This window comes from Candidatus Omnitrophota bacterium (assembly GCA_030650275.1).
Taxonomy (GTDB): domain Bacteria; phylum Omnitrophota; class Gorgyraeia; order Zapsychrales; family Fredricksoniimonadaceae; genus JACPXN01.
The window spans coordinates 1-57,671 of record JAUSEK010000005.1 but is presented as its reverse complement, the minus strand read 5'-3'; the positions used below and the strand labels follow the sequence as shown (position 1 = coordinate 57,671).

Here is a 57,671-nt window from a genome sequence, read left to right as displayed (position 1 = left end):
CCGCCAACGCTTCCCAACTGGCTTCAATGACGTTTTCGTGGACGCCGACGGTTGTCCACGAATCCTTCGTGTCCTGTGATTCGATCAAAACGCGCACCTTGGCGCCGGTCCCTTCCTTGCTGTCCAAAACACGCACCTTGTAATCCGAAAGGTGCATGTCTTCCAGGGCCGGATAGAACTTTTTCAAAGCGCCGCGCAGGGCCCTGTCCAGGACCTCAACCGGACCATGGCCTTCAACGGTGGCGATCTCGTCATGGCCGTTGACCTTCAAACGCACCGTGGCCCCGGCCGCGACCGTGCCGTCGGGTTTCTTCTCGGTAAAGACCTTGAACCCGTCCAGATGATAGAACGGCTGGTACTGGCCCAAACGGCGTTTCATGAACAATTCGAAGGACGCGTCCGCGGCCTCAAACTGATAACCGGCATGCTCGTACTGCTGAAGGTCCGCGAGGAGCTTCTTGGTCTGTTCGGAATTCTTGTCCAGAGTGATGTTCATCTTCTGCGCCTTGAGGATGATGGGCATCTTGCCCGCCAATTCAGAGGTCAAAAGACGGCGGTGATTGCCGACAATGGACGGTTCGATGTGTTCATAGGCCATCGGGTTCTTAAGGATGGCATCAATGTGCACCCCGCCCTTGTGGGCAAAAGCCGCGTGCCCCACGAACGCGTGGTTATTGGAAAGCGTATAATTGCTCACCTCGCTCAAATAATACGACGTCTCCATCAAATGTTTGATCTTGTTTTCCGGGATGGATGTTTTTTTCATCTTGGTGTGCAGGATGGCGATGACGGTGCATAAGTCCGCGTTGCCGCAGCGTTCGCCCAGACCATTGAACGTCCCCTGCACCTGCACGCATCCGGCATTGACGCCGGCCAGGGTATTGGCCACCGCCAGGTCCATATCATTATGGGTGTGAATCCCCAAAGGCGTCCTGATTTTCTTTTTGACCTCCTTGACGATCCTGGTCACTTCTTCGGGCAAGGTGCCGCCGTTGGTATCGCACAAAATGATACAATCGGCCTTGGCCTTTTGCGCGGCCAAAACGGTCTTCAGGGCATAGGCCGGATTATGTTTATACCCGTCGAAAAAATGCTCGGCATCGTAAAACACTTCCAACCGGTGGCTTTTGAGGAAAGCCACGCTGTCCCCGATCATTTTCAAATTTTCGGCCAGTGTTGTCTTGATGACATCGGTGACATGCAGGTCCCATGACTTGCCGAAAATGGTCACGGTTTTTGTTTGGGAAGCGACCAATTCTTTGAGATTATTGTCATCCCCCGGCTTGACATTCGCCCGGCGCGTGGAACCGAAAGAAGCCAAAACCGCGTTCTTGAGCTTGCGGAGCTTCATCAACTCAAAAAATTCTTTGTCCTTGGGATTAGAGCCCGGCCACCCGCCCTCGATGTAATGCACGCCCAGCTCATCGAGCTTCTCGGTGATCTTGACCTTGTCGCTGACGGTATAAGACACGCCCTCGGTCTGCGAACCGTCGCGCAAGGTTGTATCGTAGATGATAACTTTGGACATTAAATGGCCTCTAATTTGAACGCCTTGTGCAGAGATCTGACCGCCTTGTCCGCCAGGTCCTGCTGGATGATGCAGGACACGCTGATCTCGGACGTGGAGATCATCTCGATGTTGATGGCATTGTCCGCCAATGTCTTGAACATCCTGGCCGCGATGCCGCTGTGCGAACGCATGCCCGACCCGACCAGGGAAACGCGGGCGATGTTCCTGTCCTCCAAGATTTCCCCGGCACCGATCTTTTTGCCGATGGCGGTGGTCACCTTGATGGTCTCGTTGAGATCTGTCTTGGGCACGGTGAAAGAAATATCGGACAACCGGTCGTGCGGAACGTTCTGGACGATCGTGTCCACGTTGATGCCGCTCTTGGAGATCTCCCCGAATATCTTCGCCGCGATGCCCGGCTTGTCCGGAACAGAACAAATGGTGACCTTGGCCTCGCCCTTATTGCAGGTGATCCCCCGCACGGCGATCTCTTCCATTTTCTCGGTTTCTTTGACGATCATGGTCCCTTCCTCCTTTGAAAAGCTCGAACGAACGTATAAGGGAATGTTGAAACGTTTGGCCACCTCGATGGAACGCGCCTGCATGACCTGCGCGCCCAAAGAAGCCATTTCCAGCATCTCATCAAACGTGATCTGTTTGATCTTGCGGGCTTCAGGCACAATGCGCGGGTCAGCGGTATAAATGCCGTCCACGTCGGTGTAGATCTCGCAGACCTTCGCCCTTAACGCTTTGGCCAGCGCCACCGCGGTCAGATCCGAACCGCCGCGCCCCAGGGTGGTGATATCGTCCTGGGACGTCACGCCCTGATAACCGGCCACGATGACGATCTTGTTGTCCTTGAAAGCCCTGCGGATCCGTTTGTCGTCAATGGTGATGATGCGCGCCTTGGTATGCGTCTTGTCCGTCTTGATGCCCACCTGCCGGCCCGTATAGGAAATGGCGTCATATCCCAATTCCTTGATGGCCATGGCCAGAAGAGCGCAGGAGATCTGTTCGCCGGTGGACAACAGCATGTCCATCTCGCGTTCAGGCGGATCTTGGCTCAATTGGAACGCCAGCGACTCCAGTTCATCCGTCGTGTCCCCCAGCGCGGAAACAACGACCACGATATCGGTATGTTTGTCCTTATAGGAGACGACCCGGCTGGCCACGTTCTTGATGCGTTCAACGTCAGCCACTGAGGACCCGCCGAATTTCTGGACAACGATCTCTTTTTCCATATCAATTCCCTGTTTTCAAAAAATAACGCATCATCTCTTCGCCGCTTTGGAATTTCAATCCGTTCTTGGCCGCGGCTGTTTCTCCGTATTGGACCGCGCCATTGGACTTGATGCCGCGGCCGAACATCACGAACGGCACCGGGGATGACGTGTGGGTCCGTTTGGCCACCGGGGTCGGATGGTCAGGGGTCACCAGAATACGCGCGTCATCGTTCTTGCCGTAACGGTTCAAGATGGTACCGACCAGGTCCCGGTCAAAACGTTCGATCGTTTCCATCTTCATCTTAAGGTCCCCGTTATGTCCGGCCTCGTCGGGGGCTTCCACGTGCACGTACACAAGATCATGGTCTTTCAGGGCCTCCAGCGCATATTCGGCTTTTCCCTTGTAATTGGTATCGTAATAGCCGTTGGCTCCGGGCACGGTGATGACTTTCAAACCGGCCAGGCGGCCGATGCCGTTGACCAGGTCCACCGCCGAGATCACCGCGCCGGTCAGATCCCAGCGTTCCTTGAACGACGGAAGGTCCGGTTTTTTCCCCTGCCCCCACAGCCAGATCTGATTGGCCGGCTTGTCCCCCAGGCCCTCACGGGCATGGTTGATCGCGTGCCCGCCCAGGATCTTCCTGGATTTTTCCATCAGGGTCAACAGGATCTCGCTTTGCGGGCCCGACGGCAAATGGCCGGCGACGGGCTGACCCGGAATATCGTGCGGCGCCATGGTCTTGATCGCGGACAATTTCTCAACGTTCAAACTTTTAATGACCATCAAATGCCGGTAACCCTTGCCCGCATAAAAACGCACGTCCGGCCAGTCAATGGCCCGCTGCAGGTCCTCGATCAAATTTCTGGCTTCCTCGGAATCAATGTGTCCCGCGCTATAATCCACCATCTTCCCGTCGATGACGGTGACCAGATTACAACGGAACGCCACCTCATCGGCTTTCAGGATGACGCCCATGTTCGCGGCTTCCAAAGGCGCCCGTCCGGAAAAATTGACCCTGGGATCGTAGCCCAGGAGAGCTAAATTACCAACATCCGATCCCGGCGCCAAACCATCGGGAATGGTCTTAACGAGCCCGCACAGACCGTTGCGGGCCATGTCATCCATGTTAACGGTATGGGCGGCTTCCAAAGGCGTCTTGCCGTTGAGTTGAGCGCACGGTTCATCCGCTACACCGTCAGGAACAAGAATGATATATTTCATGATTGACCGTAGGGGCGAACCTTGTGTTCGCCCTCATCGCGGGCGATGACAAGCATCGCCCCTACATTAACGAATTAATAATTTTACCAACAATTCTGCGATTTTCTTTTTTTTCGACGCCTGCGCCAGAATATGGCCGTCCGCATCCACAATAAAACCTTTGTATCCGTTTTCAACGGTGTTGGCCACCACCAGATCACAGCCCGTCCTGAAAAGTTCCTGTGTCAAACGCCGTACGCGTGAACGTGTCAGGCCGGGCTCCAATTTAAACCCCACCAAAAATGTCCGCGGCGACCATTTTTTGATCAACGCGATGATCTTGGGGGTCGGTGTCAATTTCAGGACCAGGGGTTTGCGGGAACTGACCTTTCCCTTCAGCGGCGTTTTAAGTTTAAAATCCGAAACAGCGGCCGCGTGAATGACAACGTCATGCCCCTTTTGCACTTCTTTCTTAAGAACGCTTTTGAGTTCATCAAAAGCCATCGGCCCCTCAAGCAGAGTCACGTGCGCTTTGCGTTTCAGGAACGCCCGGGCCAGGGCACGGCCCATTTCCCCCGTTGAACGGTTGCTGATCACCCGAACGCGGTCAATAGGAACCCAGGTTGGCCCGCATGTGATCAAGACCCTCATGTCACAATCCTATGAGCGATAAAATGGCTTTGCGGTCCGCGGCAACAACCGGCGGCTGGGGCAGGTCCTTCATGGCTGTGCCGGGATCTTTAAGTCCATGCCCGGTCAGGGTGCAGACAATGCGCCCGCCCTTGTGTTGAGCAAAATACCCGCTTTGGGTCAACTTCAAAATGCCGGCAATGGATGCGGCGCTGGCCGGTTCCGCGAAAATACCGGCGCCGGCGATCAAACGATAGGCCTCCAGGATCTGGGCGTCCGTCACCTTGTCGATCGTTCCTTTGGACTCGTCGCGGGCCGCGACCGCCGCCTTCCAACTGGCCGGATTGCCGATGCGGATGGCAGTCGCGATGGTGTCTGGATCTTTAATGACACGGTTTTCAACAATGGGCGCGGCGCCCGCGGCCTGGAATCCAAGCATTTTCGGCAAAATTTTGCTTTTGCCCGCGGACTTGTATTCTTGATACCCTTTCCAATACGCCGTGATATTACCGGCATTGCCAACGGGTATGGCATGAAAATCCGGGGCGTCCCCTAAGAAATCACAGATCTCAAAAGCGGCTGTCTTTTGCCCTTCAATACGGAAAGGATTGATGGAATTGACCAGTTCCACCGGATAATGGGCCGCGATGTCCTTGACCAGGTTTAAAGCATCGTCAAAATTACCGTCAATGGCAATGACCTGTGCTTGATGCACCATGGCCTGGGCCAATTTGCCCAGAGCAATGTTGCCGTTGGGGATCAGGACAACGCATTTCATCCCGGCACGGGCGGCATACGCCGCGGCCGAAGCCGAGGTGTTGCCGGTGGACGCGCAGATGACCACCCTGGCCTTTTTTTCAGCGGCCTTGGAAATGGCCATGGTCATGCCGCGGTCTTTGAAAGACCCCGTCGGGTTTAAACCCTCATATTTCAAGAAAACCTGCAGGCCGGTGCGTTTGGACAATTCTTCCGACGGGATCAAAGGCGTATTGCCTTCATGCAGGGTGACGACCGGGGTCTTTTGGGAAACCGGCAGATATTCACGGTAACGCTCAATGACGCCTGTCCAACGGACCATCATAACTTCTCCATGCGGATGGCCACGGGTTTGCTGCGCACCACCGCCAGATGATTGATCTGTTCCAGTGCCTCGCGCACCAGATGTTCCTTGGCGCCATGGGTCAACATGACCACGGGAACGGTCAGGCCCTTATTTTCCTGTTTCTGGGTGACGGACGCGATGCTGATATTGTGCTGGCCCAAAACACCGGTGATGATCGCCAGAACACCGGGTTTGTCAATGACCATGAAACGGATGTAAAAACGGGTCTCCACTTCATCGATCTTGCGGATGGTGAGGCCCTCCCCCTCTTCAATGGGGTTGCCCGCCCACACCGGCATGGCCATGTCTTTGCGCATGGCCACATTGACCAGATCGCTGACGACCCCGGAGGCCGCGGTCATCTGCCCCGCGCCCTGACCTTCAATGAAAATATCACCCAGCGGGTCGGTATCCAAAAAGATGGCATTGTCCACACCGTTGACCGTGGCCAACGCGTGCTCTTTGGGGATCAGCGTCGGATGCACACGCACGTCAAGTTCATTGCCGACCCTCTTGGCAATGGCCAAAAGCCGTATGGTCAGATTCAGGTTACCGGCGAATTCAATGTCCTCGTGGGAAATATGATTGATCCCCTCGGTATAAAAATCCTTGACCCCGACGAACTTCCCCTGGGTCAAGAAAACCAGAATAGCCAGTTTGTGCGCCGCGTCCATGCCGTTGATGTCCAAAGTCGGATTGCTTTCGGCATATCCTTTTTCCTGCGCTTCTTTCAGGGCCTGCTGGAACGTCAATTGTCTCCGGGACATTTCGGTCAAAATATAATTGCAGGTGCCGTTGATGATCCCGTAGACGCCGTTGAATTTATTGCCGGCCAGACCCTCGGTGATGGTGCGGATGATGGGAATGCCGGCCCCGACCGCGGATTCAAAATAAACGCTTTTACCGGCGGCATTGGCCTCTTTGAAAAGTTCCTGGCCGCAATTGGCGATCAGTTCCTTGTTGGCGGTGATCAAATGCTTCCCGGAACGCAAAACGGACAAAGCGATGTCCTTGGCCGGATTCATGCCGCCGATGAGTTCAATGACGATGGAAATATCCTTGTCATTGAGCACGGCATGATAGTCCGGGGTCAAAAAAGTATTGTCCAGACCGGGTGAGGGTTTTTTGGCAATGCTGCGGTCCGCGATGGTCTTGATAAAGAAATCTTTTTGATATTTGTCTTTATAGAATTTACGGCGGCTTTTCAGGATCTTGACGACCCCTTGTCCGATGACGCCATAGCCGATCAAACCGATATTGATGCGTTCCATACGAACCTCACACGATTATCCTTATTTATTTTCGGAAGAATAACGCTCGATCTTGTCCAGAACATCCTGGGCTTGTGCCGAAAGTTCATGGAATTGGACCCTGGCCTCATACAGGAGCCCCGGGATCTTTTCCTTTGAGTCCAGGACCACCCCCTCCAGGGTGACGTTGTCGCCTAAAAACGGCGTCTTGAGCTCAATGACCAGTTCACTGCCGGGCTCAAAGGGCGCGTTGACAATGAAATTGATCCCGCCTTTGCTGATATTATTGACCTGCGACATTTCGTATTTGATGTTGCCTTTCCCCTTTAAATGATAGGAAAGGATATAGTTACGGTAAATACGGACATGCTGCCGGCGGTCTTTGAAAGAGTCTGTCATTGGTATTCCCCCGCAGTCGGCCGCCCTCGCTTGGACCAATGGCGCTCGGGTCGGCTTCAAATCTCACTTCCCTAAATTAAAATGGTCGGGACGGTGAGATTTGAACTCACGGCCTCTTGAACCCCATTCAAGTGCGCTAGCCAACTGCGCTACGTCCCGGACCTCATTAGTTGTTTATTTCCAATAACTTGCGATAAATCATAATTTTGCTTACTTTTAGAATCACCGTCTAGTGTCCAAAAAGTGTCTATCTTTTTACCTAAAACGTCCACCGCATGTTTTTTATGGCTTGCCGATAAATGGCTATAACGCAATGTCATTCTTATATCCTTATGGCCTAATAATTCTCGCACTGTATTTAGATCTATACCGGCCATGACCAACTGGCTTGCGAAAGTATGCCGCAGGTCATGAAAATGAAACTCTTTTATATCAGATTTACGCAGGGCTGTCCAGAATGATTTGCGAACATCCTGGTATGGTTTTCCGTTGGAACCGCAGAAAACATAAGGACTTTGGGCATTCCTGGGTATCCTAATCAAAGCCGTCTTGACCTGCTCATTTATGTATACTTCCCGCTTTTCACCATTCTTGGTGTCATGGAGGGTTAAAATAGCCCTTTTGAGATCAACATCTGACCATTTTAAGCCTAAAATCTCTCCTCTGCGCATCCCGGTATTTAAGGCAACAACCACAATGGGTCGCAGCTTTTTATTGCAATTGGAAAGCAATTTAACGATCTCCTCACGTTCCAGGAACCGGACCCGGCCTTTTGGCTCTCTCAAGAAAGTAACAGCTTTTGCAGGAGTCTCTTTAAGCTTGTCCCAAAGCACCGCTTTATTAAATAACGTCTTTAAAGTAGCCAGCTCCCGATTAACTGTAGCCGGTGAAGCGGTTTTAGAACGTTCCAACTTGAAATCTTCGATATCTTTGACTTTGATTTCGTAAAGGTATTTGCCTCCAAAAAACTTACCCAAGCTATTAAGATTGTAGCGATCTGACTGCCAACTCTTTTTATTAACCTTGGAATGGACATTAATAAACTCGTTGCCAAAAATTTCAAACTTGATCTTTTCACTTTTGTTAACATCGAGAAACTTGCCTTCAGCAATTTCGACCTTACGCTTGGCTAAAACCGTTTCAGCTAATTTTCGGCTGGAACCTACTTTCTCTCTTTTTCTCCTGCCGTTGAAGTAATGCTCGATAAAATAATTACCCTCCCGGGAACTGATTTTGATCTCTGCTTTGCAATGCGTACAAATGATTTCCTTAACGTCTCTTTTATAGACATTATGATTTTGACCGCACCCTGGACAACAAACACGATTAAAGACAGCCATATTATTCAACCTTTTATAACTTCATTTTGCATATACTATTGAAGCTATGGACATCGTTTTGCATACAACATCTCTCAATGTGGCAATTGACCTACGCCCCACTGATAAAATCTTTCTGTTTGTTTAACAATCTCCAATGCTTCGGATTGTCTGAATTCACGTTCTTCATAAGCAACCATATGTTTCTTAGAAATTATTTTATCATACGCATTAACGTATTGCTTAACTCCATCAATGGGTATTTGCGAGAGCAACTGGGATGCATGCCGATGATCATCTCCACTAAATCTTTTCCTCAAAAAGTAGACTGTTAAAGCATCATTTAAGGAGATAACACAATGCGCCGCATTTAAACCTACTCCGTTCCATAATCCAGCGTCTAGCGATAATCGCATTACTTGATAGAAATCATTGGCTTTATTTTGGAAACCTTTATACCCATTTTGAGAAACATAGATACTTTTTAAAGATTTCGCGCTCATACTACCCCCTCCAATCGTTCACCCCACACAATTCGATGAGATTTTAATATTGATTTAATAACGCCCAATCCCTTATCTTTTTTAAATTCACTGATAGTCTTAACGTAAGGCTCAATACCCATGCCTAGGGGGATCATTAAACCGGAATTCATATTAAATATTAGATTTTCTACCCTTTTTTTATCCTTTTGTTCTTTGACCACAACACATAAATCTATATCGCTGCCGGGCTTTTCGGTCCCTTTTTGTACGCTGCCAAAAAGCACTATTGAAAAGATTGAATTTATAAATCCAGATCTTTTAATACCCCGAACAATGTTTTTTATAAAGCTGTCTAACAGTATTTTTTCTTTATTAAACATGGGTTTTAATATCTCCGCTACAATCCTATTGTCTTTATTTAACTCATATACATGAGAATTTCCATAATTCTTTAGAATAATGATCTGTTCATTAGCTAATTCCTTCATGGCCTTATGAACAGTTGTGGGCGACAGCTTAACAATCTTTGATAATTGCCTGCCGTTTATTTCAGTAGGATGGTTACAAAGCAGTCGCAAACAAATAGTTTTTGTCTGGCTGTCTAAAATATGGTTGAGGGGCTTATTAAATCTCATTTTGTTGTCCAGTTAAATGGATATACGTCCATATATCTGGACATAGTATATCTGACAAAAATAAACTTGTCAATCGGCTTCTATGCTAAAGAGGAAGTCAGTAAGTGGTAAAATCAATTCAATTTTGCTACAGAATTTTCTTTGAGCCATGCTTCTATAACTTTCAGATCAAATTTTACCAGTCTTCCAACTTTTATGTAAGGAATTCTTTTATGACACACCCATACATAAAGGGTCCCCTTGCTAATACCTATATATTCAGAACATTCTACCATTCCTAAATAACGCTTTTCAAGTATTGCAAAACCCATATGACCAGTCCTTTGTAGAAATCAATCTCCGATGTGCGGCCTTGCTCCGCCATCTTCTTTATTATCTTTCTCAGGTTTTTCCAATTTTGGCTTTGCCGAATTAAGATAGTATTTCTCAAATAACCGCAATCCACCTCTTTTATTCTTTTTTTCTTTTCTCTTATACTGCAATTCCGGCATATCAACAAAATGTCCCAAGTTAACGCACTTCTGGCTGTTGTCTCCCCTATAAATAAAATATCCTTGGCCAAATTTATGCAAATTCTTGATTTTATCCGGCGGAAAGTGAAACTCATTGACCACACGGTTGGACGATTCTCCGCTGTAAATTTGATTACCAAACTTACCCGCAGTCATCCGGTATGTTTTTTCTTCTTTAAGGTATGTACCCATGCTTTTGGCTATCAATTCGCAAAGTTCCGGGTCGGTTTGCCTAAGATAAATTTTATTGAGAGTATTTTCGTCAATACGTTTCATGAACGTTACGGATATGGCTTTTAAATCGCTTAAACTTTGATGCGCTATGGTCACCATCATCCCGCTGCTGCGGGCCTTGTTTAATACCTCAACAAAAGACTCTTCGGCGAATGAAGCGTATTCATCAATGACAATACTAACCAATGTATTTTTTGGTATTTGTCCTGTTTGAATAAGTGAAGAAATATAGCGCAAATTCGCCTGTACCATGCGGGCGATACTTATAGCCTGGATGGGATAAGAATTCGTCGGAAGCTGAAAATACACAATTTTCCGTTGTCTTATCGCATCAGTTAAAACAATATCGCTGTCAGGGTCATTGAGGGTGCTGTCCTGGTGGGCAAAAAGATAGTTGGTAAAACCCGCGATCACATTTTCCAATCCATTTTGCTGGTTCTTCAAACGCTCGATCAATCCTTCCAGTAACTTTAAATGCGTCATCCCTTTTCCGTGTTTGTCTGTGATCTGTTTATTAATAAAGCTATAGCAGGATGGTTTGGTCAAATAAGCATAAATATCTAAGACCGTAAAAGGCTTGCCCAGCGAATGCAAAATGTAAAAAGCATTTGTGAATATCGTTTTAGACATTTCCCTATAAAACGAATTGTCATCTTGAAAATTACTTAAAAAAGCATCTATGACGATCTGGGGATCACACTCCCCCACGAATAGCGGATTATACGTACAGGAAATATCTTTGTACGCCAACGAGAACAGCAAAAAATCATCAGCCCTGCCAATAGAAGCCAGCATGGCATGAAGCTGGTAAATGGATGATAACTCTCCTTTGGCATCAAGGATGATAACAGGACGATTTTTCAAGGCGTCCTGATAGATCAAAGGCAAGAAAACCCCTGAGGTCTTGCCTGTGCCGGTCATTCCTAGAATTTGTAAATGCTGGCTTCGCTGAATATCGGAAACGGTGACCATTTCTTTATTCCGTTTTTCGGCATTCATTCCTAAAAGAGTCATGTCGAGATTATTCCCCTTCTGGTAAAGGGCTTTCAATTGCTTTGGTAGATCAAAAATATAAAAAGGAAACGCTATATCTTTTGCGGGCTTAATGCCCAGTCGCCACATATTGAAACGATTCCTTAATTTCTCGATGTAGTGCCCTGTACACCAAAGCAGTCCTAATGCCAAGGCCACCGCCAATCCAAGCAATACTAAAGAATACGGCTCTTGTAGTTTTGCCTGGACCCACTCACCGTATTTACGGTAGAGAATTACTAAGAAAATCAGGGCAAGAAGGCCAAAGTCACGGGTATTCTCTGTGTTATTTTCTTTATTATTTTCCATCTGGCTTAACCGCCCAATGTCCGGCCTCTATCACAATGTGTTTATAATGACCTTCCACAAGATCACTGTTCTCATCCACATGAGCATTGACCCACGCCCGGCTGGTCTTGGCCTCAACCCAGGCCTTTTCCTCTTTGTGTTTTTCTGCCTGTCGTTCGGGGAACGGAATCAAAGTTTTACTAAAGTCAGGATCATCCCAGGTAGCGCATCCGCTTAAGACAATCACAAATAATAAGGACACGAATTTCAAAGACATGTCTATCCCCCTTGAACGTCAGCTTCTTTCGTGAAATAAACAATCAGATCACTGCCGGCCAGGACAATGGCATATCCTTTGGCGTTTTCTGCGTCGGCTTTAATGCGTCCCGCTTCACTTTGAAAAGTATTAGCCGCGCCGTTTAGTATGGCATTGCGGGAACTGGCTTCAATCTCACTAATGCCTGTGACCTGATTGGTGGCCGTCTGCTGTAACCCCAATGCCATACCACTTAAAAAATTAAGCGCCATTTGAATAAAAGTCTGCTTGTTGTGCTCATCAATGACCGTACCGGTCAAACCACCGGAGCCATCCTTGCTTAAACCAATGGCATTGATCTTGACTGTCTTGCCATCCTGAAAAACAATATTGTCAAAACGTACCGTCACCCTGTCCCTTTGTTTTCCGACAGAAGCGGTCCCGTAGATCCGTGTCCCAAAGGGTAAAAGCAATTTGCCATCAAAGTAAAAGTCCTCCCATACCTGGGCGATCACCGGAGCTTCAAAGTTATTGGTGACGATATTGTGGATTAACAGGCACTTGATCATACTTCCTAATGGCACCACCCAATTGGTCTGATAATCTTTGGTATTGTCAAAAACAATGATTTTTGTGTTTATGGGGGAAATGCGTTTGCTCACCGGCGGCGGGGTTATCGGGACCAGGACGGTTTGCTTGACTTCGGGTGGTTTTAAAAGCTGGCTGTAGTCGAATTTGAACGCTTTTCCTTCATCCGTAAGGGGTTTGGTGTTGTTGGCGGCTTCAATGATGTCTTTTTCTTTGATGATCGTCTGTTTGGCTTCATGTTTGATGGGCTTTTTGCCTGTTGAAATAAAATAGGAACCAAAAATAAATAGACCGATCAAAGCGCAAGTAAAAAACGTTGGCTGACGTTTGCCTGTGTTATCTGTTTTAAGAAACGGATTGTTTGCAGACATATTCTTCGTCCCCCACCCCAACGCTTAAAGAAAACTTATTGTCTATGGACACAAAACTGTTCTCCAAAACCAGCCAGCCGTCGGTTTTACTCGATGGAGCTAACCGATCGTTATCAAACAGGACATATTGAGGAATAAACTTCTGGTCATTGACAAGGATACTGGCATTTTCTTCCTTCAAATTGAGGGTTTCATCTGCCAGGTTATGGACGACGATATGAAACACCAGATAATGCGGGTCTTTGTTGGCAAAGACCTCAAGAAAATCAATACTCACCCACGGATAGGAGCATTGATTAAAAATGTCTTTCTGGATAAATTCACGCTGATTGATAACGCCCAATGACTTTAAGCCCGCATAGGACCTTGCCATCTTCAAAACAGTTCCCAGCGATAATCGGCTATGGCTTTTGCCCTTGTCCTTGAGGGCTTGCCTGGAATCCAGAACATAGTCCACCTGGGCCGGACTACCTATGACCACGTTATAATTAAACCGCTGGCTTGGGGTAAAAACGAACAGGTTTGTCTCCCCGGCCTCTTGCATGGGTTTAATGACAACGCTTTTGGAGTTCTGGGGAATTTCCACCTGGATCAGTGAATTGTCCCCCACCGTTACCAGCATGGGCTTTTCTGCAAACTCCAAGACCGTGCAATATCCTAAAGCCGTGTTGACCTTGAGCACGTCTTCTTCCAGCGGGGTCTCGTATTGCACCTTGCCTGTCTGCAAGTAACGGTTATCCTGATTGGCCCAAAGCGATCCGGATAAAAGCATGAACGTGATGAGCATTAAGGTTTTCATTTTGTTTGTCCTTTCTCAATAATATCGGTCATCAATAAACCGTAAGGGTTTTCTTCGCTGGGTTTTATTTTCTTGATCTCAAGGATATATGTAACAGCGGCACTTTTGTCATTGCCGGAAGCACGGATGTTTCTTGTACCCTCGACCTCTACCCAGAAAGGATCCGTTTTCTTGGTGATGGCAATGGCATTGATCACAAATTGCTGAGAAATGCTTTCTTTTTCGATGACTGTCTGATTATTTTTGAAAGAAGCAAGGATGGTTTCAGCTGACTTAGGGGCCAGGTATGGCTTGATACCTTCGATCTGTTTAGGCAAGGACGAAACGCTAAAGGACAAGTATTGTCCAGTGACCATTTTTACAAAATCCTTCAAGAACGCCTCGTCCATCTTAAGGTCTCTGGATTTGAGGACTTCCAGCTGGCCGTCTTTCGCAAAAACAATCAGCGGCGGCTGACCCGAAGCCCGCATAAACCAAAAAACGAAGATCAAATTAAGCCCCAGCAAGATCATCAAGCCCCAAGTCAAAACACGGTTATGTTTTTCCAAGATGACGCGGTTAAAAACAAGTTCACTCATGGCTTTACTCCTTTGCCTTTTTGCCCCAGCATCAAATCCTTAAATTTGCCTGTCGCGGTTGTAGGGGAACCGGGCAATTTCTGGATAAGCGGCCCGACAACCCTGGATGCCACAACTGCAACTCCAACTTGCCCAGCCGCGGTCATAAAACTGGCGGCCGACTTGGAGGACATAAAGCCCGCCAAGACCGATGTGGAGCTTGCTCCTATGCCGGCAATAAGACCATTGATGATCAATGGCGAGAAAACCAGCACAAAACACACGGCAAAATTGGTACAAGCAAATTGCTCTACGCTATGAGTATTGCCGCTTACACCAACGGCTATACCTAAAGCAATATGCCAAAGGATCGGCCAACAAAGAATTGAAACATAACTGGTAAACCAACCCTTGACCACATTGGTCATTGGTCGAAACAAAACAAAAGGTATAAGCGCCGGCCCCAATTTATACAAGATCGCGATCAAGGAATACCGCACCGCTTCCATGACTTTGGCAATGAGCGCATAAAAAAGGAAGGAAAAGTTAATGATCAGATTATGAAAAATTGCCGAGCTAAATATAAATTTGATTTGTGAAACAATGCTCGGCCGAGTAGATGCCTCGTGAAGTTTCCAGATATTGTCACTCATGGCGGCATATTGGCTGATAAAATCCTGGTTCGGGTTAAGCATTTCATCGACACTTGCCACGATATTGCGTGTGGTGTCCATGATCCAAACATAGTTCTGTAAAAGAACAAAGCCGATTGCCAACCGAAGAACCACATCCGCCCAATTAATGCTGCGGGATAAAATCCCAACGTAATTGACAAATACCGCCAACAAGAAAAATGAAACCAGCATATACTGCCCGGCATCGAGAACTCTGTTTAAATCTGTCTTGACCGCTGAAAGCACTACGTCCATATCTTTAAATCCCAAAAGTTTTATCGTCCACAAGTCCCCTAAAGGCCTTAATACCCTGATTCTCCTGCTCAAATTTTATGGCTTCTTCTTTACGTTTCAAATTGTCATTAGAGGATTCGATGCTCTGACTTTTAAGTATTTGAGCTAAAAGGTACATGTTATTGTTCTCCATCTGTATCAATTGGGCCATTTGCTGAGCAATTTGCTTTAAGGCCCCCTTCTCGCTGACCTGTTTGGAATTTTCAACAAATTGAGACACCATATTGGAATTCTTCTCATACAGGCCTTGAAAACTATCCCCAATTAAATACCCGGCTGTATTTGTTTTATCGGATACGTCAATATTGCTAAAAACGTCATTAGCATCCCGAACCCATAGATCCAACGAACCAAAAAGTCTGTTCCAACGATCCGGCAGATTTTCTGTCGAACCCATATATGATTGAACATTACGGATAACACTATTCGTTCCCAAAGTGATATCATGAAAATCCCCGATCAATTCAATGCCATCCACCCCCCGGGCTGATTGCTTGGCTAATTCCAGTAATCCTCTCGTACTTGTTACTTGTTCCTGTAATGTTTTAATGGTTCTTACTATCTCGGCTAACCGTTGCAGGTGTTCTGCTGTTTGCACGGCTGTCTGGTGCAGAATAGCCGCAGTAGAATCAGGGGTCGCCACAGCATATGACGGGGGATAAACCAAAAACACAAAGACAGCCAAAGACAAAAATCTTTTCATCTGTAATCCTCTACCTTGACTTCCTGGGCGTCGTAAATGACATTATTTTCCTCCCGCTTGGGGACCATGACGCTAACCAGCCGCTTGGGCTCCCGTTTGGATAAATCCTTTCCTGTATTGGTTTCCCAATCATTGACGGCCACATCCACCCTGGCCTGCTTGTAACCTTCCTGATAAACCTTGTCATGCTTGGTTTTCTCTGCTTTATCCTGCCACTGACCCGCCAGATTGCCGGTCAAGGCCCCGGCCAGGCCCCCTATGGCCGCTTCTTTGCCGTCACGATGCAAGGAGTAGCCGATACCACCACCTGCGGCCGCGCCCAGGGCCGTATAACCTGCCTGGCGCATGGTACAACCGGCGGTTAATAAACAGATTAACCCAACCGCATAAAGGTATTTGTCTATCATAAAAACGTCCTTTCGTTAATAGTTTGTCTTCTCATACCCCACCCCGCGCGGGAAATCCTTGGCGCATTGCTGTAATACCTCATACATATTCAAGGCCGGACCCTTGATTTTGATCTTCTCGTAATAATTGAGATCCATAGCGTCCGTTGTGGCAACCCAATACTCAATAGGCGTTGGGCATATGACCATCTTGGCGCTTATGTGCTGCAGCTGCTTTGACTGGGAAAAGAACACCTCGGAATATTCACCCTTCTTGATCTGCAAGGTTTCAATGAGCCGCTGTTCCTGCTCGTTAAAATTAAAATAATCAACAATGCCTTTAACGGCAGGCATGGAGTTTTGCCTTAAGATAAAGCGTGTGTTGGAATTGCCCAAAATGGCATGCTCCAGGCCTCCGGATAGAAAATCATTCAAGGACTGTGTAACCGATATGGCCGCGGCCCCGTATTTACGGAATGTCCGATAACATTCCGCTATGAATTTGGCGGATTCCGGTGTGGAGAGAAGTTTCCAGCACTCATCAAAAATGACAAATTTGCGTCGTCCCGGCTCACTCATGATCTTGCCCCAAACAAAATTGGTAACAATGGTCAACATGACCGCCTGCAGGCGTTCGAATTTCTCAAGACCTTTTAAGTCAAAACAAATGACGCTTTTATCCAAAGAGATCGTGGATTTACCGTCCGTATAATTTCCATATTGCCCGCCGGCAAACCAATTGCCTAAAAGCCCGACAACCGGCTCATAAAACTGTTGGAGAGTTTTATGAGCTTCGCAGGTGGCTTTTAGAGCGCCTTTCAAATCACTTAAAACCGGATATTCAACGGCTCTGTAAAGCCGTTGGATCGAACGGAAAATGTAATCTTCAACGATCTGGTCAGAGCCGTTAAAGCGGGCCACGCCACCCATCATCTGTTCAATGGTCTTGGTCTTGATGATGAGGATTTCGTTTTGTTCTTCTTCGTTAAAGTCACATAACTTTTTGCCTGCGGAAAGATCAAAAAGATTGATGGTGAACTTCTCTTTTAACCCTAGGTCAATGTATTCACCGCCTTTTAGAATGACCTGACGTTTGTAGGAGCCGCCAATGTCTATGAAGATCTCAACGGGGTCGTTTTTGCTGTATTGATTGATGATCTGGTTTATCGTAAAACTTTTGCCCGAACCGGAGGCCCCGACAACCACCGTATTAAACGCGGACAGGTCATCGGAAAAAGGATCATAGGCCGCAAGGCCATGAGTCGTGTTGTAAAACAGGCACTCGGCTTTGCCGCTTCCTTTAAACTCGGAAAAAAACGGCATAAAATCGGCCAGGTGCGCTGACTTTAGCAAAACCCAACGGGAGGCCTCCTTGGTCCAGCCGGGCAGGATGCTGACAAAGACCGGCTTGACCGCACCCCAGCGTTCATCGTGCATTTCCGTACCATTCAAAGATGAAAACAGCCGGATGACCTCGGCTGTTTTCTTTTTGACTTCTTCAAACTCCGCGGCATAGACATGAACGGTCAACTGCATACGAAACAGCTTTTGATTGCTTTGTTGAATTTCCTCAAGAAGGTATTCGTATTGGCTGACCTTTGTCTGCGCGTCCTTATTGATAATACCGAACATGCCCTGCATATTGCCGTACTCACGCTTGCGCATACTTTCAATTCTTGTCCTGCCCCATTCTTTTTCCGGGGCCTCAAAATTGACCACTAAGTCAAATTCCGGGAATGATAGATGATCGAGCCGTGCCAACATGGCCGGGAAGGTCGCCTCGGGCAGGACTTTCAAGGATATGTATTTATGATAAAAACCACCAAAGTGGATGTATTCGCCTTTCTTTTCGTCTATGGCAAGATCAGAACAACACACCTGTTTGACAAATGCCTCTTCGTCTTTGGGCCTAGGACATTCAATGCCTTCTTTTAAACGGTCGGGGTTAAGGTATTTGTACATTAAGCACATAAGCCCGTAGTCATCCATCGGCTTACACCCTAACCCCGCGCCGTTTATGCCTTCCTCTATATTATTAAGCACCAGCCGGAAATCCTTTTTCGTTTCATCCACCTGGGCGGCGGTTAATTTCTTTATACTGCCAAAGAAATTAAACGGTCTGGGCCTCCCGCCCAGGTGGACTTGCGCGAAATTAACCAACAAATAACACTGTCGGCGTCTAAAAAGTCTTTCTTTGGTTAACGCCTCAAAGCGTTCAATACGTTGAGCGTGCATGGTCTTGATCAAAGGATGATTGGTTTTGATTACCTTATGCTCGTCAATCTCCTTGTGATAATCGCTATCCAGGGTGAAGAACACCTGGTAGGTCGCTCTATCGCTTAAACCGTTAAGAAAGGTTTCAATTTTTTGAGAATAGCCGATCAGTTCATCCGAGGACAGATTGTCAAGGCTGGGACAGGTGATGGCATACCCGACAGACAGGGAATCATCCTTAAAAACCAGAAAACCGTCCTCAAAATGGCTATAAGGCAGGATCTCCTGCAGGCCGTTGAGCCTCAAATCTAGCTCACGGCCACGGATATTGTGGGCAAAGGCCTGCGGGAAGGCGGTAAACCGCTTGTCCTTAAAGAACCAGTCCATGTAATGCTCGCTTGCATTGGCCGGCTTGCCCCTTTTGACCAAAATAAGGAAACCGCTCATGACCCCGCAAATGCCCCAAATGACAAGGCTGTTAACCTTGACGATCTGCAGGATCAGAGCGGCCCCCAAAACCATAAAGATATCCCACCCTTCAAAGCCAAAGACGATCATCCTGTCCTGAAGATTCCTTAAACACTTTTCCGAGTAAAGACGCATAAACTATCTCCCGAATGATGCGCTGACAAAATCAACGATCTGGGGTGAAGCAAACATAATGACCGTGCCGATCAAGGCGGCCACGAATAACTGGCTGTTCCCCATTGCCTTTTGCCAGCCCGCTATAATAAGGAAGATGATCGCCAGCGGCTGGCATATGCTTTTGACCTTGCTTTGTAATTCATCCATGCCGCTGACCAGATCGGCAAAAGCCGGTTGGCACATCAAAAATACAAAAAATACAAACATCAAGAAACATTTACAGCCAGGGGCCTTGAACCATTGTTTGACGGTGCGCATGGTAATATCTCCTTATTTGTAGGTTGATCGCCGTAGGTTTTATAGAAACTCTCCAAAGTAACAAATTGGAAATACAGACCTGTCCCTTCCAGCTTGCCCACCTTGGCCAGCCGCGCTTCAATAGATACGAGTGCCTGTCTGATGTAAGGCGTTTGGCAAATATAAATAACATTGCGGTTTTGTACCCCCTCCCGCTTGGCGTAGTAACAAAAAATATCTGTGTAGCGTTCCCTATTCTTTAAAGTACGTTCGTACTCAAGAAAGAATTGCTGGCGGGTCCCATCCGGGCGTTTTCGCCAAAAGATGGCGTCAGGTATTATTGAATTGCCTGCTCTGCTGCGCCAGGCAGGATCCAAGGCACGGATATGGTTCTCGGACCACCATTCATCAATGATGATCTGGCCGGAGTTTTGTATTGCTGTGCGGATACGATTGATTTCCAAATAATGCAGGAATTGAATAACAGGGACAAGGCGGGCTTCAAATGAGGGTATATCAGGGAAATAACAGCTTAAAAGGTCGTACAATTCGGGCTTGTCAATAAACCAAATACCGTGCTTAATGCCAGGGTATTTAATGTGCGCGACTCCGAGCTTATGCAGGGCGATACGAACAGCACGGAACTTATCGGGCTGGAATAAATGGCGGGTTACATCGTCAACGGTGACAATCCCCTGTTCCCATACGAACTTCAAGATTTGGATTTTTGGCGGAATGGCACGCACGCGCGGCCTCCTTCACAAAAAACGCATCTTGCAAGTTCAACCTCTTCATTTGGGAAAAGAAATTGACCAAGCGTTAAGAAACTATGGAAGAACGGACTACCGGGGGTTTGAACTACTTTTTACTTCCACCGCGGGGAACGATGGGAAATTGATGGTTATCAATTTCTGAGGATGATATTACCAGAATCAAAATTCTTGTCAACAATTATTTTTGATGATAAGTCAATCTAAATATTGACTTTTACGAAATACTAAATTTCAAATTGAATCTCTGTCAGTATCCAGGCTTCATGACCTTATTGTATGTTACAAAATTAATCAAATCACTTCTTTATGGATTAGTCTTCCAATTGGTCGTAAAGTTCGAATCTTTAATAAATTTAAATGTGTTACAACAACAAACACCAAAGCCACCACACACATCAGGAAGATGACGATTTTCACGTAAACGTCTCGGTCTGGACACCTCTGTTGTAACCACGCACCGTTCCTTTATTTTTGCCATAGCATAAGCAATTAGGAATGGGTCCCGGCCAATAGCTTCAACTTCATTATCAGTTAAATCTGGCGCGTATCCTTCATCTGTTATGCGAGAAACTAAAATTGCATCTACTTGTTCGGTGAGAAGTAAGGCATCTTCTGTTGAGGCAGTTTTAACCCAAATTGTCAGAGCATCTTCTTTATTACCTTCCTTTATTTCTTCGTATACTTCAAGCGGTATTTTGACCTCCCCTTTTTTCCCCATATAGATAAGCCATTCCCAGAATTCGGGAACGCTCTCTATTGGGTAATAGTCCCGATCTGCGTCTATAAGAACATTAGCATCAAGTAAATAAAGCAAGAAATCTCCTACACATTGAACGCAGGGATCAATGACTATTTATGAGAGTTTGTATGTTTTGAGGTTTGATTCCAAGCACCTTAGCAGCCTTAGAAGTAGTTAAAGAACCCGCTGCCATCATACGTTGGACCAGAGTAATCAAATGAACTCCAATGCGATGTCGACGTACCATATAGTAAGAAGGCCCTCCTCCCTCTGATTCGCGTGCTTTTGTGCGCTGCTTTAACATGGCGTGATACCACAGTTCTCGATAAGAATGGCTGAGTTGATGCCAAAGACTTTCTGAAATTAAACCTGTACGAAAAAGTTTATAGGCGACCATAGAGCCGCTTAGGTTATGTGATCTTGCAAATTCACTAATAGAAGTTTTAATTTCTTCAGATTCCATGGCGCTATTTATGTTAATGAGTCGAAGCTTCTCCGTAGGAAGTAGAAATTCACTTGCTACGTCATTACAAAATTTTTCAATTGTTTTATTAGAAGATAGCCCGCTTATGCCGGTCTGTCCCAGCCAAAGATGAGCTAATTCATGAAGAAGTGTAAAAGACCAAGCAGTCTTCGAGTCTTGATCATTAATGATTACGAAAGGAGCAATGTTATCTGCCAGAGCAAATCCTCTAAACATTTCTACTTCAATTGAAGTGTGATGGCTTCCAAGATTGCTGATAAGCAAAACAAATACACCTGTCTTCTCAACTGTTGATCGTAAATAAGCAAATGCATTTTCAGGTGATGGTTTGTTATAAAAGACATCTAAATCAAATGGAATTGTTTGCTGGATAGATTTTAATACGACACTTATTCCATCCGACAGTTTCGTAGAATCAATAAACGGCAGGGGTTTGGCATCTTCCTCATCTTTTAATACAACGCAGAGCATGCTTTGTCGTGCGTAAATATCCCGGATCAAAGTATCCAGTATTACATCTTTTTCAATTGCATAATTATCTGTAAGCGTACGAAAATCTTGGCCACGCTCGCCTTGTCTTGGAGGAGTCGACATATAAAAGGTTAATAAAGGCCGACGGTATTGCTTTGTCATTTTTACAAGCAATGATCGAGTAGGCTCATCCTTACCCTTTTCTAATGCAACCAAACGATCAGACGCAGACATATTCTTTATGTCAGGAAGGCCAAGCTTTTCGGCAGCCTCCTCCAAAGTCAACCTTGCCTTTTCACGCGCCCAACGAAGTATATTTGGGTTAACTTTTGGCATTGTTCTCCTTAATAAAGTTAAATCCTTTTAAAAGAATTATAGCAAAATAAAGATCCCTATTTAGAATTTTGGAATTTTTAATTTCAAAGTGCTTAATAAGCATTAATCCTTACCTCTCCCCTCAATAATTCTCACCTCCGGAATTCCTTGCATTTTTGCCATGGCAGCACTTACCGGGTGCAGCAAATCGAAGAATTTTTTATACACTTTCTCAATAGCTGCGAGCTTCTCCCCATCACTCCAGTCGTCTTTCAGCTCTTGCAGATTACCAAGATACTGCAGAATTTCGCAATTAGCAGCTTTGATTTCGTCTGAGAGATAAAGTTCATAAACCATAGCATCTATAAGTCGTTCAAAAAAGAATGATGCTCCCCCTAAACTATGAATCCCTACATGATTATTTAATATAATAAAACTCACCAATTTGCTAATTGGTTCAATGAAGGCATCATCAATAATTACTGGAGCATTATCGATTTCATACCCGTTAACATTGCTATTTGTGCTGAACTTAGAGAAAACAAAATTAAGCAGTTTGCTATTAAATATGCCGAGCAGATATTTTTTATCTAAATCTTTGTTTAGTGTTAAATAATTCAGAGAATTGGCACAATAGGCATCCTTAATTATCATCATTTTTAGTCTGGATGATTCATTAACTCCAGTTATACCTTGCAAAACTATTCGTTCTTGAACTTTAAAGTCATTTGATAAGTTCCTTTTCAAAGCAAATAACTTTTTCTCATCAATAAATACTATCTCTCCTTGGCTCATTTTTGTTCGTAGTTGGTACCTATCAATTATTGCGCCTTTTAAAAGCCTGGCATTATTTGGATTATTCGAAAAACAGTCTTTACAAAATGTCATATCTACTTCTCCGGTATTACATTTACCTATCTGTGAAAAACGAATGCTATTAGAAAATATTTTTACTAAAAGATTTGTCTCTTTTAAAGTTGTCAAAGGGAAAGTAGTGTTTTCTTTATCAATCAAATCTACGATTTTCTTTGTTAAATAATTCTTCTCCGCTTTTTCATCTATATATCTATCCGTATTAATTCTAATAAAGAATGGGGCATCTGATTTTGTTTTTGAATTTCGTAAATTCAAAATACAAACTGACATTTTTACCGCCTCAAAAACTCTTTTATTTGAATTATCTCTTTCGGGAAATGCTTCAATAGAAAGAATTTCGTAATGGTCTAGAATGTATTTTCTTAATCTTCCAATGCTTAAGTCACCAATAAATGCTAACGGAAATATTTCTGAAAATATCCCGTTCTTTGAAAGAAGATAAATACTTCTTAGTATAAAAAGCCTAAAAATATTTATCATTCCTCCTGAAGCAGGCTCATAATAACTACTATTCTTAAAGAACTCTAATTCTTCTTCCGAAACAATAATACTTTCGGTCTTATTTTGTTTCTTATTCAAAATACCATACGGTGGATTCCCGATCACAATATCAAACCCATCTTTTATCCCAAACATCCATTCTGGATCAAACCAGCCGGCCGGTTTATCTGAAAACGGGTCCCAATTACTCAACATGCGTGTAAATTCAGGTACATCCTGCTTCTTAATTTCCTTTTGATTCCCCCAAAGATCGATTTGTGGCCTTAATATACTTTGCCAATAAAATTCTGCCATTTTTCTTTGTGTTTTTAAAAATTTTATTTGTATTTTTTCTTTCTCAACCCCGTAACTTCGCAGATATTCATCCCGGAGGTCTTTAAGCTCACTGATAGATTGAGTATCCTCCGCTTCAAAAAGCTCATCTGAATTCTTTTCCTTTTTTGGCAAACCTATTAAACTATTGGTACACATAAATTTAAATTCAAGATTTGGCAATGGCTCAACACCACGATTTTCTTTCGTATCACTTACTTTTTCATCCACTATAAGCGACAGAAAAAACCTCAACTTTGAAATCTCAACAGCAATCGGCTGGATATCCACACCATAAATCGAACTTTGAATAATCCCAAGTTTATGAACATAATTAACATTTTGGGATTTCAATTTTCTCCCAAGTTCTTGTCTGAGTAATTTGCTCTCGATTTGAGAAAGCTTTCTTTCAAGCCACCATTCAGATTCCGGATCTAGTTTCTGGAGAATGAGTAGTATCTTTTGAAGTATCCCCATTGGGAAAGCGCCACTTCCGCAGGCAGGATCAATAACCTTAACAACGTCAAGAGCCCCGAGAACAGATTCTTTCTCTGATTCGGTAAGTTTTACTTCAAAACTTTCATAACTTAGAAGACTTTTAATCTTACTCTCATCTAACTTAGTCTTTGTGAGTAGGTATTGATTTAAACTTTCATCGACCATATGCTCCACAATCGGCCTTGGGGTATAGAAGCTGCCGGTCGCCTTACGCGCAGTCTCTCCAGTTTCAGGATTGATTTCAGCAAGTAAATTTTCAAAGATACGGCCAAGCATTTCAGGCTCGATGGAAAGCTCAACATCAATGGATGTGTTCTCATCAATAGTAAAGTTATATGTTTCAAGAATTTCGAATAACTCTTTTATCCAATGATCGGGAACCTTAAGCGTATTTATATACTTTGAAATCCGCAGAGGTCCCAGCTCATAAAAATCATGATGATGTGGAGTAAAAAGACCACCATTTAAAAAAGGTATTTGCGACCAAAGCGATCCTTGATATTTCTTTTCACGATTCACCACAGAAGTATTAAGCACCTCAAAAAACAAGGGTTCCAAAATACCATGGTAATAATCTCTATTTCTTGAGACTGCTTTCACTGAAAGAAGCTCTTCTGGCAAAAGAGCGATATTTTTGTCCGACCGTTTTTTCTTTAGAAACCAACAAAATACAAGTCGACCAATGAGCCGAACCGTAAATTCTTTATCCAAAGTATCATCGACAGTAGAGGGCAAGTTCAAAAGACCCCTACCAGCATCAATTGACTTTCGGCCAATTATACGTTTCCCCCCAGCCAATTGAGTAAAAAGAACCGCGATTTGCGTATAGAAGTTCTTATTTACCACCTCGATTGAAAAGCGGCTTTTTAAATCATCGAAATCTTTTACCTGGCCTTGTTCAATAAGAAATTGATACGGCGTATTAATTTGAGCGTTGGGACCCAAAAAAAAAGAAAATCTGCGTGGATTTGAGAGGACTTGCTCTACTTTTCCTTCTGCATTAACACCGGGAGTGGCTGTCATTAAAGACAACCGCCAATCTTCTCCCTTATCGGCTCGATAGATCACTAGTGCCCGGTATGTAGCGCTACTCTTCATTACCTTGAAGCCGTCCATAGCCAAAGCTACGCGAGCATCAGCAGATGACGAATGGATTAACTCAAATATAGACAGATTGAACTTTGCACTTTCCCCAAGATAAAATGTTTCTTTTGTTACTTGTAATCCGCTAGTGCCAACGCGCCTAACATCTTTTGTAAATTCTGGAATAAAAGACTTTAAAAATGCTAGAAAATCATCCCTGTTATATTTTCGTTCCAGATTCATAATCTAATATCTTCACTAAGCACAATGGTCTCGTACTCACCTTCGAGCCGTGAGGCTCGTTCGTTAATAGAATCTATTTGGTGCTGCGGAACTATTCCCTTCAATTCTGCAAAAGATTTCTCAAAATTTGTAACTGTAAGCTGAGCGATTGATTTCAGATCGCCTTCATTAATACCATCATACTTCTTAATTATTTGTGCTAGATCATGACAATAGTCTTTGGCTTTTGGGCAACCTTCTTCTATTACTTTTATTATCCTTAAAGATTCTGCTCGTCTACCACTAATAGAAGGTAGCGGATGCTTTTCAAACAAAATATCCCGGACCAACTTAAATACCTCATCATATTGCTTGTCTGCTTCCTTACCTTTATCATCTTTAGTGGCTTTAAAATACTTCAACGCCATCTCTGCCGCCACAATAAACGGAATCTCTGACTCTTTCAAAACAAAGACTGCATGCTCTCCCTTTTTCCCGAACGCCACAATCGCGGGTACTTTTTGTCCATCTCTAATAACACGACTTCTTGGTTTAATCTTGAGGGCTTCCTCAAAAGCTACCTTATCTTTTCTGGCTTGATCATAAGCCTCGTGGTGTACTGCGTCCCAAGAAAGTGCTTCGTTTTTACCTTCAGCTTTTTGATATTCGTCTATAAAGAAACTTTGTAGTTTTTCGTCATCAGTGAGTGTTTGAGTATCACTGCCCACAACCGAATTAATCAAGCGCATTTTAAGAGTTGAAATTTGATGGATCCTTATTTCTGATTCTCCTATGTCTGTCGGAAAGAAGTTATAAATATACAGATTATCAAATACTTTTTTATTGATACGATTTATACGACCAATTCTTTGGATCACGCGGGTCGGGTTATACGGAATGTCATAATTAATTACGACTCCAGCTCGATGTAAGTTATAACCTTCACTTAATGCATCTGTGGTGACAAGCACATCATAATCATTTTCTTGTTCTGTTTCATTTAGGCCAGCATCAAAGTTGGCGCGAACTGTCTTTTTCATAGCTTTACTTGCATCGGCTGCGGTATATTTAAGAACACGTTTTAAGCCCCGCTTTGAAAGCTCTTTAAATAAATAATTAATGGTATCCGCATACGATGAGAAAACTACTATTTTTCTGTCTGGTTTTTCCAATAAAAGTGAGTCAATATGCTCCTTAACTTTATCAAGCTTGGGATCCAAATCCTTAATCAACACTGTATTGGGCCCAAACCAATCTTCCTGTATTTGCGTAAGTAATTTTCTATCTTTTGTGACATCATCAATAAATTTCGGATCAATGAGTGACTTATCTACAGCTATCAATCCTTTTGAGTCTTTGAGTTTTTGAAGTTCTGTTTCAGCAATCTGCTGATTTACCTCCTCGTCAACATCGTCATCAGAAGTAGAAAGGATTGTATCCGGGTCAGGGATTTGTCCCTTCTTCATAATTGGCACCTTGCCCAATTTATTCCACCAGTCTTCAACCATTTTGGTAGAAGCAATCATATTTCCGAGGGTTGAGCGAAAAGCTTCCTTTGAACTTTCAAACCGCATCACTAATAATCTCTTCATGAATTTAGCCAAGTTAGTTTGTGCAGTTTTGAGATCTGTCTCATCCAAATATTTGCCATAAACTTTCAAGAATTCTTCTCTGTCTAGAATATATTCTGCGGGCTTGTAACGGGCACCTATAAAACCCCCGCCCTCTTCTTCTGTCTTCGTGATTTTGAACAAGGTATCAAAATATAGATCCGAAAGATTTCCAAGATCGTATGTTAAAAGTTTCGGGCCCTTAACCTCAGCAAAGTCTATGTTTTGTTTTTCAAGGTCTTCTTTGTATCTTGTTATTGTCCTCAAATCTAACCTGGATCTACGAATAATTACATTCTCAATTAACCTTCTTAGTTCAAGAGAAATTTCATCCGCCTCTTTATCTATATGTGTTTGATCTGCCTTTCCGCTTCTTCTATCACGATTAAGTTTTTTATATCTCTGAATAAGCTCTCTAAAGCGCAGACTCAAATTGTCTACTGAGCGGATGGTAGATTGTCCTGGAATTTGGAAAAGTTTAATTAATGCAAAGACATCTTTGGGATCATTGTTGAAAGGCGTAGCAGTAAGAAGTACGACTTTGTTGTCCGGATGACTATTACAAATATGATGAAGCATGCGATAATCATCAGTATCTTCATTTCTATAGCGATGCGCTTCATCTACAATAATCAAAAGTGGCGCATTATTATTGTTGTATTTCTTATAGATATCATCTACAGCCCCAGAACTAAAAACTCTAGCGCCAGGGAGTCGGAATTCTTCTTGATAATCTTCCCATTGTTCTCGTAAGTGTGGTGGCGCAATAATAATAGCTTTTAATCCACTATTGTATGCCGCAGCTGAGGCAATAATACTTTTTCCAAGACCAACAACATCAGCCAAAATCACCCCATCGTATTTTTCAAGTTTGTCTAATACTGACTTAATTGCGTCAATTTGATATTCTAAATCGAAATACTTATCCTTTGTGATTTGACTTGGAGTTTTTGCACTTTCAGGGTTCTCCTTCCCAAATAGCTCATGAAGTACGCGGATATAGACCGCATAGGGACTGGGCGTTGCGTGAATCCACAATTCATCTTTAAATTGCTTTAAAAGATCGTCCTTATTTTCTAGTGTGGCTATGTCGATATTCTTGCTATCAATCCAAAGGCTTTCAAATTTATTCAAATACATTACATAGTGTTCTTTGTCACCGTAACGCTCGTTTAGTTCCCCTTGATTAAGCAATCCTTGAAAAGTGAAATTGCTTGATCCCATAAAAACAGTTCCGGGGTAATCGCCATTTTGGCTGGATTCAAGCTTGTTATGAATAATGTACATTTTGCCGTGCTCTTGCCTGTCCGTCAGTTTAATTTCCAAAGATCCATCAGCAATCTTATCCTCCAGAATTTTGTAAGCATCCTGGTCATCACTATCATCTAGCAATGCTGATTCATTACTCAACCTTGTAAAACTTCTTACATAGGTTTGCTTTTTAGCAACACGAGAAGAAATTGTTTTCCTTGGTTGAAATGGTTCAAGATCAACATCTGAACCCTCTTGTTTGATTTTAGATAGAAGTTCAGGTACAGCTTCTGGATCAATATATTTTCCAACAAGTATTCTAATTTTCTTGTTCTTTAAGTGGCTTGCGAGAAGCCTCCACCCTGAGAAGTAAAAAAAAGCTACTTCTATATCAACCTTTTCAGCACCTGTAAGCGCGTTGATGAGTGCTGTATGCATTGTCTGTGAATTGTTGTCGATTATAGGCATAAATTTATCTTCCTCTTTCTGATACTAGCAGCACAAACTATTTTCTCCATATAATTGCAAATAATATCCCCACTATAGCCAAAAAAATTTGAGTAATTTCCTTAACATCATTTATTTTCCAATATAAATTTAACTTTCTTTCCGACAATAAAACGATCCATTGGGGCAGCAAGAAAACTAGAATAGAAATAATGATTAAGGAACTTAAAATCGAGATGACAAGTATTACTTTGGGGGTGAAACGAAATGCAAAAAGAGGAAGCCCTTTAAGGGGGCTTTTAGTTTTGCTATATTTCTCATATAATTCGACTGTGTAGTCTAAATTTTCTTTGAAATAAGCTTTTTCTTTAAGGTGAGCGGCTAAAAAAGTTTGAGCAAGCGATTTATAAACCTCTGCTCCAAGGGAATAATCATGCCAAAGGTAGTAATTAGAAATATAATCTCTTAATTTAAATAATTTTTGGAAAATTTCTTCATCATGAATCTCTTCTGTAGAGTACCAAGCGCTTAATTCTAATCGGTCGCTAATATCTTTTTCGTCTTTTAAGTCAGCAAAGAAGCTATTAGATTCTATGTTAGGCCCCCTGTAGGAACCAGTTGGTCGTTTTCCAGACAAGATTTTATAGAAACATCCTTCAATCCAATCTATATCACCACCTAAACCAAAATCTGATGGCACTTTGGCTTTAGCATACTTATCTAATTCAGCCGCGACTTTAAGGGATGAAAATATAACAGTCTCAGAAGGTGTAAAATTTTTTACTAATTCCGCTCTATTTTTGTTATTTAGGGTATCTGAATTATGACTAAGTAATTTAAAACAAGAGATCATAATGGCAACTGATAGTAAGAAATACGAAAGCCATAAAGAAATATTCAAGGTTACTGCAAAAATGTTTGGTAATAAATTTGATAATCTTTCCATGCCTATAAAATATGAGTGGTGAAATTTTATTCTATTAAAAATAATTACAAATCCAATTAACAAAGGAAGCATTGATAAATTAACCAGCAACATAAGCGTTAGTTCATTCTTAAAGCCATCTTTCCCTCCATTTACAATATCCCAAAACAAATTAATTCGTTGTTGAGAAATTGTTACAAAATTATTAATGAGTTCGAAGCTATGTGTCATTCTTTAACTTTCTTTAAATCAATTTAGGTTTGGATCTACCTCAATTCCCCTACCGAACATAAATATTTCTATAGACTCAAAATAACCCCGTTATTATAACCTAAAATCACTTTAAAAACACCTCCCGATTTCTTCAATAGGTAGACGGTTTAACGACATGCCCAGGTCGTCCGGCTTAATGCCGGCTGAAGACGTAAACTTTACAGCCCTCCCTTTCCGCTGAAAAATACTCATCAATGAACAGATCACGGGCCAGTTTCTTATAATCAATGTAATATTGCAGACGTTCGGGGATTTCCATCGTTTCCTCGGCCAAGTGTTCGGCAAAATCCTCTTCCGAATCCCATTGGCCATGATACGCTTCTTTAAACCCATCCCCAGTGGCATCATCCATCCCTACATGATCGGCATACCGGGCCCAGGCCTCCCCATGTTCTTCGATCAAAACAGCCATTGCCGCAACCTTGGCCATGTCTTCATATTCAGATAACCGTAAGCCGCAGAAACCCTCATAATCATGAATAGCCCACTCCTCTGCCTTAGGCATAGGGCTTTGGGCCAGCATATCCTGAATTTCAGCTTGGATATCCCCCGCCTCCTGATTGGCCTCAATCCATTGCCCGTGTAAAATGCCGTTATTGTAAGCGGCTAAACAGGCAACATAGATCCTTGGTGTTGTTTGTGTGTTTTGCATGACGCGCCCCTTTCGATTTTTTTGATTGTAAAAGGCATACGTGTCAAGGATGCGGAGTCGCAGCGGAGCACTTGCAAGCCCCACTGCTTTTCGTGGGGTGTCGTCCTTGACACGTATGACACAATCAAAAGACCTAAATCGAAAGAATGGCGGAAGCGCACGTAACCGGTGCTTTTAAAAGGAACGACCAAAAAAAATGCCCGCTGTCGCCAGCGGGCAATGGTGATGCGGACTAATAATCTTCCGGCAGCATGATCGTGAATTTCCCAGCTTCATTCCAACAGATGAAAATCTTCTGCTGGTCCCCATTGGGCAGCTCTACGGAACCATCAAAGAAGGAGTCAAATACCGCGAAACCCTTGGTTTCCCTGCGGACAATCTGATTGGCCTGGTTCAATAGGTCAAGCAGGTTGGGAATACTGATCTTATCCTGGTACATGTACCCGCGATTCAAAAGATTGACTGTCACATAATTGAACAGTCCTTTCTTCCAAGCGGGATTCAGCTGGGTCATATCGAACAGAATCCCATCTACGACCGCCTGATCGCTGGTGTACTCGAACACCGGCTGTCCATAAAACTCCTCCTGGCTGTTTGGCTGATTTGAACTAATCTTTTGGGTTGGGCTCATTTCCTCATCTCCTTTTTGCTGGTTGTTTGACCTTAACAGTTTCGCCCTTTGCTGCTTTGGTGAGCCGAACATCCAAAAAACTTTTTGTGTCAAGGGGGCCGCAGGCACCCCAGCGGCCCTTGCGAAGCCCTTGATACAATAATTTTTTGGATAAAATGGAGGCGAGCAAGCAAAGGGTGAATCTGTTACAGGGCAGGTTTTTACAACAAAAAGGAGATGTGAGCCATTCCACAAAGGCCTTTATTTATTTCAAATCAGCCAGCCAGAAACCCCAGGACCAGCCGGTGGGAAGCATCCAACGGCTGTATCATCTAAGGATCCCCCGAAGATTGCCTGGTATGTTTGAAAGCTTGTTCTTGGACTTATATCTGCTTATTAGATCTTTCCTGTGTTCATAAAGGTCTTTCGCGGCGGCCAAGGCTTCCTTGTCCGATACCTTCTTCAATCCGCCGGACTTAAACCCGGCGTCTTTTAAATTTGCCCTTATATTTCCAATAATGTCTTCATTATCCATGAGCCCATCGCGCTGACCTTGCGGCTGTAAATATCTGCGGTACATTTCAATTAAGCCCAGCTCAAGGTTCCCTCCATTGGGACCTATTTCCTCCGACATGTTGGGCTCATCTTCGGTCATGTTCAGATCGTCTTCGCTGACTCTTTGGGCATATTCCGTTTCCAAAGCGTCCAATTCCGCCTGGTGAGCCTCTGCCTCATACCTTGAATCAAGGTATTTCTCGAGTTCTTCGGTGCTCAATTTGGTCATTTGTGCATTGGCTGTGATATGCATGGCGGGCTTCCTTTCGATTGTTTTTGATTACTATAAAGTCATGCGTGTCAAGGATGCGGAGCCGCAGCGGAGCACTTGCAAGCCCCGCTGTTTCTTGCGGGGCGTAGTCCTTGACACGTATGACATAATCAAAGAAAAAGAATCGAAAGGATGTGGCGGGAACGTACGAAAACGGCGGCTTTATTCTTTTGACCAATGCGAAGCAAAACCCCATCGCACCAGAGATAAATCACCTGTGAATTCGATTAAAACGTCTGGCAAAAAGATCTACGTCAACCAAACAACCCAAACAACCAAACAATTCAAAAAACCCTAATACAACCAACACAACTACACAACCCATAAACTCATAAAACCCATATCACCCTACCACCACACACAACTACACCACTACCCCCTCCTATATAAATATTAACTCTCTCCCATTCTCAATTGGTAGTTCAAGACCCCACTCACTCATAAAAACTTATGGTAGAGTGTGTGGGGTCTTGAACGGTTTTGGGCCGCTTTTGCCCAAAAACCTCTTGCGAATGGGAGAGTTAGGAAAGAAAAACAGAACAAAACTGGAACACGTTTGTTCCGATTCTGTTCTGTTTTTGTTCTGATTTTGTTCAGGATTATAAAATAAAAAATCCTACAACTAAAACTCTTGAGCGATTAATCTGTGATGGATTGATGCGAAGAAATCAACCAGTGATCTGCTCTCCAACTTCATACTTTTAATCACGATTGCCGTTAGCACATCCAATTTATTGCTTTGTGACAGGCTGTTTGCTAGCATCTATACATGAACCAAAACCCTATTTCTTTTCTGATCGATTACTTTGGTGAGGCTTGGGTCTTAAAAAGCCTTGAAAAAATGCACTCCACTGGCGGTAAGCCGGGTCAATTGCCACCAGCCCAATCCACCCTTGTGATGATTCGTACCCATCCGGTTGTACAGAATATCTGGGGTGTCGAAAAACCCGTTATTGATCTAATAAAAGGCAAGATTCGAGCAATTCCCCATACAGAGGATTTTACTCAGCTCCTCTACCTTTCAAATGACCTGTATGCGCTAGCAAAAGATTTGCCTCCTAATTTTATTCAAGAGTTTAAGAATAGATACCCTACGGCTAGACAGGAAGTCTTTATTGCAGCGGCTTATCGGATCTCCGGTCATAAAATTATATTTCGGGATACTGACAGGACAGCTAAAGATAAGGCTTTCGATTTGTTGATTGAAACTATGGATGGCAAGAAGGTCTCTGCTGAATGCAAGTTTAGATTAGGAAGAGATGATGAGCGCACAGCCCTTCACACTACACTTGCGGCGTTTCCTATAAAAATAATTCCCTTGTTAGAGAAAGAAAATCTTAACTATGCGGTATTAGTGCATCCAAAAATAACTCCCCGCGCGGATGATTTACTAAAATCATGCCATGAGATTTTAGAAGGAATTAAAAATGCTCGTTCTGAGATTGAAATTTGTAATGGCAATTATGTCGTAAAATTACAGAAGCTTTGCGATCTCGATTCTGGGATACCCAAAAGCTTGGTCCAAGAGGTTAATACGAAGTATTCGTTCTCTTTGAAGACCCGCCCCATTTCTTCGAGCCCCTTGATGCTCGCTCCTCCTCAATATGACCACTACAATCCTATAATTATAGGTGTTGGCCTAGAACGGCTTCAAAAGGAAACGCCGGATTATATCAAGGGCCCTCTTAGCCATGCTAATAAGCAATTACAAAACAAAGAAGGCGAATTTGGCGTCGTGTTTTACCAAGACAACCATTTCAATCGCACTGAGTTTGATAAGAACGTGAAAGCCGTTGGGAATTCTTACAGCAACATTGATGCGGTTGTCTTTTACGCAAAGAGAGAGGTTGCGTACCAGAATCCTTTTACTCGATTGGTGAATCCAGCAATTGAATTCTTTCATCAGGTTTCAATGAAAGATACCTCCCTTTTAGCCCAAGATTCAAATTTCTTTGACATACCTACTAAGGTAGGAGTTTATTCAAAGTCTTGTAATTTCAATATAAGTGGTATGGATATTAAGCGACTTGGTGGTATTTATTCCAAACTTGGGCTGTTTTGATAGCCTGCTCTCTCGCAAATGTGACCTGCCCCACGTTCTTTTTTTATCTTCAATCTAAATCATTATTAATTTAAATTCTGCTGTCCGCCATGCCAATTTTGCCTCCACTCAGCATTGGCATACCCAGCAAAACCCGCATCATCCCAGGAAGATTTTAGATCGCGGAAATGAAGCTTTACTCCATTGAGGAAAACTATCCCTCCCAATATCACCGCCCCGGCCGCTCCGCCAATGCCATAACCAATACTGGCAAAGACAAAACTCCATAGAAAACTTAGAACAAAAATCGCATAAACCACAGTTGTGGACCTGCTCATAAGCGCGGCCAAACCTAAAAAGAGGATGCCAAACACCGGCCATGAATGAAACATTGCCCCATAAATGGCTGAAAATATGAATGATTCTACCCATAAAAGGGCCATGCTCGCTTGATTAAACTGCCTTTGGACTATGCTATTTATAAAATTTTTAACCATTCGATCCTCTCCTTAATGTTGGCAAAATTTTAATGATTTTTGGTGTCCAAAAAGTGTCGATATTTGCGTAGAATTGATTAAAAACAGTTAAAGCACAGTAAAACAGAAAATCTCCGTTCTCGACGGAGATAATGATATTTAATACAATTTGATATTGTTCTGAAAGTGGCTCAAAGGCAACCCCATTCAAGTGCGCTAGCCAACTGCGCTACGTCCCGATCCAAAATCAATTGGTCGGTTATTATACATAATAATGACCATGGTGGAAAGAAAATTTGGAAAACAGGGGTCTATTCGGGCTTAGGGCGGCGGCCCATGAGATCAGCCATGGCTTTGCGGGGGTTTTTATTCATGGCGATAATTTTATAAACCTCTGTCACGATGGGCATTGGGATATTTTTGGCCTTGCTCAAACGGTAGACGGCTTTGGCAGTCACGACGCCTTCAGCCACCGCGTTCATTCCCTTTAAAACGGCACGGATGCTTTTGCCCTCTCCCAATTGCTGACCGACCGTCCGGTTGCGGCTCTTTGGACTAAAACACGTGGTAATAAGGTCTCCCACGCCTGTTAATCCATAAAAAGTTTCCTTGCGCCCGCCCATCATGATCCCCAAACGGGTGATCTCGGCCAAACCTCGGGTCAAAATGGCGGCCTTGGCGTTGGTGCCGAGCTTTAAGCCATCGCAGATCCCGCAAGCCAAGGCGATCACATTTTTAAGGCTCCCCCCGACCTCAACGCCGGCCACATCGGTGTTCGTGTAAATACGAAAAACCGGAGAATTGAAAATGGCTTGTATGTCCAGGGCAAGGCGCTTATTGGAACTGGCAACCACCGCGGTCGTGGCCACCCCATCCGCCAGTTCTGAAGCAATGGTCGGTCCTGAAAGCACTGCCAGCCCGACGGGCCCCAATTCATCCTGGATCATCTCGGACATGCGCCTGAACGAATCCGGATCAATGCCCTTGATAACGCTCAAAAATGTCTTGCCCTGATAGGAACAGGTCTTGACCTTCTTGAGCGTGCGCGCCAGATATTCCGACGGGCAGGCCAAAACGATCAGGTCCGCTTTGGAAACGGCCTCCCGCATGTCCGCGGTCAGGACAACAGAGCGGGGAATTTTATGGCCGGGCAGGAATTTCTTATTTTCGCGGGTCCTGGCCACCAGGGACACGTAGTCGGGAAAAGCCCCCCATAAAAAAACAGGATGCTTTTTTTGGGCCAAATAAATGGCCAGCGTCGTGCCCCAGCCGCCGTCACCGATGATGCTGATGGTGCGCATGACCGTCATCTCCAGATAAAAAGTTCGCGCCAGATCTCAAACATATAGGCGGCGCCCCATTTGAGGACCTGCAGTTTGCGTTCGCCCCCCTCGCGGGCCGGCTCGTCCCCGGGGATGTCAATGACCTGCAATCTGCGCTTTGCGGCGCGGATGGACAATAACGGTTCCCAGCTGATCTTTGTGCAAAATAAATTCTCTTCAAAAGAAAAACTGGAGTCCTTGTCCAGGTCCAGGTCATGAATGAGTTTTTTGCGGTAAGCGCGGTAAATGACCATGGCGTCGGTGTATTTGGCGCCGTGTAAAAAATTGATGGTCCCGGTAAAAAGACGGTTGCCGAAAGCGGTGATGACATCATCATCATAACTTTTGGCTCCCTGGGCATACCGGGAAACGATGACCATGTCATAACCCTCTTTCATCCTGGCGACGCACGCCGGGATGAGTTCGGGGATGGAATTGCCGTCCGGGCTGAAGGTCAAAATAACATCGCCTTTGACCGCGGCCAAGGCGTCCATATAAGCCCCGCGTATGCCGGGACTTTGCTGAATGACCACATCATAGCCCATTTGGCGGGCAATGTCCGCGGTCCCGTCCTTAGATTTGCCATCCACCACAAGGATCTGGTCCACCCACTCGCGTTTGACCCTGGGCATGACGGTGCGCATGCCTTGGGCTTCGTTGAGAGTTGGGATAAGCAAGGTGACTTTCACGACGCATATTATACCCATGAACACGATTCCGTATAGGATTTATTAAATAATCAACCTTTACAGGCAAAAGCAAATTGTGCTATATTACATCACTTTTGCTCGTCCTTGCTGGCGTAGCTCAGTTGGTAGAGCAGCTGATTTGTAATCAGCAGGTCGGGGGTTCGAAGCCTCTCGCCAGCTCTTCCTTTGTAAAGGATCGTATTTTGGGCAGTTACCCAAGTGGTCAACGGGAGCAGACTGTAAATCTGCTGCGCTTGCGCTTCGGAGGTTCGAATCCTTCACTGCCCATTTATTTTACCAGGTTGGGCGACGCGGGCGTAGTTCAGTGGTAGAACTCCAGCCTTCCAAGCTGGTAGCGAGGGTTCGATTCTCTCCGCCCGCTCCATCATAAGACAGGAGTTTTGATATGAAACGCATAGGCATCATCACATCCGGCGGCGACTGCGGGGGCCTCAACGGCGTCATCAAAGGCGCGGCATCCATGGCCCGTTCCATGGGCGCTTCATGCTTCATCATCCCCCATGGCTACGCCGGGCTTTATAATCTCGTGGATTTTGACACGATCACGGAATTGACCGAAGAACGCATTGACGCCATTGACGCGAACCTGGCCGGTTCCGAAGCCGGGCATTCCCGCGTCAAGGTCAAAAAGATCGAAGACCCGGACAAATACCAGCGCATCAAAAAAGGCATGGCGAAATTCAAACTCGACGGGCTGATCATCAGCGGCGGGGATGATTCGGGCGGCGTTCTGGTAGACCTGACCGAGCACGGCATTTCATGTGTGCACGCGCCCAAAACCATGGACCTGGACCTGCAGACCTATTCCGTGGGCGCGGATTCCACCATCAACCGCATCGCGGCCTTCCTGGAAGACCTCAAGACCACGGCCCGCACCCATAACCGCATCCTCGCTTTGGAGGTCTTCGGCCGTTACGCGGGGCATACGGCGTTTCGCGGCGGTGTGGCGGCGGACGCGGATGCCATCATCATCCCGGAGATCCCGGTGGATCTTGACGTGCTCTACCAACACATGAAGAAACGTTATTTTGACCGCATCATGGCCAGCGACACGCGTGCCGGTATGTATCTGATCGTCGTGGCCGAAGGGATCAAGAATGCTGATGGCGCCGCAATTGTGGATGAACACATGCCGGTGGACGCCTTCGGGCACAAATACCTGGCGGGCGCGGGCAGTTATGTTTCCCAGCAATTGACCAAACGCCTCAAGGCCGACAAGTCCATCGCCGGGCTCATGCAAAAGACCGGCATGTTCATTAAAGGGGTTAATGAGATCCCGGAAGTGCGCACGGTCGTGCCCGGACATCTGGTGCGCTGCGGGCATTCCTCGGCGTATGACGTGAATTTCGGAAAAGAGATCGGGGCCGGGGCGTTTATCCTGCTCAACCAGGGGATCAGCGGTGTGACCGTGGCCGGGATCACCGACGGCAAGATCCGTTACATGGACACCAAAAAAGCCATTGAACAGCGCTTTGTGAATACCGACCAGGCGGCCCTTTACGAGGCCATGGGCATTTGCTTCGGCCGCGTCCCTCCTGCCTTCAAAACAACGACCCAAAAGATCACCGGCGCCGTTGAACGGCATTTATAAAGGAATAAAATTCCTTACACCTAAAAGATGGCGGGTAATGGGGTCTAACACCCCATGGATCTCGAAAATATTAATAAAACTTATAAAATTGACAAAATAAATAATGACCGCTGCAACAGCCACGTAAGTAGTTCCCCTTATTCTTCTGCCAAAAATCTCATAAAGCATAAAAACAGCAAACAGACCCATGACCATTTCCAGGCTCATGGCATAGCGAATATTCTTGTTATTTTGTATAAAGGTCAATGCCGCATATGTGACCAGGAAATAAGTCAGTAAGTATGTTTTCTTGGCATCCAGGGGTGTCAAAACAACCCGGAATGAATACCCGATAAATAAAAGAGTGACAATAGGATTTAACAGCATGAAATCCAGCAAATACCGAAACCACGGTCCTGTGCAATATTTAACAACATACGGATTAAACTGTAAGATGTGCTTTTGAATATCCCACAAGCACCTCAAAGCTTGAATAAATATATCCATCCCTCCCAGCACAAGCACATACAAGGCCGCCGGAAGCAATATTCCACCCACAAGAGTTAAAAAAATATACCTGCATGAAACTTTCTCTATCCCTATGTGGTGAGCAAACGCCATCACTAATACAAAAAAAGGTAATAGAATCAGGGATCCTTCTTTAAAAAGGACAGCTAAAATAAAAGACAATAAAAAAAGCGTATATTGAAAAATCTTTCGTTTAATAAGAAATTCTAGAAACAGCCATACGGTCAGCACCCACAATAAATTTAAAGCACTATCAATCAACGCCCGCCTAGCCATCCCCAGTAACAAAGGAGAGCTTGATAGTAATAGAATTGTCAACAAAGCGGTATCTAGATCAAAATATTTACGAATAAAATAAAAAACCACCGCCAAGAAAAGTATGAAGCATACCGCGGAAAAAACCCCTAAGATAAAATAACTTGGGCCGAATATATGAAACAAAAGTGCTCCGGTCAGGACAAAACCGATGCGGGATGGCGGCGGATGCAAACGCGCCTGCTGGCTTTGAGAAAACCAGGACAATAATTCTTGAAAACCGCGAAGGCCTTTTTCCTCAACGGTCTTGGCATAATGGAAATAATAGCCCTCATCCGACTGGGGGGAGAACTGGTTCGCCTTTAACGGATGCGAACATAAGAAAATGACCGCGCCGGCGATGCACAAACCCAAAAAAATACGGCTTGTCCTGGACAATATCATTTTTGCATTTCCTTAAACGGCTTTTGGGATCAATTCAATGATGTCGCTGGCGATCATGCCGGCTTTTGTCCTGGCTTTGGCGGCAAGATCCCCGGCTTTCCCGTGCAGATAGGTCCCGGCTTTGGCCGCTTCAAACGGCCCCATCCCCTGTCCCAATAAAGCCGCGATCATGCCGGTCAAAACATCACCGCTTCCGGCCGTGGCCATGCCCGCATTGCCCGTCCGATTGACGTAAACTTTTCCATCCGGCGATGCCACAACGGTGCGATGACCTTTCAACAAAACCACGCAATGATTCTGCCGGGCAAAATTTAAAGCAATGGCTTTACGGTCCGACTCAACGGCCTTGACGGATCTTCCGGTCAACCTGGCCATTTCCCCCGAATGCGGAGTCAAAATTTTAGGCGCGGTATTCTTTTGCAGAGGACGTAAATCGTGGGCCAAGGCATTCAAAGCATCCGCGTCAATGACCATCGGCTTGGGGCAAACGGCAATAAAGTCCCGTATAAATTTTTGTGTGTTTTTATTTTGCCCTATCCCCGGCCCGATGGCAATGGCGTCAAATTTATCCCAAATTTTCTTTAAGGACGCTAAGGCCCTGGCCGCGAACGTCTGTTCTCTGGTCTGCGGAAGGCCCAATGTCATGATGACGGGAGATATTTTCTTCTGGAGGGTCAAATTCAAACTTTGAGGAACAACTACGGTCACAAGGCCTGCCCCGCAGCGCATGGCCGCCAAACCTGTTAAAGCAGCGGCGCCCAACATGGACGGTGAGCCGGCCACGACCAAAACATGGCCAAAATCATTCTTACAAACCTGTGGGTTACGACGTGACAATGGCGCTGGCAACCGCATAGTCCCTGCAATGAGAAATGGAAAGAAGGATGTGGAGTTTAAAATCAGGGTCGCGATGGACGCAGACAGGTTTTCCATCGGAGTCATTGGTGATGCTGATATCATGCCAGGTGAATTTAGGAATGCCGATGGCTTTAAAGATCGCCTCTTTGGCGGCAAAACGGCCGGCATAATGCGGATAAGGGAATTTATACTTCCTGGCATGATCGATCTCCACCGGAGTAAAGACGTAATTCAGGAACGCCTCTCCCCAGCGTTCAACCGCCGCCTGGATGCGGTGAATTTCAATGACGTCTATACCGGTGCCGAGGATCATCCCCCCTCCCTGACAATCTTCACCATGTCTTTGACCGCCTGCTCCAGGCCCGTGAACACCGCGCGGCTGACGATGGAATGCCCGATGTTCAATTCCTCCATCCCCTCGATGGCCGCGACAGGGCAAACGTTATCGTAATTGAGCCCGTGCCCGGCATTAATCATCAGCCCTAATTGACGGGCATAGGCGCATGCCGAGCGCAATTTGACCAAATGGTTTTTAGCGCGTCCGGCCGCGAATGCCCTGGCGTAAGCGCCGGTATGAAATTCAACCATCGGCACGCCGATCGCAGCAACGGCCTCAATTTGTTTCTTGTCAGGGCCGATGAACATACTGACCAAGATCCCGCGGTCCATCAAACGCCGGCATCCTTTTTGGACCTTGAATAAATGCCCTGCCACGTCAAGGCCGCCTTCGGTGGTGAGTTCCTGACGGCGTTCAGGCACGATGGTGCTTTGGTCGGGTTTGACAGCGCAGGCAAAATCTACAATGGAAGGGGCCAGCGACATTTCCAGATTGAACCGCGTCCTGACCGCTTTGCGCAAAAGAACAATGTCATTATCCTGGATATGGCGGCGGTCTTCGCGCAAATGCGCGACAATGCTGTCGGCCCCGGCTTTTAAACAGATCCGCGCCGCGGCCAGAGGGTCCGGCTCATGTTCCTGGCGGGCCTGGCGTACCGTGGCGATGTGGTCGATGTTAACGCCCAATTTCACCATCTAACCCTTAAGCCCTTTGACATACAGCCAGGTGATCACCGCCAGGGCCAAAGCGATCAATTTGAGCATGAAATTGGAGGAGATCCAGCGCTTCATTTTTTTCCCTTTTTAGGAGGATATATCAATTCTTTGAGGAGATCGCAAAAATGTTCCTGGTTGCTGACCGCGATGAACCGGCCTTCAAAAGCGACAGCCACGTCCCCCGTCTCTTCCGAGGCCAGAACCACAACGGCATCACTTTGTTCGGTCAGCCCCAAAGCGGCCCGGTGGCGTGTCCCCACGGTCTTATGGACCGAAGGATTGCTGGACAAAGGGAACAGGCAGGCGCACGCCGCGATCCGTTCGCCGCGCACCACCACCCCTCCGTCGTGGACGGGCGAAGACGTCATGAAAATGCTTTGCAGCAGCGGCGCGGACATTTTACAATCCAGGATGACGCCGCTTTCAATATACACGTTCAATTTCATTTTCCGTTCAAAAACGATCAGGCATCCTGTCTTATTTTTGGAAAGTTTATACACCGCTTCCGCGATCTCATGGATGAGGGCCCCGATCTCAACTTCCCCCAAAGAAACATTGAATAAATGCTGCTGCCCCAAACGGGCCAGGCCCGAACGCAGTTCATTCTGAAAAATGACGACGATGACAATGATCCATATGGAAAAAAAATGACGTAAAAGCCAGTTGATGACTTCAAGATGGAGGACTTGAGAAAGCAAAAGCGCCAGGATCAGATAACTGATGCCTTTGAGCACCTGAAAAGCGCGGGTCCCCTCAAAAAAGATCAAAACGCGGTAATACACGATCCAGAGGATGAGGACCTCGATCGTGGTTTTAATGATCTCAACTATTGACCAGGTGGACAGATCCATATCATTTTATAAAATAGCGTCGGCCATGACAACGGCCTGACGCGTGGCTGCCACGTCGTGGACACGCACGATGTGGGCACCGTTGAGGACAGCGGCACAGGCCGTTGCAATACTGCCGATCATGCGTTGATCAGAGCGCTCCTGCCCCAGGACACGGCCTATAAAGGACTTACGGGACGTGCCGGCAAGGACGGGATAACACAAAACTTCAAAACTTCTAAGCCGGCGCAGGATCTCCAAATTGTGCTGGACCGTCTTGCCGAACCCGAAACCGGGGTCAATGATGATTCTATTCTTTTTTATGCCGATTTCCAAACATTTTTCCACCGCGTGACGCAGTCCGGTCAGGATATCGCCCACTACGTCGCGATAAACCGGGTTTTTCTGCATGGTCAACGGAGTTGCGCGCATATGCATGAGAACGATGGCGGCCCCACGATCGCGCACGGCCTTTAAAAGCCGGACATCGGGCTTAACGCCCATGATATTATTAATGATGCAGGCCCCTTCGTCCAAAGCCGCGATCGCCACTTGGGGCTTATAGGTGTCCACAGAAACCGGCACCTTGATCTTTTTAACCAAAAGACGCAGGGTCGGTAAAATACGCTGTAATTCTTCCCGGATAGAGATCTTGCAGGCACCCGGACGGGTGCTTTCTCCGCCGATATCCAGAATGTCGGCGCCGTCGCGGACAAGTTTTTGGGCGAAACGGACGTGGGTCAACGGGTCGCGGCTGACAGCCAGACGGCCGTCGCGGCTGAAAGAATCAGGGGTCAGATTCATGATGCCCATGATCATGGTCCGTTCGCCTAAAAGCAAACGGGTGTCGCGGGCCTCAAGGATGTGTCGTGTGCGGGCGTGCCGGACCATCAAGCGGGGTTCGCGTGAAAATCCGATTTATGCTCGGGGATGTTCAGCAATACCCGGGCCTCTTCAATATCCAGCACTTCTTTTTCGATCAAACGTCCTGCCAAAAGGTCCAGTTTATCGCGGTACTGCAAAAGCAGGGCCTTGGCGCGGTCATAGGACCCGTGCACCAGGGCGTGGACTTCCTCATCGATCTTCCTGGCGGTGTCCTCACTATAATTGCGTTCTTCAAAAAGGTCGCGGCCCAAAAAGATCTGCTGGTGATGGTTGCCGAAAGCAAGTTTATCAAGTTTTTCGCTCATCCCGTATGCGCACACCATGCTGCGGGCGATCCCACTGACTTTCTGCAGATCGTTCTGTACACCGGTCGTGGTATCATTCATGTGTATCTCTTCACCCACCATGCCGCCCAAAAGCACCACCATAATGCCTTGAAGTTCTTTTTTGGACATGTAATGCTTGTCCTCTGTGGGGGGCGTCAGGGTGTAACCGCCGGCCATGCCGCGCGGGATGATGGACACCTTGGTGAAGGTGTCCACTTCCTCGACCAACAGCGACAATAAGGCGTGGCCTGCCTCGTGATAAGCGGTCATTTCTTTTTCTTTCTTGGAAACAGCACGGCTTTTCTTCTCGGGGCCCATGGTCACGCGCTCGACCGCGGCCAGCATTTCTTCCATGCCGACCTTCTCCTTATTGTGCCGGGCCGCCAACAGCGCGGCTTCATTACACACGTTAGCCAGGTCCGCTCCGGAAAAATATACGGTTTGCTGGGCGATACGCCGCAAATTTACGTCTTCGGACAACTTGATGTTTTTCGTATGGACTTTCAAAATACCTTCACGGCCGTTGATATCCGGCAATCCGACAACGATCTGGCGGTCAAAACGTCCGGGACGCATCAGCGCTGGGTCCAGGGTGTCCGGACGGTTCGTGGCCGCGATCAAGATAAGCCCGCTGACGGAATTAAACCCGTCCATTTCAACCAATAACGCGTTCAGGGTCTGTTCGCGTTCGTCATTGCCGCCGCCGATGCCTGCAAAACGCTGGCGGCCCACCGCGTCGATCTCATCAATGAAAATAATGGCCCCTTTCCCTGATACCTTCGAGGCCTTGCGGCCCTGTTCGAACAGATCGCGTACGCGTGAAGCACCAACCCCCACGAACATTTCCACGAAATCCGAACCGCTCAACGAATAAAACGGCACCCCGGCCTCGCCGGCCACGGCCTTGGCCAACAGCGTCTTGCCGGTCCCCGGAGGGCCGATGAGCAAAACGCCTTTGGGGATCTTGCCTCCCAAACGCTCAAACCTTTTGGGCTCTTTTAAGAATTCAATGACCTCCTGCAATTCTTCCTTGGCCTCGTCCACGCCGGCAACGTCATTGAACGTGATCTTGCCTGTACCGGCGACCTGGGCGCGCGACTTGCCAAAGGCCCAGATTTTATTGCCCATCTGGCTGCCGCGGTAAGACACGAACCAGATCAAAAGAAAGATCCCCAAAAAAGGGATCAGCTGGAAAAACAACTGGCTCCAGAACAGTTCCGGCGGTACCACCGATACTTCCGGGATATTGTCGCGCATCAATTTGACCAGGTCATCATCCTTTTGCGGAATATTGGCCCGAAATTCCGTACCGTCGGCCAAAAGCCCCTTGACCGTATTTTCCAGCCCTTCGGTCAATTGCACTTTCTTGATCTGGGGATTTTGGGCATTGTCCTTGAGAAGCGTATAAAACTCGCTGTAAGTGAACTCCTTGGTCTTCAAAGAGTATTTGCCTTCCCGCTGGATCATGAACATCACCATGACCATGCCCAAAAAGACCCAGATCATAAAATTACCGTTGGGCGGACGGCTGCGGCCGGGCCGCGGCGGTTTCCTGGACGCGTTCGAATTCAATTGAGCCATTTATTTCTTCTCCTGTCGGTCGCTGACGACCTGGCGGCCTTCTTTAATGCCGGCCTGGTAGGTGTCAATATAAGCAAGATCGCCGTCTTTTTTATACAAATTCACGACGCCGTTGAGCCGGCCGTCCCTGTAGGTGGATTCGGTCATCAATTCCCCGGTATTATAATACGAACGGCTGGGGCCGTTCTCCTTGCCGTTTTCCATCACCCATTCCTGTTTGACGGAACCATTCTCATAAAATTCTTTCATGGCCCCGGTCTTTTGATCGTTCTGAAAATTGACCATCATCCACAACAGGCCTTCCTGTGAATATTCCTTGGCTGGGCCTTCCTTCAAATTATTCCTGTAATTCCACTCAACCCATAGATTGCCGTTATCGTGGAATTCACGGCATAGCCCGTCTTTTTTCCCGTCAACATATCGGCATTCACTTTTGAGCTTGCCCGTCGGATGATACTCCTTGACGATGCCGTCAAACTGGTTGTTCTTGTAAGGCGCCTCGATCAAAAGCTTGCCGTCTTTAGCGAATTTCTTATTGGTCCCGTCAATATTGCCGTCCTTGAAGCTCATCTCCCATTCCGGCTGCCCATTGGGATAGAACGTGCGGGAGACGCCGTCCTTCTGGTCTATCTTATAAGCCCATACCGCGTACAAAGCGCCGTTGGGACCGTATTCCTTGGAAACGCCGTCAACATGGTCATCCTCGTAATTGATCTCGTTTTTCAGCGACCCGTCCTCATTGTACTCGCGGGTCAGGCCCTTGAGTTTTCCGTTCTTGAAATTCATGACCAATTTCAAATTGCCGTTGGGATAAAAATACTGATTGAGGCCATTGAGGACATCGTTCTGGTAATTCTCCCAACTCTTGAGGACCTCGTTGGGATAATACTCCTTGGCTGTCCCCTGCAATTGGCCCTTGGCAAAATTTTTTTCCAGGAACACGGCCCCGTCCTCGTAATAGGACTTAAAAACACCGTTGATCTGCCCGTCCTTGTAGGTGCCCACGTTGACCAGATTGCCATTGGGATAATACTCACGCAATGGCCCGTTGAGTTGGCCGTTGCGAAAGGTCTTTTCCGACTTGGGCGCGCCGTTATCAAAAAATTCTTTGACCGGACCATCATCGGCAGGCGCGCTTTGCTGGGCATAGGCCGCGCAGACAAATAACCCAAAAAATAATATCAGCGCAAAGGTCCTGTTCATAAATGGATCTCTATAAAATTCCGGGTCTTCATCACAACAACGGACCTTGGCCAATGGACCTCGGCCCCGCATGGGCCGCCCTTGACCATGTCCTCAACAGCCAAAACATGCGCGCACGTCAACTGGCGGGTGTCCCCTGTCAGGCGTTCAAAGGCCAGACGCAGCATAAGACGGCGCAGGGACGGATGCGACGCCGTAAAATTTTTAGTCCTTATTTTAACTCTTTGGGGCGAACTGACAACACTTTCTTTTAAACGTTGTCTGGCCTGGGACTCAAGGTAATCATAGTCGTCCAACGCCGTATGGGCCATATCCACTAAAACCGAATGGATCTTGGGATTCAGCCGTGACAAATACGGGATCAATTCCAGCCGGACCTTGTTGCGCAGATAGACCGGACGGGCATTGGTCTCGTCCGTGCAATGCTCTAATTTATGTTTCCGCAAATAACTCTCAATGGAGGAACGCGTGACCCTGATGAGCGGACGGATCAGGGTGATGCCCCCCATACGGCGTTCAGCCAGGATCCCCCGCAAGCCGTAAAGACCCGTCCCCCTCAATAAACGCATCAAAACAGTTTCCGCCAGATCGTTTTCGGTATGAGCCAGGACCACGGCTTGCGCCCCGGTGGCCGCAGCCACTTTCGCGAAGAACGCAAAACGCTTGCGCCGGGCCGCATCCTCTGACAATTTAGAAAGACCGGGATGTCCCCCGCGGTTTGCCACGGTGATGGGAACATTCAAACGCCGGGCGAGGTCCTCGACGAATTTCTGGTCCCTGTCAGAACTCCTGCGCAATTGATGGTTAAAATGCGCGATGTGCAGACGCACGGACAGCTCGTGGCGCAGCCGGTGAAGGCAATGGGCCAAAAACACGGAATCCGCGCCGCCTGAAACGCCCAGGACAAGCAAACTTCCCGGTTTGACCAAATGATCGTTGCGGATATCAAAAAGGACTCTGGAAGTCAGGTCCATGGACAGTTAATCGCCTAAGAAACCGCGCTGTTCGCGTTTGGCCTCTTGATAGGCCGCGCGCAGTTCGGCGGCATGCTTGATATTGGGTGGACGGATCTTCAAATAGACGAACCCCTGGCGCAAAAGTTCCGTGTTGGCCATGCGGCCGTTGGATAAATGAACATACGCGAAGCGATGCCCCGCGGGATCGATGGATTCAACATCATATTCGATCTTGACCTTCTTGCCCTCCATGATCTCCTGGGCATAGGTCAAGGCCTGCTCTTCCAAAGGAATGGTCGCCTCCTCTTTTTCTTCAATGGGAATGCCATTTTTATCGAACTGAACGTATTTTCTGGGAGGCAAACCGGCGGATTCAATGCCGATCAGTTTCAGCCGATGGCCGTTCTCTAAAACCACCAGGTCCGTATTGACCACTTTAACAATGAGACCTTCTTCCTGTTTCTTGGAAAAATTGATCAGGTCATCAACAGGTCGGCCCCAAACCGCAAAAGGGGTGAATGTAAGAACCAAAAATAAAAATAAATTTAACATGGTCCTCTATGAATTCCCAAGGTATTCCACCGTCAGGACATATTCCAAACCGTATCGGCCCAAAAGCGTGACCTTAAAACGGGCCGGATCCAGCGTGGACACCGTATTATACGCGCCTTTCTTCAAAACCGCGTATGTTCGTTTTTGTTCCCGCAGGAATTCCTTCAGCTTATCCAAAGTATTCAAAATGGGAATGGGATGCGGGCTGAAATAATTTCTGCCGTTAATATCCATGACAGCGATGTCCTGTCCGGTGTAAAAACGCAGGCCGCGGGCGTAGGGCTTGCTGGAGAGGATCGTGGTTTTAAAGATCTCCTGGCGCGGCAGATATTGCGCGGCGCCGTAGGAAGACACATAGGGCTCAAGGTCGTGGCGCAACAGGAAAAGAGCGATCAAAAAAGGCACGCCCATGAGGGCCAGCACCGACAATGCCTCTTTGAGCTTTTCTTTTAAGACCAGGGTCACGATGCATCCTCCCCACGTGATAAAAAGGGCGGACAGGAAATACCCGGGCAAAGGCGACGGCACATAGGATTGATACAAATGCCTGAGCACGAGAAAGGCCATGCCTAAGAGCACAAACGAAGCTGCCGTGACCAGCAGCATCACGCGGACCCCCTTCTGCCTGCCCGCGGCAGCGCATCTGCCGATCACGTCCCCGGCCAGCAAAGCCAAAACCGGAAAAACAGGCAGGATGTAACTGGACAATTTGGAATGGGCGCATTGAAAAATGACAAAGACCACCAAAAACCAGCTCAAAAGGAAATGGTCAAAGACCCCGGGATGGTCTTTTAACCGCCGGTAGGTCCCGGCAAAACCGGCCGCGACAAACAATGTCCATGGGAACATGCCCCACAGGATGGTCGTTGGATAAAAAAACCAGCGGTCATTGCCCTTATGCTCGGCCTCGATGAGGCGGCGCCAATGGTCATTGGTAAAAAACTCATGAATAAAAGCGTTGCCGTATTGGGTGAACATAAAAACGTACCACGGCAAAGCGACCGCCAGGCCCAATAAGAAACCGGTCATGACGCGCCGGTCACGCAGCCAATGGAGTTGGCCGCGATACATCAAAAATAAAATGACGGCCAGTGCGGGGATCAGGAACCCCAGCGGCCCTTTGGTCAGGACTGCCAGCGCGGCAAAAAAATAAAATCCGAGAATGCCTTGCCCTTTGCGGCCGGGCCGGTCAAAAGCGTAATAAAAAAACAATAAAGAATACAAAATAAAGACCGAAAAGACCATGTCCGTGAACACGGTCTTGGCCAGGGCAAAATAAAATCCGGCGGTGGCCAGGGCCACGGCGGACCAGAAAGCCCTGGACTCATCCTTGAAACCAAGACGGGCCAGAAAGTAAAGCCCCAAGACGCCCAACCACGCAAAGACAGCGGGAAAAAAACGGGCGGAAAAAGGCGTCGGGCCGAGCAATGCGCAGGCGCTGTTCAACAGCCAATAAATAAAAATTGGTTTTTCGAACTGGGGCTGGTTGAAAATGTACGGGGTCAGTGCGTCGCCTTTGGCCGACATTTCCCGGGCGGTCAGCGAATAAAAAACTTCGTCGGGATCTGTCAGCGGCACAGAAGAATTGCCGGCAAGGTACAAAAACCCGCACAGGGCTGATAATATCCAGATGTGTTTCATGGGAAGAAATGGTGGCGGGGAGTGGATTTAAACCACCGACCGATCGGGTATGAACCGATTGCTCTATCAGGCTGAGCTACCCCGCCGGAAATTAAATTTTAAAGAAAGTTAATTTTAGACGAGAAAATAAGGATTAGCAAGCGTTTTGTAGGGGCTAAGACGTGAAGAAAATGATGTACAAAAGTACGGCGATGACCACGCCCGCGAAGAGGTAAAAATCGTTGAAATAAAAGAAATCACGGACGCGTTCGCCCGCGGTGTATTCGTGGCTCGCCTTCTCGCGCGCGACCTGACCGCTGACGCCAACCTGCATCACCTCGCTCCTTTTTAAACGCAGGAACTGGTCGGCGATGCGGTAGGCCTGCAAATGGCCGGCCTCAATGAGGTCCGTGATCTTTTTCTCGGAAACACCCAAGGCCTGGGCGGACTCCCGGACCGTGATGTATTGACTGCTCATGCTTTGACCCTGGTTGTCACGGCCCACTGGTCGATCTTGGCCCGCTCAAATTTCCAAACATCCCCCTCTTTGAACGCGGGGATCTTACCGCCTTGCGCTAATTCCAGGAGGACGGGAACCTCTATTTCCAGATACTGGGCCAGGTCATCGGCGTTCAAAAAATCTTCCAGCATCTGGCAGCGGCCCTGGAATACGGCGCCCTCAACGATGTTCAGCTTCGGTGTCGCAATGTCCCCGGTCAATACCGACGTGGGCATCAGCACCAGCATTTTCCTGGCCAGCACATTGCCCTTGACCCTGCCCGCGACCACAATGTTCTCACCGGTAATATTGGCATCCACCTGGGCGCTGGCACCGATGGTCAGCGTGCCCTTGGTATCCAGATGGCCGGAAAAACGGCCGTTGATCTTCAAATTCACCGGTTCAGAAAAAACCATTTCCCCTTTCATCTGCGCGTTGATCTCAATGATCTTTTCCTGCACAACTTCTTTGGTATCGCGGCGGTTAAAGGCCATAGAATTACCCCCCTTGTGTACGGGCGAATCTTGTATTCGCCCCATATGCGGGCGATCACAAGGATCGCCCCTACTAACAATATACGCTTTCTATAAACACTGTCAACGTCCAACCTTTGGTTTCAGATGATAGGCCAGTCCGGCGATCATGGCGGCATTGTCTAAACACAAAGGTATGGGCGGAATATGCACGGCAATACCGGACCGGACGGACATGTCCTTCAAACGCCGGCGCAAAGCGGAATTGGCCGCCACCCCGCCTCCGATGAGCAAATGCCTGACTTTTTTGACACGGCAGGCCTCAAACGCCTTTTCCGCCAGCACTCCAACAACGCTTTCCTGAAAAGCATAAGCGACCTTGGCCGAAGAAAAATGCGGCAAAGCGCGGTGATCACGCGTGTAATACAAAACCGCGGTCTTGACCCCGCTGAACGAAAAATCAAACGTGCCTTTTAAAGGCGCCTGGGGGAAACGGATATCCGAACTGCCGGCCTTTTGCGCCAAACGGTCAATGGCCGGACCGCCCGGATAACCCAATTCCAGAATGCGCGCCACCTTGTCAAAGGCCTCGCCGGCCGCATCGTCGCGTGTCTGGCCCAATAATTGAAAATGCGCGGGATCTTTAATATAAAAAATGCTGGAGTGTCCGCCGGAAACAACCAAGGCAACGGCGGGCAGTGACGGTCTGTCGGGGGAGGAAAAATTCAAAAAACCGGAATAAGCGTGCGCATGGATGTGGTCAACCTCAATGACGGGTTTACCGCAAGCGTGGCCCAAAGCACGGGCGAATGACAACCCGACAAGCAATGAACCGATCAGTCCGGGGGACTTCGTCACAGCAATGGCGTCAAGGTCTTTGAGGGTCACCCCGGCTTTGGACAAAGCACTGCCCACGACGGGTTGTATCCATTCGATCTGGCGGCGGGACGCGATCTCGGGAATGATGCCGCCGAAACGGCGGTGGTCCGGCAAACTGGTGGCAACGACGCTGGAGAGCACGTCACGTCCGTTAACGACCACGGCGGCCGCGGTTTCGTCGCAGGATGTTTCAATGCCTAAAATATGCATAGTCAATTTTATTGATTTTTCAGGAGGGTTTTGACGCGCACGATCTCAAAGCCCTGGTCTTCCAGGGTCCGGATCTCTTCTTTGAGGACCTGCATGGTCAATGCACGGTCATGACCGATGGCAACGGCATAACCCTTTTTGCGCGCCCTTTTGGCAAGCTCCATGATCTGTTTCTTGATCGCTTCTCTGGTGTTAATATTGTCCAAGAACACGTCGCGCGAAGCGAACGGCATGCCCATCTCCCGTGCCAGTTCGCCGCAGATGGAATGATGCGCTGTCATGCTGTCCACAAAGAACAAACCCCTTTTCTTAAGGCGTTTAAAAATGATCTTCATGAGCTCCCTGTCCTCCGTGGCCTTGGAACCCATGTGATTGTTGACCCCCTGCACCAAAGGCATTTTGGCCAGCGTCCCGTCCACCATCGCAATGACCTTGGAGGGCTTCATGGCCGTTGTGATCAGATAATTGTCAGGATAATGGTCGCCGTTGGCATACGGCTCCAAAGGCAAATGGAGCATGATGTCCTTGCCGTAAACGTCGGCACATTTCATGATGTCGTCCGTATACCTCAAATTGGGGAGCACCGCCACGGCCAGGGGCGCCGTGATCTCTTTAAGGAATTTGCAATTGTGCATGGCATAGCCCCAATCGTCAATGATAAAAGCGATCTTGCCCGCTGATCCTGGCACGGCCTTTCCGCCGGAGGCGGATCCGCCTTTGGCGGAGACCATTTTGGCTTGGCCAGCCGCGGCCTTGATCGCCCCGGGAGCGCCTTGCTTCCTGGCATGGAAAAATAAAAAGGCCTGTGCCGCGGCCAGACAAAAAAGAACAATGATGACCGTTGTCTTCAGATCATTTTTGTTCTTGCCGCCGGAGGGGTTTTTTCGTGGTCGAACCATCAATGATCGGCGGTAAATCCGCGATACACCTTGAGGCCTTTCATGACGTTGAGAGCGCTTTGCAACTGATTGTCGGCATCGTCTTTCTTTTTCTGATCCGCTTCTTTGGATTTCCGGACGCTGTCAGCGGCATCCTTGGCGTCTTTCTTCTGGACGTCAGAGAATATCTTGTCCAGGTCGTCCCTGCCATTTTCCTTCTTCTTGTCCTTATCGTCGTCTTTTTCCTCTTTCGGATAAACACGCTCAACAACCACATCCGGAGTGATGCCCATGCCATGGATGCATATGCCGGAAGGCGTAAAATACTTGGCCGTGGTCAGCCGCAGGCCGGAACCGTCGGGAAGCGGGATCACCGACTGCACAGACCCCTTGCCGAACGACTTTGCCCCCACGATGACCGCGCGCTTATTGTCTTTCATTGCACCTGCAAAGATCTCGCTGGCCGAAGCGCTGCCTTCATTGATGAGGACAACCATGGGCCAGTCCAAGAATTCGCCATGGACATTACCGGACTTGGCAATGGAGTCCTGGGACGCGTGGCGCCCTTTGGTGGACACGATGGTTTGTCCCGCCGGCAAAAACTCCTCGGAGATCTTGATCGCGACGTTCAAAAGCCCGCCGGGATCATTGCGCAGATCAATGATCAAACTGTCGGCGCCCTCGCCTTTTAATTTCTTAATGGCTTCCCTGAATTCCTTGTGGGAGTCCTCCCGGAATTCGGTCAAACGGATATACCCGATACCGCCCTCGATCACATGGGGATCCTTGATGTCCTGCACATGGATGATCTCGCGGGTGATGGTAAAATCCTTAATGAGGCTTTCGCTCTCGCGCAGGATGGTGATATGCACGTCGGTGCCGGGGTCCCCGCGCAATTTCTTGACCGCGTCATCGAGGGTCATGTCGCGGGTCAGGTCTTTTTCAATCTTGACGATGCGGTCCCCCGGTTTTAATCCCACCCGCCACGCCGGCGTATCATCAATGGGTGTGATGATGGTCAGCAAACTGTCCTTGATGGTGATCTCAATGCCCAGACCGCCGAATTTTCCCTGCGTCTCGGTTTTCAGGTCTTTATAATCCTGCGGGTCCAGGAACTGGCTGTGTGGGTCAAGCGAAGAAAGCATTCCTTTCAAAGAACCGTAAATGAGGTCCTTGGGAGTTTTTTCGTCCACATATTCGGACTGGATCGTGGTCAAAGCATAACTGAACAATTCAACCTTGGAATAAAGGTCTTCCTTACCCTGGACGGCGGATAATGTCAAAGTCGCGGCGGAAAATAAAAAAACTATGACCAACCCTGCCGCGAAACGTTTTTTAACCATTGCTGATCCTCCGTGTGATCAATTCACTTAATTTTTTAGGGTTGGCCTTGCCCTTGCTTTTCTTCATGACCTGGCCGACCAGAAATCCCACCGCGTTGGCCTTGCCCTCTTTGATCTGGGCCGCCACCGACGGATTTTGAGCAATGACCTCATCCACGATGACCGTCAAAGCGGAATCATCGGACACCTGCGCCCAGCCGCCTTCCTGAATAATAACATCGGCCGACCGGCCTTGATCAAGCATGGCGGTCAAAACATCCTTGCCGACCAGATTACTGACAACACCATTATCCACGCTCTTGATCAAATTGACAAAATTTTCCGATGTTAATTTCAGATCGGTCAAAACGCATTTGCGTTGATTGATCTCCTTTAATAACGGTCCGCTGATCCAGTTGGCTATATTTTTAGGATTTTGATACAGCAACGCGCATTGTTCAAAAAATTCAGAGATGGACCTGTCGGATATCAAAATAAAGGAATCATAATCATTCAGGCCGTATTGCTCTTTAAAACGTTCCTGTTTTTGGAGCGGCAATTCCGGTAATTCGGCGCGCAGGGAATCCACAAAAGCAGGGTCCAGCGTGAACGGTACCAGGTCAGGATCCGGAAAATACCGGTAATCATGCGCCTCTTCCTTAGAACGCATGGGCACGGTCACGCCCTTGATATCATCCCACAACAGCGTTTCCTGGACGATCCTGCCGCCGGAAATGGCCATCTGCCGGTGACGGGTGACCTCATACTCCAGCGCGGCCTTGACCGCCTTGAACGAATTCATGTTCTTCAATTCGGCCTTGGTCCCGAATGCCGTTGCCCCGATGGGACGTATGGACACGTTGGCATCACAACGCAAACTCCCCTTTTCCATGTCGCAATCAGAGATCCCCAAATACTGCAGATTCAACTTAAGGGTATTGAGATAATCATACGCCTCCTGCGGCGAACGGATATCGGGTTCGGTGACGATCTCCAGCAAAGGCGTTCCCGTGCGGTTATAATCCACCAAAGAACATCCGGCGGCATTGTCATGCATCAGTTTGCCCGCGTCCTCTTCCAGGTGCGCGCGTTTGATACGGACCCTGGCCGACGTGTCCTTGGTCTTGACCTCTAAATACCCGTCGCTGGCAATGGGAAAATCATACTGGGAGATCTGATAGCCCTTGGGCAGGTCGGGATAATAATAATTTTTGCGGTCAAATTTAACGAACCCGTTGATGCGGGCGTTCAAAGCCAGGCTCGCTGTGATGGCATAACGCATGGCCTGACTGTTGAGCACCGGCAAAGAGCCGGGCAGGCCGAGGCATACGGGGCACACATTGGTGTTGGGCCCACAGCCGTATCGGTTGGCACAGCCGCAGAATATCTTGGTGGCCGTGCTCAACTGCAAATGGACTTCAAGCCCTATAACGGTTTCAAATTGAGACATATGCCAGAAGGTAGCACCTGCCTTCTCGGGATGCCTTCTCAGGAGAAGGCAGGTGCTACCTTATATTGCTGGTTTCGTTAAATGCCACTCGGTATTCTGTTCATACGTATAAGCGATGCGCAGCAATGTTTCTTCGGCGAAGGCCTTGGCGGTCAATTGCAAACCGATCGGCAGTCCTTGTTTGGAAAATCCGCAAGGCACGGACAGGGCCGGGACCCCGGCCAAATTCGCCGGAATGGTATAAATGTCGGACAGGTACATGGACAGCGGGTCGCTTGTCTTCTCTCCTATCTTAAAAGCCGTTGTCGGCGATGTGGGGGTGAGCACAGCGTCACAATCCTGGAACACCGCGTCAAAATCCCCTTTGATCAAGGTGCGTACCTTTTGCCCGCGCAAATAATAAGCATCGTAATATCCCGACGAAAGCGCGTAGGTGCCCAGCATGATGCGGCGTTTGGCCTCGTTGCCGAAGCCCTGACTGCGGGTCTCCTCGATCATGTCGATCAAAGCGTTCTTGCGGACTTTTTTGGGCGAAACCCTTAAGCCGTAACGCACCCCGTCAAAACGGGCCAGGTTGGAACTCGCCTCGGCCGTGGCCACGATGTAATAGGCCGCCACGGCATAGGGCGTATGCGGCAAAGACACCTCTTTGATCTTTGCCCCCAGTTTCCGCAAAAGCGCGACAGCGTCCTCAACTGCCTTGCGTACTTCGGGGTCAAGTCCTTCCACAAATGCCTCTTTAGGAATAGCAATGGTCATGCCCTTAATATCTTTGATAAGGGCCTTGGTGTAGTCGGGCGCTGGCACATTGACCGAGGTAGAATCGCGCTCGTCATAACCGGCAATGATGTTCATCAACAGCGCGCAATCCGTGACATCCTTGGTCAAAGGCCCTATCTGGTCCAAACTGGAAGCAAAAGCGATCAGTCCATAACGCGACACGCGGCCATAGGTGGGCTTCATGCCCACGATGCCGCAAAAAGAAGCGGGCTGGCGTATGGAACCGCCGGTATCCGACCCCAAAGCCCACACGGCCTCGTCGGCCGCCACACAGGCCGCGGACCCGCCGCTGGAGCCGCCCGGCACCCGGCTTAGGTCCCAGGGATTGAACGTCGGACCATAACAGGATGATTCTGTTGAAGAACCGAACGCAAATTCATCCATGTTGGCAACGCCGACGATCAAACCGCCGGAACGTTTGATCTTCTCAACGACCGCGGCATCATAGGGCGGACGAAAACCTTTCAGGATCCTGGAACCGCAGGTGATCTCTTCCCCGATGGTGCACAAATTGTCCTTGATGCCGATGGGAATGGGAAAAGCACCTGCGGCAAAGGAGGGTTTTTGCGCCGGATGGATATACGCGTGGATTTTAGCATCCACCAATTTAACACGGGCGGAGACATCCTCAAAAACCTCTTGAGGGGTGACCTTGGAGGATTTGAACAGGTCCAGAAGCGCGTGGGCGGTCAAACAATGCGGGCTCATTCGATGACAAGGGGCACTTTGAAACAGCCGTCCTTTTGCTCAACGCTCATCTTGAGCGCTTCTTGATGGTCTAGGGACGGCCGGACAATATCTTCCCGAAGCGCGTCGGTCAAAGGCACGGCATGGCTGGTGGGTTTGACATCATCCAGGTTCAATTTTTGCAATTGTTCAACGTATTTGAGGATGCCACCCAATTCAGCGCAAAACAGGTCCAGTTTCTCCGGAGGAATATGGATCCTGGCCAAAGCAGCGATGTATTGAACGTCTTTAGAGGAAATGGGCATAGTCGATATCCGCGGGCTTTTCGATGTTATGGACAACGGCATCGGAATTGATACGGCGGACCAGTCCTTTGAGGACCTTGCCGGGGCCTATTTCAATAAAATGCGTCACGCCCTGGCTGATGATATATTCCACGGACGCCACCCATTGCACGGACGCCGTGATCTGTTGGACTAAATTGGCGCGGATTTCCTCTGCGCTTTCCCCGGGCCGGCCATTGACATTGCTGACCACCTTGATACCTGTCGGGTGAATAGCCGCGTGGGCAAGGACGGCCTTGAATTTTTCGGCCGCGCCTGCCATCAAAGAAGAATGGAACGCACCGCTGACGGTCAAAGGGATCACCTTCTGCCCGCCGGCGGCCTTAATGGCTTCAATGGCGGCTTCCACCTTATCGGCATGGCCGGTGATGACGATCTGTTCTTTGGAATTAAAATTAGCCACCTCTGCCCCGGTTTGGCGGCAAATGGCGGCCAGTTGATCCTTATCAAAACCGATGACCGCGGCCATGGCGCCTTTGGTTTCTTTCGCGGCCTCTTCCATCAAGGTCCCGCGTTTTTGCACCAAA

Annotated in this window: 55 protein-coding genes and 5 tRNA genes (1 of these 60 running past the window's edge); 5 read left to right on the top strand and 55 right to left on the bottom strand. The window is 47.2% G+C overall.

All coding sequences use genetic code 11. From position 1 onward, the window contains the following. The 31 genes from cimA to Q7K71_01300 all read right to left on the bottom strand — a co-directional run. Positions 1 to 1,528, bottom strand: the 5' portion of a protein-coding gene (gene cimA / locus Q7K71_01450) for a citramalate synthase (protein MDO8674765.1). The gene continues 41 nt to the left of window position 1, outside the view; the window shows 1,528 of its 1,569 coding nt (coding positions 1-1,528); the start codon lies at positions 1,526 to 1,528; its stop codon lies beyond the left edge, outside the window. Beyond that, complete coding sequence (locus Q7K71_01445; protein ID MDO8674764.1) at positions 1,528 to 2,751, bottom strand: aspartate kinase; 1,224 nt, start codon at positions 2,749 to 2,751, stop codon at positions 1,528 to 1,530. The genes cimA and Q7K71_01445 overlap by 1 nt, the downstream gene beginning before the upstream one ends. A gap of 1 nt (position 2,752) precedes the next feature. Then, positions 2,753 to 3,955, bottom strand: coding sequence for a cofactor-independent phosphoglycerate mutase (locus Q7K71_01440; GenBank protein MDO8674763.1), 1,203 nt, complete (start codon positions 3,953 to 3,955; stop codon positions 2,753 to 2,755). Positions 3,956 to 4,021: 66 nt separating this feature from the next. Further along, a complete protein-coding gene (locus Q7K71_01435) occupies positions 4,022 to 4,585 on the bottom strand; it encodes a phosphopantothenoylcysteine decarboxylase (protein ID MDO8674762.1) in 564 nt (187 codons plus the stop codon). A gap of 1 nt (position 4,586) precedes the next feature. Beyond that, complete coding sequence (gene thrC / locus Q7K71_01430) at positions 4,587 to 5,645, bottom strand: threonine synthase (GenBank protein ID MDO8674761.1); 1,059 nt, start codon at positions 5,643 to 5,645, stop codon at positions 4,587 to 4,589. Next, positions 5,642 to 6,937, bottom strand: coding sequence for a homoserine dehydrogenase (locus Q7K71_01425; GenBank protein ID MDO8674760.1), 1,296 nt, complete (start codon positions 6,935 to 6,937; stop codon positions 5,642 to 5,644). The genes thrC and Q7K71_01425 overlap by 4 nt, the downstream gene beginning before the upstream one ends. Before the next feature lie 21 nt (positions 6,938 to 6,958). Then, on the bottom strand, positions 6,959 to 7,315 hold the full coding sequence (locus Q7K71_01420; GenBank protein ID MDO8674759.1) for a PilZ domain-containing protein: 357 nt from the start codon (positions 7,313 to 7,315) through the stop codon (positions 6,959 to 6,961). An 82-nt stretch (positions 7,316 to 7,397) separates the two neighbouring features. Beyond that, positions 7,398 to 7,474: transfer RNA gene (locus Q7K71_01415), tRNA-Pro, on the bottom strand. Beyond that, positions 7,465 to 8,655, bottom strand: coding sequence for a site-specific integrase (locus Q7K71_01410; protein ID MDO8674758.1), 1,191 nt, complete (start codon positions 8,653 to 8,655; stop codon positions 7,465 to 7,467). The genes Q7K71_01415 and Q7K71_01410 overlap by 10 nt, the downstream gene beginning before the upstream one ends. A gap of 74 nt (positions 8,656 to 8,729) precedes the next feature. Continuing rightward, complete coding sequence (locus Q7K71_01405; protein MDO8674757.1) at positions 8,730 to 9,137, bottom strand: hypothetical protein; 408 nt, start codon at positions 9,135 to 9,137, stop codon at positions 8,730 to 8,732. Continuing rightward, positions 9,134 to 9,754: a nucleotidyltransferase domain-containing protein gene (locus tag Q7K71_01400; GenBank protein MDO8674756.1), complete on the bottom strand. Its 621-nt coding sequence runs from the start codon at positions 9,752 to 9,754 to the stop codon at positions 9,134 to 9,136. Before Q7K71_01400 ends, Q7K71_01405 begins: the two co-directional genes overlap by 4 nt. Before the next feature lie 113 nt (positions 9,755 to 9,867). Beyond that, positions 9,868 to 10,065 carry a helix-turn-helix domain-containing protein gene (locus Q7K71_01395; GenBank protein MDO8674755.1) on the bottom strand — a complete coding sequence of 66 codons (198 nt, stop codon included), beginning with the start codon at positions 10,063 to 10,065 and terminating at the stop codon, positions 9,868 to 9,870. Positions 10,066 to 10,086: 21 nt separating this feature from the next. Then, positions 10,087 to 11,841 carry a TraM recognition domain-containing protein gene (locus Q7K71_01390; protein MDO8674754.1) on the bottom strand — a complete coding sequence of 585 codons (1,755 nt, stop codon included), beginning with the start codon at positions 11,839 to 11,841 and terminating at the stop codon, positions 10,087 to 10,089. Beyond that, positions 11,831 to 12,097 (bottom strand): hypothetical protein, encoded by a 267-nt coding sequence (locus Q7K71_01385; GenBank protein MDO8674753.1) that lies wholly within the window; start codon positions 12,095 to 12,097, stop codon positions 11,831 to 11,833. The genes Q7K71_01390 and Q7K71_01385 overlap by 11 nt, the downstream gene beginning before the upstream one ends. Positions 12,098 to 12,099: 2 nt before the next feature. Next, the gene (locus Q7K71_01380) at positions 12,100 to 13,035 is read right to left on the bottom strand and encodes a TrbI/VirB10 family protein (GenBank protein MDO8674752.1); all 936 of its coding nucleotides are present in this window, start codon (positions 13,033 to 13,035) and stop codon (positions 12,100 to 12,102) included. Then, positions 13,010 to 13,834, bottom strand: coding sequence for a hypothetical protein (locus Q7K71_01375; GenBank protein ID MDO8674751.1), 825 nt, complete (start codon positions 13,832 to 13,834; stop codon positions 13,010 to 13,012). The genes Q7K71_01380 and Q7K71_01375 overlap by 26 nt, the downstream gene beginning before the upstream one ends. Next, positions 13,831 to 14,412, bottom strand: coding sequence for a TraE/TraK family type IV conjugative transfer system protein (locus Q7K71_01370; GenBank protein ID MDO8674750.1), 582 nt, complete (start codon positions 14,410 to 14,412; stop codon positions 13,831 to 13,833). The genes Q7K71_01375 and Q7K71_01370 overlap by 4 nt, the downstream gene beginning before the upstream one ends. Then, positions 14,409 to 15,320 carry a hypothetical protein gene (locus tag Q7K71_01365; GenBank protein ID MDO8674749.1) on the bottom strand — a complete coding sequence of 304 codons (912 nt, stop codon included), beginning with the start codon at positions 15,318 to 15,320 and terminating at the stop codon, positions 14,409 to 14,411. Before Q7K71_01365 ends, Q7K71_01370 begins: the two co-directional genes overlap by 4 nt. A 4-nt stretch (positions 15,321 to 15,324) precedes the next feature. Further along, a complete protein-coding gene (locus Q7K71_01360) occupies positions 15,325 to 16,062 on the bottom strand; it encodes a hypothetical protein (protein MDO8674748.1) in 738 nt (245 codons plus the stop codon). Next, a complete protein-coding gene (locus Q7K71_01355) occupies positions 16,059 to 16,469 on the bottom strand; it encodes a glycine zipper domain-containing protein (protein MDO8674747.1) in 411 nt (136 codons plus the stop codon). The genes Q7K71_01360 and Q7K71_01355 overlap by 4 nt, the downstream gene beginning before the upstream one ends. Before the next feature lie 15 nt (positions 16,470 to 16,484). Continuing rightward, the gene (locus Q7K71_01350; GenBank protein ID MDO8674746.1) at positions 16,485 to 19,265 is read right to left on the bottom strand and encodes an ATP-binding protein; all 2,781 of its coding nucleotides are present in this window, start codon (positions 19,263 to 19,265) and stop codon (positions 16,485 to 16,487) included. A 3-nt stretch (positions 19,266 to 19,268) separates the two neighbouring features. Next, positions 19,269 to 19,514, bottom strand: a complete 246-nt coding sequence (locus Q7K71_01345; protein MDO8674745.1) for a hypothetical protein — start codon at positions 19,512 to 19,514, stop codon at positions 19,269 to 19,271. Continuing rightward, the gene (locus Q7K71_01340; protein MDO8674744.1) at positions 19,514 to 20,290 is read right to left on the bottom strand and encodes a hypothetical protein; all 777 of its coding nucleotides are present in this window, start codon (positions 20,288 to 20,290) and stop codon (positions 19,514 to 19,516) included. Before Q7K71_01340 ends, Q7K71_01345 begins: the two co-directional genes overlap by 1 nt. A 331-nt stretch (positions 20,291 to 20,621) precedes the next feature. Continuing rightward, on the bottom strand, positions 20,622 to 21,131 hold the full coding sequence (locus tag Q7K71_01335; GenBank protein MDO8674743.1) for a DUF4411 family protein: 510 nt from the start codon (positions 21,129 to 21,131) through the stop codon (positions 20,622 to 20,624). 28 nt (positions 21,132 to 21,159) lie between these two features. Next, positions 21,160 to 22,347, bottom strand: coding sequence for an XRE family transcriptional regulator (locus Q7K71_01330; GenBank protein MDO8674742.1), 1,188 nt, complete (start codon positions 22,345 to 22,347; stop codon positions 21,160 to 21,162). Positions 22,348 to 22,449: 102 nt separating this feature from the next. Next, positions 22,450 to 25,839 (bottom strand): N-6 DNA methylase, encoded by a 3,390-nt coding sequence (locus tag Q7K71_01325; GenBank protein ID MDO8674741.1) that lies wholly within the window; start codon positions 25,837 to 25,839, stop codon positions 22,450 to 22,452. Next, positions 25,836 to 29,147, bottom strand: a complete 3,312-nt coding sequence (locus tag Q7K71_01320; GenBank protein MDO8674740.1) for a helicase-related protein — start codon at positions 29,145 to 29,147, stop codon at positions 25,836 to 25,838. Before Q7K71_01320 ends, Q7K71_01325 begins: the two co-directional genes overlap by 4 nt. A 37-nt stretch (positions 29,148 to 29,184) precedes the next feature. Continuing rightward, the gene (locus tag Q7K71_01315; protein MDO8674739.1) at positions 29,185 to 30,282 is read right to left on the bottom strand and encodes a hypothetical protein; all 1,098 of its coding nucleotides are present in this window, start codon (positions 30,280 to 30,282) and stop codon (positions 29,185 to 29,187) included. Positions 30,283 to 30,457: 175 nt separating this feature from the next. Then, positions 30,458 to 30,976, bottom strand: a complete 519-nt coding sequence (locus Q7K71_01310) for an antirestriction protein ArdA (GenBank protein MDO8674738.1) — start codon at positions 30,974 to 30,976, stop codon at positions 30,458 to 30,460. Positions 30,977 to 31,208: 232 nt separating this feature from the next. Next, positions 31,209 to 31,700: a hypothetical protein gene (locus Q7K71_01305; protein MDO8674737.1), complete on the bottom strand. Its 492-nt coding sequence runs from the start codon at positions 31,698 to 31,700 to the stop codon at positions 31,209 to 31,211. Positions 31,701 to 31,914: 214 nt separating this feature from the next. Next, a complete protein-coding gene (locus Q7K71_01300) occupies positions 31,915 to 32,394 on the bottom strand; it encodes a hypothetical protein (protein MDO8674736.1) in 480 nt (159 codons plus the stop codon). A 787-nt stretch (positions 32,395 to 33,181) separates the two neighbouring features. Here Q7K71_01300 and Q7K71_01295 point away from each other — a divergent pair. Then, a complete protein-coding gene (locus Q7K71_01295) occupies positions 33,182 to 34,474 on the top strand; it encodes a hypothetical protein (protein MDO8674735.1) in 1,293 nt (430 codons plus the stop codon). A 65-nt stretch (positions 34,475 to 34,539) separates the two neighbouring features. Here the strand turns inward: Q7K71_01295 and Q7K71_01290 are convergent, their stop codons facing one another. The 3 genes from Q7K71_01290 to Q7K71_01280 all read right to left on the bottom strand — a co-directional run bounded on the left by Q7K71_01290 (position 34,540) and on the right by Q7K71_01280 (position 36,958). Further along, a complete protein-coding gene (locus tag Q7K71_01290) occupies positions 34,540 to 34,950 on the bottom strand; it encodes a hypothetical protein (GenBank protein MDO8674734.1) in 411 nt (136 codons plus the stop codon). A 290-nt stretch (positions 34,951 to 35,240) separates the two neighbouring features. After that, positions 35,241 to 36,230 carry an NAD(P)H-dependent glycerol-3-phosphate dehydrogenase gene (locus tag Q7K71_01285; GenBank protein MDO8674733.1) on the bottom strand — a complete coding sequence of 330 codons (990 nt, stop codon included), beginning with the start codon at positions 36,228 to 36,230 and terminating at the stop codon, positions 35,241 to 35,243. Between the two features lie 5 nt (positions 36,231 to 36,235). After that, entirely contained in the window at positions 36,236 to 36,958 is a 723-nt protein-coding gene (locus Q7K71_01280; GenBank protein ID MDO8674732.1) for a glycosyltransferase family 2 protein, read from the bottom strand. Between the two features lie 89 nt (positions 36,959 to 37,047). Between Q7K71_01280 and Q7K71_01275 the strand changes: the two genes are divergently transcribed. From Q7K71_01275 to Q7K71_01260, 4 genes are all read left to right on the top strand, one after another. Beyond that, positions 37,048 to 37,120: transfer RNA gene (locus tag Q7K71_01275), tRNA-Thr, on the top strand. A 25-nt stretch (positions 37,121 to 37,145) separates the two neighbouring features. Further along, positions 37,146 to 37,228 (top strand) — tRNA-Tyr (locus tag Q7K71_01270). 23 nt (positions 37,229 to 37,251) lie between these two features. Continuing rightward, positions 37,252 to 37,325: transfer RNA gene (locus tag Q7K71_01265), tRNA-Gly, on the top strand. A 21-nt stretch (positions 37,326 to 37,346) separates the two neighbouring features. Next, complete coding sequence (locus Q7K71_01260) at positions 37,347 to 38,552, top strand: 6-phosphofructokinase (protein MDO8674731.1); 1,206 nt, start codon at positions 37,347 to 37,349, stop codon at positions 38,550 to 38,552. Here the strand turns inward: Q7K71_01260 and Q7K71_01255 are convergent. From Q7K71_01255 to Q7K71_01155, 21 genes are all read right to left on the bottom strand, one after another. Then, entirely contained in the window at positions 38,547 to 39,758 is a 1,212-nt protein-coding gene (locus Q7K71_01255) for a glycosyltransferase family 39 protein (protein MDO8674730.1), read from the bottom strand. The genes Q7K71_01260 and Q7K71_01255 overlap by 6 nt on opposite strands. 12 nt (positions 39,759 to 39,770) lie before the next feature. Continuing rightward, the gene (locus Q7K71_01250; protein MDO8674729.1) at positions 39,771 to 40,595 is read right to left on the bottom strand and encodes an NAD(P)H-hydrate dehydratase; all 825 of its coding nucleotides are present in this window, start codon (positions 40,593 to 40,595) and stop codon (positions 39,771 to 39,773) included. Next, positions 40,582 to 40,929, bottom strand: coding sequence for a holo-ACP synthase (gene acpS, locus Q7K71_01245; protein ID MDO8674728.1), 348 nt, complete (start codon positions 40,927 to 40,929; stop codon positions 40,582 to 40,584). Before acpS ends, Q7K71_01250 begins: the two co-directional genes overlap by 14 nt. Then, positions 40,926 to 41,648 carry a pyridoxine 5'-phosphate synthase gene (locus Q7K71_01240; GenBank protein ID MDO8674727.1) on the bottom strand — a complete coding sequence of 241 codons (723 nt, stop codon included), beginning with the start codon at positions 41,646 to 41,648 and terminating at the stop codon, positions 40,926 to 40,928. The genes acpS and Q7K71_01240 overlap by 4 nt, the downstream gene beginning before the upstream one ends. Positions 41,649 to 41,740: 92 nt before the next feature. Further along, positions 41,741 to 42,520 carry a diadenylate cyclase CdaA gene (cdaA, locus tag Q7K71_01235; protein ID MDO8674726.1) on the bottom strand — a complete coding sequence of 260 codons (780 nt, stop codon included), beginning with the start codon at positions 42,518 to 42,520 and terminating at the stop codon, positions 41,741 to 41,743. 6 nt (positions 42,521 to 42,526) lie between these two features. Further along, on the bottom strand, positions 42,527 to 43,390 hold the full coding sequence (folP, locus tag Q7K71_01230; GenBank protein MDO8674725.1) for a dihydropteroate synthase: 864 nt from the start codon (positions 43,388 to 43,390) through the stop codon (positions 42,527 to 42,529). Next, positions 43,390 to 45,291 (bottom strand): ATP-dependent zinc metalloprotease FtsH, encoded by a 1,902-nt coding sequence (ftsH, locus tag Q7K71_01225; protein MDO8674724.1) that lies wholly within the window; start codon positions 45,289 to 45,291, stop codon positions 43,390 to 43,392. The genes folP and ftsH overlap by 1 nt, the downstream gene beginning before the upstream one ends. Beyond that, positions 45,292 to 46,494, bottom strand: coding sequence for a toxin-antitoxin system YwqK family antitoxin (locus tag Q7K71_01220; GenBank protein MDO8674723.1), 1,203 nt, complete (start codon positions 46,492 to 46,494; stop codon positions 45,292 to 45,294). Further along, on the bottom strand, positions 46,491 to 47,468 hold the full coding sequence (gene tilS / locus Q7K71_01215; protein ID MDO8674722.1) for a tRNA lysidine(34) synthetase TilS: 978 nt from the start codon (positions 47,466 to 47,468) through the stop codon (positions 46,491 to 46,493). Before tilS ends, Q7K71_01220 begins: the two co-directional genes overlap by 4 nt. Before the next feature lie 6 nt (positions 47,469 to 47,474). After that, positions 47,475 to 48,002 carry a thermonuclease family protein gene (locus Q7K71_01210; GenBank protein ID MDO8674721.1) on the bottom strand — a complete coding sequence of 176 codons (528 nt, stop codon included), beginning with the start codon at positions 48,000 to 48,002 and terminating at the stop codon, positions 47,475 to 47,477. Positions 48,003 to 48,008: 6 nt separating this feature from the next. Then, on the bottom strand, positions 48,009 to 49,643 hold the full coding sequence (locus tag Q7K71_01205) for a glycosyltransferase family 39 protein (protein ID MDO8674720.1): 1,635 nt from the start codon (positions 49,641 to 49,643) through the stop codon (positions 48,009 to 48,011). Positions 49,644 to 49,652: 9 nt separating this feature from the next. Beyond that, positions 49,653 to 49,729, bottom strand: a tRNA-Met gene (locus tag Q7K71_01200). A 68-nt stretch (positions 49,730 to 49,797) separates the two neighbouring features. After that, positions 49,798 to 50,100, bottom strand: a complete 303-nt coding sequence (locus tag Q7K71_01195; protein MDO8674719.1) for an excisionase family DNA-binding protein — start codon at positions 50,098 to 50,100, stop codon at positions 49,798 to 49,800. Further along, entirely contained in the window at positions 50,097 to 50,615 is a 519-nt protein-coding gene (locus Q7K71_01190) for a polymer-forming cytoskeletal protein (protein ID MDO8674718.1), read from the bottom strand. Before Q7K71_01190 ends, Q7K71_01195 begins: the two co-directional genes overlap by 4 nt. Before the next feature lie 102 nt (positions 50,616 to 50,717). Next, positions 50,718 to 51,683: a tRNA (adenosine(37)-N6)-threonylcarbamoyltransferase complex transferase subunit TsaD gene (gene tsaD, locus Q7K71_01185; protein MDO8674717.1), complete on the bottom strand. Its 966-nt coding sequence runs from the start codon at positions 51,681 to 51,683 to the stop codon at positions 50,718 to 50,720. 8 nt (positions 51,684 to 51,691) lie between these two features. Continuing rightward, the gene (locus Q7K71_01180; protein MDO8674716.1) at positions 51,692 to 52,582 is read right to left on the bottom strand and encodes a divergent polysaccharide deacetylase family protein; all 891 of its coding nucleotides are present in this window, start codon (positions 52,580 to 52,582) and stop codon (positions 51,692 to 51,694) included. Then, complete coding sequence (locus Q7K71_01175) at positions 52,582 to 53,904, bottom strand: S41 family peptidase (protein MDO8674715.1); 1,323 nt, start codon at positions 53,902 to 53,904, stop codon at positions 52,582 to 52,584. The genes Q7K71_01180 and Q7K71_01175 overlap by 1 nt, the downstream gene beginning before the upstream one ends. Further along, positions 53,897 to 55,333: an Asp-tRNA(Asn)/Glu-tRNA(Gln) amidotransferase subunit GatB gene (gatB, locus tag Q7K71_01170; GenBank protein MDO8674714.1), complete on the bottom strand. Its 1,437-nt coding sequence runs from the start codon at positions 55,331 to 55,333 to the stop codon at positions 53,897 to 53,899. The genes Q7K71_01175 and gatB overlap by 8 nt, the downstream gene beginning before the upstream one ends. A gap of 60 nt (positions 55,334 to 55,393) precedes the next feature. After that, the gene (gene gatA / locus Q7K71_01165; protein MDO8674713.1) at positions 55,394 to 56,821 is read right to left on the bottom strand and encodes an Asp-tRNA(Asn)/Glu-tRNA(Gln) amidotransferase subunit GatA; all 1,428 of its coding nucleotides are present in this window, start codon (positions 56,819 to 56,821) and stop codon (positions 55,394 to 55,396) included. Then, positions 56,818 to 57,105 (bottom strand): Asp-tRNA(Asn)/Glu-tRNA(Gln) amidotransferase subunit GatC, encoded by a 288-nt coding sequence (gatC, locus tag Q7K71_01160; GenBank protein ID MDO8674712.1) that lies wholly within the window; start codon positions 57,103 to 57,105, stop codon positions 56,818 to 56,820. The genes gatA and gatC overlap by 4 nt, the downstream gene beginning before the upstream one ends. Then, a partial coding sequence (locus Q7K71_01155) for an ACP S-malonyltransferase (protein MDO8674711.1) occupies positions 57,089 to 57,671 on the bottom strand: 583 nt, incomplete at its 5' end. The genes gatC and Q7K71_01155, both read right to left, overlap by 17 nt.

What these genes read in the sequence shown, in the direction of transcription:
- thrC (MDO8674761.1), bottom strand. Translation starts at nt 5,645, where the DNA reads ATGATGGTCCGTTGGACAGGCGTCATTGAGCGTTACCGTGAATATCTG.
- Q7K71_01420 (MDO8674759.1), bottom strand. Translation starts at nt 7,315, where the DNA reads ATGACAGACTCTTTCAAAGACCGCCGGCAGCATGTCCGTATTTACCGT.
- Q7K71_01205 (MDO8674720.1), bottom strand. Translation starts at nt 49,643, where the DNA reads ATGAAACACATCTGGATATTATCAGCCCTGTGCGGGTTTTTGTACCTT.
- Q7K71_01240 (MDO8674727.1), bottom strand. Translation starts at nt 41,648, where the DNA reads ATGGTGAAATTGGGCGTTAACATCGACCACATCGCCACGGTACGCCAG.
- Q7K71_01255 (MDO8674730.1), bottom strand. Translation starts at nt 39,758, where the DNA reads ATGATATTGTCCAGGACAAGCCGTATTTTTTTGGGTTTGTGCATCGCC.
- Q7K71_01330 (MDO8674742.1), bottom strand. Translation starts at nt 22,347, where the DNA reads ATGCCAAAAGTTAACCCAAATATACTTCGTTGGGCGCGTGAAAAGGCA.
- Q7K71_01350 (MDO8674746.1), bottom strand. Translation starts at nt 19,265, where the DNA reads ATGCGTCTTTACTCGGAAAAGTGTTTAAGGAATCTTCAGGACAGGATG.
- Q7K71_01195 (MDO8674719.1), bottom strand. Translation starts at nt 50,100, where the DNA reads ATGAGCAGTCAATACATCACGGTCCGGGAGTCCGCCCAGGCCTTGGGT.
- tsaD (MDO8674717.1), bottom strand. Translation starts at nt 51,683, where the DNA reads ATGCATATTTTAGGCATTGAAACATCCTGCGACGAAACCGCGGCCGCC.
- Q7K71_01285 (MDO8674733.1), bottom strand. Translation starts at nt 36,230, where the DNA reads ATGCGCACCATCAGCATCATCGGTGACGGCGGCTGGGGCACGACGCTG.
- Q7K71_01210 (MDO8674721.1), bottom strand. Translation starts at nt 48,002, where the DNA reads ATGTTAAATTTATTTTTATTTTTGGTTCTTACATTCACCCCTTTTGCG.
- Q7K71_01180 (MDO8674716.1), bottom strand. Translation starts at nt 52,582, where the DNA reads ATGGTTCGACCACGAAAAAACCCCTCCGGCGGCAAGAACAAAAATGAT.
- Q7K71_01435 (MDO8674762.1), bottom strand. Translation starts at nt 4,585, where the DNA reads ATGAGGGTCTTGATCACATGCGGGCCAACCTGGGTTCCTATTGACCGC.
- Q7K71_01325 (MDO8674741.1), bottom strand. Translation starts at nt 25,839, where the DNA reads ATGAATCTGGAACGAAAATATAACAGGGATGATTTTCTAGCATTTTTA.
- Q7K71_01370 (MDO8674750.1), bottom strand. Translation starts at nt 14,412, where the DNA reads ATGAGTGAACTTGTTTTTAACCGCGTCATCTTGGAAAAACATAACCGT.
- Q7K71_01385 (MDO8674753.1), bottom strand. Translation starts at nt 12,097, where the DNA reads ATGTCTTTGAAATTCGTGTCCTTATTATTTGTGATTGTCTTAAGCGGA.
- acpS (MDO8674728.1), bottom strand. Translation starts at nt 40,929, where the DNA reads ATGATCCTCGGCACCGGTATAGACGTCATTGAAATTCACCGCATCCAG.
- Q7K71_01355 (MDO8674747.1), bottom strand. Translation starts at nt 16,469, where the DNA reads ATGATAGACAAATACCTTTATGCGGTTGGGTTAATCTGTTTATTAACC.
- Q7K71_01400 (MDO8674756.1), bottom strand. Translation starts at nt 9,754, where the DNA reads ATGAGATTTAATAAGCCCCTCAACCATATTTTAGACAGCCAGACAAAA.
- Q7K71_01290 (MDO8674734.1), bottom strand. Translation starts at nt 34,950, where the DNA reads ATGGTTAAAAATTTTATAAATAGCATAGTCCAAAGGCAGTTTAATCAA.
- Q7K71_01310 (MDO8674738.1), bottom strand. Translation starts at nt 30,976, where the DNA reads ATGCAAAACACACAAACAACACCAAGGATCTATGTTGCCTGTTTAGCC.
- Q7K71_01280 (MDO8674732.1), bottom strand. Translation starts at nt 36,958, where the DNA reads ATGGGTATAATATGCGTCGTGAAAGTCACCTTGCTTATCCCAACTCTC.
- Q7K71_01395 (MDO8674755.1), bottom strand. Translation starts at nt 10,065, where the DNA reads ATGGGTTTTGCAATACTTGAAAAGCGTTATTTAGGAATGGTAGAATGT.
- Q7K71_01315 (MDO8674739.1), bottom strand. Translation starts at nt 30,282, where the DNA reads ATGACACATAGCTTCGAACTCATTAATAATTTTGTAACAATTTCTCAA.
- Q7K71_01390 (MDO8674754.1), bottom strand. Translation starts at nt 11,841, where the DNA reads ATGGAAAATAATAAAGAAAATAACACAGAGAATACCCGTGACTTTGGC.
- Q7K71_01260 (MDO8674731.1), top strand. Translation starts at nt 37,347, where the DNA reads ATGAAACGCATAGGCATCATCACATCCGGCGGCGACTGCGGGGGCCTC.
- Q7K71_01190 (MDO8674718.1), bottom strand. Translation starts at nt 50,615, where the DNA reads ATGGCCTTTAACCGCCGCGATACCAAAGAAGTTGTGCAGGAAAAGATC.
- Q7K71_01375 (MDO8674751.1), bottom strand. Translation starts at nt 13,834, where the DNA reads ATGAAAACCTTAATGCTCATCACGTTCATGCTTTTATCCGGATCGCTT.
- Q7K71_01380 (MDO8674752.1), bottom strand. Translation starts at nt 13,035, where the DNA reads ATGTCTGCAAACAATCCGTTTCTTAAAACAGATAACACAGGCAAACGT.
- gatA (MDO8674713.1), bottom strand. Translation starts at nt 56,821, where the DNA reads ATGAGCCCGCATTGTTTGACCGCCCACGCGCTTCTGGACCTGTTCAAA.
- folP (MDO8674725.1), bottom strand. Translation starts at nt 43,390, where the DNA reads ATGGTCCGGCACGCCCGCACACGACACATCCTTGAGGCCCGCGACACC.
- Q7K71_01440 (MDO8674763.1), bottom strand. Translation starts at nt 3,955, where the DNA reads ATGAAATATATCATTCTTGTTCCTGACGGTGTAGCGGATGAACCGTGC.
- gatB (MDO8674714.1), bottom strand. Translation starts at nt 55,333, where the DNA reads ATGTCTCAATTTGAAACCGTTATAGGGCTTGAAGTCCATTTGCAGTTG.
- ftsH (MDO8674724.1), bottom strand. Translation starts at nt 45,291, where the DNA reads ATGGCTCAATTGAATTCGAACGCGTCCAGGAAACCGCCGCGGCCCGGC.
- Q7K71_01220 (MDO8674723.1), bottom strand. Translation starts at nt 46,494, where the DNA reads ATGAACAGGACCTTTGCGCTGATATTATTTTTTGGGTTATTTGTCTGC.
- Q7K71_01320 (MDO8674740.1), bottom strand. Translation starts at nt 29,147, where the DNA reads ATGCCTATAATCGACAACAATTCACAGACAATGCATACAGCACTCATC.
- Q7K71_01295 (MDO8674735.1), top strand. Translation starts at nt 33,182, where the DNA reads ATGAACCAAAACCCTATTTCTTTTCTGATCGATTACTTTGGTGAGGCT.
- tilS (MDO8674722.1), bottom strand. Translation starts at nt 47,468, where the DNA reads ATGGACCTGACTTCCAGAGTCCTTTTTGATATCCGCAACGATCATTTG.
- Q7K71_01425 (MDO8674760.1), bottom strand. Translation starts at nt 6,937, where the DNA reads ATGGAACGCATCAATATCGGTTTGATCGGCTATGGCGTCATCGGACAA.
- Q7K71_01405 (MDO8674757.1), bottom strand. Translation starts at nt 9,137, where the DNA reads ATGAGCGCGAAATCTTTAAAAAGTATCTATGTTTCTCAAAATGGGTAT.
- cdaA (MDO8674726.1), bottom strand. Translation starts at nt 42,520, where the DNA reads ATGGATCTGTCCACCTGGTCAATAGTTGAGATCATTAAAACCACGATC.
- Q7K71_01300 (MDO8674736.1), bottom strand. Translation starts at nt 32,394, where the DNA reads ATGCATATCACAGCCAATGCACAAATGACCAAATTGAGCACCGAAGAA.
- Q7K71_01360 (MDO8674748.1), bottom strand. Translation starts at nt 16,062, where the DNA reads ATGAAAAGATTTTTGTCTTTGGCTGTCTTTGTGTTTTTGGTTTATCCC.
- Q7K71_01410 (MDO8674758.1), bottom strand. Translation starts at nt 8,655, where the DNA reads ATGGCTGTCTTTAATCGTGTTTGTTGTCCAGGGTGCGGTCAAAATCAT.
- Q7K71_01175 (MDO8674715.1), bottom strand. Translation starts at nt 53,904, where the DNA reads ATGGTTAAAAAACGTTTCGCGGCAGGGTTGGTCATAGTTTTTTTATTT.
- Q7K71_01345 (MDO8674745.1), bottom strand. Translation starts at nt 19,514, where the DNA reads ATGTTTGTATTTTTTGTATTTTTGATGTGCCAACCGGCTTTTGCCGAT.
- Q7K71_01365 (MDO8674749.1), bottom strand. Translation starts at nt 15,320, where the DNA reads ATGGACGTAGTGCTTTCAGCGGTCAAGACAGATTTAAACAGAGTTCTC.
- Q7K71_01445 (MDO8674764.1), bottom strand. Translation starts at nt 2,751, where the DNA reads ATGGAAAAAGAGATCGTTGTCCAGAAATTCGGCGGGTCCTCAGTGGCT.
- gatC (MDO8674712.1), bottom strand. Translation starts at nt 57,105, where the DNA reads ATGCCCATTTCCTCTAAAGACGTTCAATACATCGCTGCTTTGGCCAGG.